Origin of the sequence: Limimaricola hongkongensis DSM 17492, assembly GCF_000600975.2 — a bacterium.
In the GTDB taxonomy this organism is placed as follows: Bacteria; Pseudomonadota; Alphaproteobacteria; order Rhodobacterales; family Rhodobacteraceae; genus Limimaricola; species Limimaricola hongkongensis.
In genome coordinates this window covers 1-54737 of sequence record NZ_KK088652.1, presented here as the reverse complement: position 1 = coordinate 54737, position 54737 = coordinate 1, and the positions used below count along the sequence as shown (strand labels likewise).

The 54737-nt window shown below is 67.9% G+C and carries 53 protein-coding genes and 1 tRNA gene (1 of these 54 running past the window's edge); 22 read left to right on the top strand and 32 right to left on the bottom strand.

The window, feature by feature from the left end; translation table 11 throughout:
* The 3 genes in view from LOKHON_RS08495 to LOKHON_RS08485 are tightly spaced (at most 57 nt apart) and all read left to right on the top strand, a layout consistent with a single transcriptional unit that may run on beyond the window.
* A protein-coding gene (locus tag LOKHON_RS08495) for a hypothetical protein (RefSeq protein ID WP_017928786.1) crosses the window boundary here: on the top strand, positions 1 to 448 show its final stretch. Its footprint begins 1112 nt before the window's first position; only the last 448 of its 1560 coding nucleotides appear in the window; its start codon lies off the left edge, out of view; the stop codon is at positions 446 to 448.
* Complete coding sequence (locus tag LOKHON_RS08490) at positions 445 to 1398, top strand: site-specific tyrosine recombinase XerD (RefSeq protein ID WP_017928787.1); 954 nt, start codon at positions 445 to 447, stop codon at positions 1396 to 1398. Before LOKHON_RS08495 ends, LOKHON_RS08490 begins: the two co-directional genes overlap by 4 nt.
* 57 nt (positions 1399 to 1455) lie before the next feature.
* Complete coding sequence (locus LOKHON_RS08485; protein WP_017928788.1) at positions 1456 to 2763, top strand: HlyC/CorC family transporter; 1308 nt, start codon at positions 1456 to 1458, stop codon at positions 2761 to 2763.
* An 88-nt stretch (positions 2764 to 2851) separates the two neighbouring features.
* Here LOKHON_RS08485 and LOKHON_RS08480 read toward each other — a convergent pair whose 3' ends face one another.
* The gene (locus LOKHON_RS08480) at positions 2852 to 3277 is read right to left on the bottom strand and encodes a hypothetical protein (RefSeq protein WP_017928789.1); all 426 of its coding nucleotides are present in this window, start codon (positions 3275 to 3277) and stop codon (positions 2852 to 2854) included.
* A gap of 531 nt (positions 3278 to 3808) precedes the next feature.
* Here LOKHON_RS08480 and LOKHON_RS08475 point away from each other — a divergent pair.
* Positions 3809 to 4501 carry an invasion associated locus B family protein gene (locus LOKHON_RS08475; protein ID WP_017928790.1) on the top strand — a complete coding sequence of 231 codons (693 nt, stop codon included), beginning with the start codon at positions 3809 to 3811 and terminating at the stop codon, positions 4499 to 4501.
* 75 nt (positions 4502 to 4576) lie between these two features.
* Here LOKHON_RS08475 and LOKHON_RS08470 read toward each other — a convergent pair whose 3' ends face one another.
* From LOKHON_RS08470 to LOKHON_RS08455, 4 genes are all read right to left on the bottom strand, one after another.
* Positions 4577 to 5797, bottom strand: a complete 1221-nt coding sequence (locus tag LOKHON_RS08470) for a beta-ketoacyl-[acyl-carrier-protein] synthase family protein (RefSeq protein ID WP_017928791.1) — start codon at positions 5795 to 5797, stop codon at positions 4577 to 4579.
* Positions 5798 to 5805: 8 nt separating this feature from the next.
* Entirely contained in the window at positions 5806 to 6072 is a 267-nt protein-coding gene (locus LOKHON_RS08465) for an acyl carrier protein (protein WP_017928792.1), read from the bottom strand.
* Between the two features lie 82 nt (positions 6073 to 6154).
* Entirely contained in the window at positions 6155 to 7225 is a 1071-nt protein-coding gene (locus tag LOKHON_RS08460) for a UDP-3-O-(3-hydroxymyristoyl)glucosamine N-acyltransferase (protein WP_017928793.1), read from the bottom strand.
* A 28-nt stretch (positions 7226 to 7253) separates the two neighbouring features.
* Positions 7254 to 8873, bottom strand: coding sequence for a L,D-transpeptidase family protein (locus LOKHON_RS08455; RefSeq protein WP_026147517.1), 1620 nt, complete (start codon positions 8871 to 8873; stop codon positions 7254 to 7256).
* A gap of 315 nt (positions 8874 to 9188) precedes the next feature.
* On the opposite strand from LOKHON_RS08455, the gene mepK reads away from it, so the two are divergent.
* On the top strand, positions 9189 to 9761 hold the full coding sequence (gene mepK, locus LOKHON_RS08450; protein ID WP_017928795.1) for a peptidoglycan L,D-endopeptidase MepK: 573 nt from the start codon (positions 9189 to 9191) through the stop codon (positions 9759 to 9761).
* Positions 9762 to 9829: 68 nt separating this feature from the next.
* Here the strand turns inward: mepK and LOKHON_RS08445 are convergent, their stop codons facing one another.
* Positions 9830 to 10732, bottom strand: a complete 903-nt coding sequence (locus LOKHON_RS08445) for a LysR family transcriptional regulator (protein ID WP_017928796.1) — start codon at positions 10730 to 10732, stop codon at positions 9830 to 9832.
* A gap of 104 nt (positions 10733 to 10836) precedes the next feature.
* Here LOKHON_RS08445 and LOKHON_RS08440 point away from each other — a divergent pair, with 104 nt between their 5' ends.
* On the top strand, positions 10837 to 11340 hold the full coding sequence (locus LOKHON_RS08440) for a lactoylglutathione lyase family protein (RefSeq protein ID WP_017928797.1): 504 nt from the start codon (positions 10837 to 10839) through the stop codon (positions 11338 to 11340).
* Between the two features lie 88 nt (positions 11341 to 11428).
* Here the strand turns inward: LOKHON_RS08440 and tig are convergent, their stop codons facing one another.
* The 3 genes from tig to LOKHON_RS08425 all read right to left on the bottom strand — a co-directional run bounded on the left by tig (position 11429) and on the right by LOKHON_RS08425 (position 14486).
* The gene (tig, locus tag LOKHON_RS08435; RefSeq protein ID WP_017928798.1) at positions 11429 to 12757 is read right to left on the bottom strand and encodes a trigger factor; all 1329 of its coding nucleotides are present in this window, start codon (positions 12755 to 12757) and stop codon (positions 11429 to 11431) included.
* Positions 12758 to 12785: 28 nt separating this feature from the next.
* A tRNA-Leu gene (locus LOKHON_RS08430) sits at positions 12786 to 12870 on the bottom strand.
* 104 nt (positions 12871 to 12974) lie between these two features.
* Positions 12975 to 14486, bottom strand: coding sequence for an NAD(P)H-hydrate dehydratase (locus tag LOKHON_RS08425; protein ID WP_017928799.1), 1512 nt, complete (start codon positions 14484 to 14486; stop codon positions 12975 to 12977).
* A gap of 194 nt (positions 14487 to 14680) precedes the next feature.
* Between LOKHON_RS08425 and LOKHON_RS08420 the strand changes: the two genes are divergently transcribed.
* The 4 genes from LOKHON_RS08420 to purB all read left to right on the top strand — a co-directional run bounded on the left by LOKHON_RS08420 (position 14681) and on the right by purB (position 19019).
* A complete protein-coding gene (locus LOKHON_RS08420) occupies positions 14681 to 15019 on the top strand; it encodes a P-II family nitrogen regulator (protein WP_017928800.1) in 339 nt (112 codons plus the stop codon).
* 73 nt (positions 15020 to 15092) lie between these two features.
* Positions 15093 to 16499 (top strand): type I glutamate--ammonia ligase, encoded by a 1407-nt coding sequence (glnA, locus tag LOKHON_RS08415; RefSeq protein ID WP_017928801.1) that lies wholly within the window; start codon positions 15093 to 15095, stop codon positions 16497 to 16499.
* Positions 16500 to 16755: 256 nt separating this feature from the next.
* On the top strand, positions 16756 to 17604 hold the full coding sequence (locus LOKHON_RS08410) for a hypothetical protein (protein WP_017928802.1): 849 nt from the start codon (positions 16756 to 16758) through the stop codon (positions 17602 to 17604).
* 113 nt (positions 17605 to 17717) lie between these two features.
* Positions 17718 to 19019, top strand: coding sequence for an adenylosuccinate lyase (gene purB, locus LOKHON_RS08405; protein ID WP_017928803.1), 1302 nt, complete (start codon positions 17718 to 17720; stop codon positions 19017 to 19019).
* A gap of 36 nt (positions 19020 to 19055) precedes the next feature.
* Here the strand turns inward: purB and LOKHON_RS08400 are convergent, their stop codons facing one another.
* Positions 19056 to 19655 carry a helix-turn-helix transcriptional regulator gene (locus LOKHON_RS08400; RefSeq protein ID WP_017928804.1) on the bottom strand — a complete coding sequence of 200 codons (600 nt, stop codon included), beginning with the start codon at positions 19653 to 19655 and terminating at the stop codon, positions 19056 to 19058.
* A gap of 365 nt (positions 19656 to 20020) precedes the next feature.
* Here LOKHON_RS08400 and LOKHON_RS08395 point away from each other — a divergent pair, with 365 nt between their 5' ends.
* The gene (locus LOKHON_RS08395) at positions 20021 to 21091 is read left to right on the top strand and encodes a FliG C-terminal domain-containing protein (protein WP_026147519.1); all 1071 of its coding nucleotides are present in this window, start codon (positions 20021 to 20023) and stop codon (positions 21089 to 21091) included.
* Between the two features lie 68 nt (positions 21092 to 21159).
* Complete coding sequence (locus LOKHON_RS08390; RefSeq protein ID WP_017928806.1) at positions 21160 to 22059, top strand: lysophospholipid acyltransferase family protein; 900 nt, start codon at positions 21160 to 21162, stop codon at positions 22057 to 22059.
* On the opposite strand, the gene LOKHON_RS08385 is transcribed toward LOKHON_RS08390, so the two are convergent.
* On the bottom strand, positions 22056 to 22751 hold the full coding sequence (locus LOKHON_RS08385; protein ID WP_033315546.1) for a DUF1223 domain-containing protein: 696 nt from the start codon (positions 22749 to 22751) through the stop codon (positions 22056 to 22058). The two genes, LOKHON_RS08390 and LOKHON_RS08385, sit on opposite strands and share 4 nt — an antisense overlap.
* Positions 22752 to 22972: 221 nt before the next feature.
* Between LOKHON_RS08385 and acnA the strand changes: the two genes are divergently transcribed.
* A complete protein-coding gene (gene acnA / locus LOKHON_RS08380) occupies positions 22973 to 25753 on the top strand; it encodes an aconitate hydratase AcnA (protein WP_017928808.1) in 2781 nt (926 codons plus the stop codon).
* A 108-nt stretch (positions 25754 to 25861) separates the two neighbouring features.
* Here the strand turns inward: acnA and LOKHON_RS08375 are convergent, their stop codons facing one another.
* The 10 genes from LOKHON_RS08375 to yajC are packed head-to-tail and all read right to left on the bottom strand — an operon-like array spanning position 25862 to position 32859.
* The gene (locus LOKHON_RS08375) at positions 25862 to 26710 is read right to left on the bottom strand and encodes a c-type cytochrome (RefSeq protein ID WP_110549239.1); all 849 of its coding nucleotides are present in this window, start codon (positions 26708 to 26710) and stop codon (positions 25862 to 25864) included.
* Between the two features lie 45 nt (positions 26711 to 26755).
* Positions 26756 to 27292, bottom strand: coding sequence for a DsbE family thiol:disulfide interchange protein (locus LOKHON_RS08370; protein WP_017928810.1), 537 nt, complete (start codon positions 27290 to 27292; stop codon positions 26756 to 26758).
* Positions 27285 to 27431, bottom strand: coding sequence for a heme exporter protein CcmD (ccmD, locus tag LOKHON_RS08365; protein WP_026147521.1), 147 nt, complete (start codon positions 27429 to 27431; stop codon positions 27285 to 27287). The genes LOKHON_RS08370 and ccmD overlap by 8 nt, the downstream gene beginning before the upstream one ends.
* The gene (gene ccmC / locus LOKHON_RS08360; protein ID WP_017928812.1) at positions 27428 to 28171 is read right to left on the bottom strand and encodes a heme ABC transporter permease CcmC; all 744 of its coding nucleotides are present in this window, start codon (positions 28169 to 28171) and stop codon (positions 27428 to 27430) included. Before ccmC ends, ccmD begins: the two co-directional genes overlap by 4 nt.
* Positions 28172 to 28218: 47 nt before the next feature.
* On the bottom strand, positions 28219 to 28875 hold the full coding sequence (ccmB, locus tag LOKHON_RS08355) for a heme exporter protein CcmB (RefSeq protein WP_026147522.1): 657 nt from the start codon (positions 28873 to 28875) through the stop codon (positions 28219 to 28221).
* Entirely contained in the window at positions 28872 to 29492 is a 621-nt protein-coding gene (ccmA, locus tag LOKHON_RS08350; protein ID WP_026147523.1) for a heme ABC exporter ATP-binding protein CcmA, read from the bottom strand. Before ccmA ends, ccmB begins: the two co-directional genes overlap by 4 nt.
* Entirely contained in the window at positions 29489 to 29842 is a 354-nt protein-coding gene (locus tag LOKHON_RS08345) for an Mth938-like domain-containing protein (protein ID WP_017928815.1), read from the bottom strand. The genes ccmA and LOKHON_RS08345 overlap by 4 nt, the downstream gene beginning before the upstream one ends.
* A gap of 57 nt (positions 29843 to 29899) precedes the next feature.
* Entirely contained in the window at positions 29900 to 30871 is a 972-nt protein-coding gene (secF, locus tag LOKHON_RS08340; RefSeq protein ID WP_017928816.1) for a protein translocase subunit SecF, read from the bottom strand.
* A 1-nt stretch (position 30872) separates the two neighbouring features.
* A complete protein-coding gene (gene secD / locus LOKHON_RS08335) occupies positions 30873 to 32537 on the bottom strand; it encodes a protein translocase subunit SecD (protein ID WP_017928817.1) in 1665 nt (554 codons plus the stop codon).
* Between the two features lie 37 nt (positions 32538 to 32574).
* Positions 32575 to 32859: a preprotein translocase subunit YajC gene (yajC, locus tag LOKHON_RS08330; protein WP_017928818.1), complete on the bottom strand. Its 285-nt coding sequence runs from the start codon at positions 32857 to 32859 to the stop codon at positions 32575 to 32577.
* A gap of 200 nt (positions 32860 to 33059) precedes the next feature.
* Here yajC and serS point away from each other — a divergent pair, with 200 nt between their 5' ends.
* Positions 33060 to 34358 carry a serine--tRNA ligase gene (gene serS, locus LOKHON_RS08325; protein WP_026147524.1) on the top strand — a complete coding sequence of 433 codons (1299 nt, stop codon included), beginning with the start codon at positions 33060 to 33062 and terminating at the stop codon, positions 34356 to 34358.
* 67 nt (positions 34359 to 34425) lie between these two features.
* A complete protein-coding gene (locus LOKHON_RS08320; protein WP_017928820.1) occupies positions 34426 to 35139 on the top strand; it encodes a hypothetical protein in 714 nt (237 codons plus the stop codon).
* A gap of 52 nt (positions 35140 to 35191) precedes the next feature.
* On the opposite strand, the gene der is transcribed toward LOKHON_RS08320, so the two are convergent.
* Genes der through LOKHON_RS08305 form a run of 3 tightly spaced genes read right to left on the bottom strand, consistent with a single transcriptional unit; the run spans position 35192 to position 38727 of the window.
* Positions 35192 to 36643 (bottom strand): ribosome biogenesis GTPase Der, encoded by a 1452-nt coding sequence (gene der / locus LOKHON_RS08315; RefSeq protein ID WP_017928821.1) that lies wholly within the window; start codon positions 36641 to 36643, stop codon positions 35192 to 35194.
* A gap of 48 nt (positions 36644 to 36691) precedes the next feature.
* The gene (locus tag LOKHON_RS08310) at positions 36692 to 37996 is read right to left on the bottom strand and encodes an outer membrane protein assembly factor BamB family protein (RefSeq protein ID WP_017928822.1); all 1305 of its coding nucleotides are present in this window, start codon (positions 37994 to 37996) and stop codon (positions 36692 to 36694) included.
* 56 nt (positions 37997 to 38052) lie between these two features.
* Positions 38053 to 38727, bottom strand: coding sequence for a hypothetical protein (locus LOKHON_RS08305; protein ID WP_017928823.1), 675 nt, complete (start codon positions 38725 to 38727; stop codon positions 38053 to 38055).
* A gap of 329 nt (positions 38728 to 39056) precedes the next feature.
* Between LOKHON_RS08305 and LOKHON_RS08300 the strand changes: the two genes are divergently transcribed.
* Positions 39057 to 40283, top strand: a complete 1227-nt coding sequence (locus tag LOKHON_RS08300) for an efflux RND transporter periplasmic adaptor subunit (protein ID WP_017928824.1) — start codon at positions 39057 to 39059, stop codon at positions 40281 to 40283.
* Positions 40280 to 43924 carry an efflux RND transporter permease subunit gene (locus LOKHON_RS08295; RefSeq protein WP_017928825.1) on the top strand — a complete coding sequence of 1215 codons (3645 nt, stop codon included), beginning with the start codon at positions 40280 to 40282 and terminating at the stop codon, positions 43922 to 43924. Before LOKHON_RS08300 ends, LOKHON_RS08295 begins: the two co-directional genes overlap by 4 nt.
* Before the next feature lie 57 nt (positions 43925 to 43981).
* Here the strand turns inward: LOKHON_RS08295 and LOKHON_RS08290 are convergent, their stop codons facing one another.
* A complete protein-coding gene (locus tag LOKHON_RS08290) occupies positions 43982 to 45181 on the bottom strand; it encodes a multidrug effflux MFS transporter (protein ID WP_033315547.1) in 1200 nt (399 codons plus the stop codon).
* Positions 45182 to 45281: 100 nt separating this feature from the next.
* Entirely contained in the window at positions 45282 to 47108 is a 1827-nt protein-coding gene (locus LOKHON_RS08285) for an ABCB family ABC transporter ATP-binding protein/permease (protein ID WP_017928827.1), read from the bottom strand.
* 137 nt (positions 47109 to 47245) lie between these two features.
* On the opposite strand from LOKHON_RS08285, the gene LOKHON_RS08280 reads away from it, so the two are divergent.
* Positions 47246 to 47812, top strand: coding sequence for an LOG family protein (locus LOKHON_RS08280; RefSeq protein ID WP_017928828.1), 567 nt, complete (start codon positions 47246 to 47248; stop codon positions 47810 to 47812).
* 34 nt (positions 47813 to 47846) lie between these two features.
* On the opposite strand, the gene LOKHON_RS08275 is transcribed toward LOKHON_RS08280, so the two are convergent.
* The 4 genes from LOKHON_RS08275 to LOKHON_RS16125 all read right to left on the bottom strand — a co-directional run bounded on the left by LOKHON_RS08275 (position 47847) and on the right by LOKHON_RS16125 (position 50030).
* Entirely contained in the window at positions 47847 to 48299 is a 453-nt protein-coding gene (locus LOKHON_RS08275) for a host attachment family protein (RefSeq protein ID WP_017928829.1), read from the bottom strand.
* Positions 48299 to 48508: a hypothetical protein gene (locus LOKHON_RS08270; RefSeq protein WP_017928830.1), complete on the bottom strand. Its 210-nt coding sequence runs from the start codon at positions 48506 to 48508 to the stop codon at positions 48299 to 48301. Before LOKHON_RS08270 ends, LOKHON_RS08275 begins: the two co-directional genes overlap by 1 nt.
* 136 nt (positions 48509 to 48644) lie before the next feature.
* The gene (locus LOKHON_RS08265; RefSeq protein WP_017928831.1) at positions 48645 to 49244 is read right to left on the bottom strand and encodes a superoxide dismutase; all 600 of its coding nucleotides are present in this window, start codon (positions 49242 to 49244) and stop codon (positions 48645 to 48647) included.
* Positions 49245 to 49655: 411 nt separating this feature from the next.
* Complete coding sequence (locus LOKHON_RS16125) at positions 49656 to 50030, bottom strand: hypothetical protein (RefSeq protein WP_017928832.1); 375 nt, start codon at positions 50028 to 50030, stop codon at positions 49656 to 49658.
* A 184-nt stretch (positions 50031 to 50214) separates the two neighbouring features.
* On the opposite strand from LOKHON_RS16125, the gene ccmI reads away from it, so the two are divergent.
* The 3 genes from ccmI to LOKHON_RS08245 are packed head-to-tail and all read left to right on the top strand — an operon-like array spanning position 50215 to position 52105.
* Positions 50215 to 51408 carry a c-type cytochrome biogenesis protein CcmI gene (gene ccmI, locus LOKHON_RS08255; protein ID WP_017928833.1) on the top strand — a complete coding sequence of 398 codons (1194 nt, stop codon included), beginning with the start codon at positions 50215 to 50217 and terminating at the stop codon, positions 51406 to 51408.
* The gene (gene ruvX / locus LOKHON_RS08250; RefSeq protein WP_017928834.1) at positions 51405 to 51878 is read left to right on the top strand and encodes a Holliday junction resolvase RuvX; all 474 of its coding nucleotides are present in this window, start codon (positions 51405 to 51407) and stop codon (positions 51876 to 51878) included. Before ccmI ends, ruvX begins: the two co-directional genes overlap by 4 nt.
* On the top strand, positions 51875 to 52105 hold the full coding sequence (locus tag LOKHON_RS08245) for a DUF1289 domain-containing protein (RefSeq protein ID WP_017928835.1): 231 nt from the start codon (positions 51875 to 51877) through the stop codon (positions 52103 to 52105). The genes ruvX and LOKHON_RS08245 overlap by 4 nt, the downstream gene beginning before the upstream one ends.
* Here LOKHON_RS08245 and LOKHON_RS08240 read toward each other — a convergent pair.
* Positions 52102 to 52923, bottom strand: coding sequence for a sulfite exporter TauE/SafE family protein (locus tag LOKHON_RS08240; RefSeq protein WP_017928836.1), 822 nt, complete (start codon positions 52921 to 52923; stop codon positions 52102 to 52104). The two genes, LOKHON_RS08245 and LOKHON_RS08240, sit on opposite strands and share 4 nt — an antisense overlap.
* A gap of 75 nt (positions 52924 to 52998) precedes the next feature.
* The gene (gene dusA, locus LOKHON_RS08235; protein ID WP_425412390.1) at positions 52999 to 54000 is read right to left on the bottom strand and encodes a tRNA dihydrouridine(20/20a) synthase DusA; all 1002 of its coding nucleotides are present in this window, start codon (positions 53998 to 54000) and stop codon (positions 52999 to 53001) included.
* A gap of 273 nt (positions 54001 to 54273) precedes the next feature.
* Between dusA and LOKHON_RS16120 the strand changes: the two genes are divergently transcribed.
* On the top strand, positions 54274 to 54657 hold the full coding sequence (locus LOKHON_RS16120) for a hypothetical protein (RefSeq protein ID WP_162561775.1): 384 nt from the start codon (positions 54274 to 54276) through the stop codon (positions 54655 to 54657).
* Positions 54658 to 54737 lie beyond the last annotated feature (80 nt).

Sequence of the window (54737 nt, the reverse complement as noted above, 5' to 3'; positions counted from 1 at the left end):
GTTCGCACAGCAATACGCGTCACAGATCGCCGAGATGTCACTCGGCGAGGACGTCGCCGGAATCGTCTTTGAAATCGGCCTGCTCGGCCCCGATTACGAGGCGGTGGCATTGAAGCACACGCCGCGCGATGCGCGCGACGCCCTGCTCGTGGCGCTGGCGCGCGGCATGCCGGACGACGCGCGCCCCAACAGCCCGCCCGAGGATCCGATCCCGCTGGCGCTCCTGCGTGGCTTCACCGACCAGGCGCCCTCCGAGACGCTGGCACGGATGATCGATGAGGGTCGCACCGGCGAGGTGATCCTGCGCGCCATCTCGCTGATCGACGAGGGCCGCGCGGGCGATACCGGCGCGCTGGCCGAAGGGCTCGCCACGCTGCGCGCGGTCGGGCTCGAGGATCCGGCCCGCCGGGCCGCCCTGCAACTCCTGCTTCTGGAATACCCTGCATGAGCGATCCCGCGGAATTGCCGATGTCGCACTGGATCTCGGCCTTTCTGGAGGCGCAGGCCGCCGAACTCGACGCCGCGCGCAACACGCTTTTGGCCTATGGGCGCGACCTGTCGGATTTCTCCGGCTGGCTCGCCTACCGCGATGCACATTTCGCCGGCGCGACGCAGCGGATGGTCGAGGATTACCTCGTCTCCTGCGAGGCCGAGGGCCTGTCGGCGGCAACACGGGCCCGGCGGCTCTCCTCGATCCGGCAGCTTTATCGTTTCGCCTTCGAGGAGGGCTGGCGCGAGGACAATCCGGCGATCCGACTCAAGGGGCCGGGCCGCAAGCGCCGCCTGCCCGGCACGCTGTCGCGCGAGGAGGTCGAGGCGCTGCTTCTGGCCGCGCGCGATCATCCGCGCGATCCGCTGCGCGCCACCTGCCTGATGGAGCTGCTCTATGCCACGGGGCTGCGGGTGTCCGAACTGGTGAGCCTGCCGGTGGCGGCGCTGCGCGGCGATCCCGAAATGGTGCTGGTGCGCGGCAAGGGCGGGCGCGAGCGGCTGGTGCCGCTGTCGCGGCCTGCGCGCGCCGCCGTCACGGCCTGGCTGGCGCGGCGCGATGCCGCCGAGACGGCCGCCACCGCCGCCGGTAAGCCCGGTTCGAAATTCCTGTTTCCGGCACGGGGCCGCGACGGCCATCTTACCCGGCAGAGCTTTTTCGTCATGGTCAAGGAGCTGGCCGTCGCCGCCGGCATCGCGCCCGATCAGGTCACGCCGCACGTTCTGCGCCACGCCTTCGCGAGCCATCTGCTCGCGGGTGGGGCCGATCTTCGGGCGATTCAGGCGCTTTTGGGCCATGCGGACCTGTCAACGACCGAGATCTACACCCATGTGCAGAGCGAGCGACTGAGCGCGCTCGTGCATGATCACCACCCGCTGGCCCGCCAGCGCCCGCGCGGCGAGGGTTGAACCCGAACGCCACCGGCCCATAACTCATGGCAAACAGCCAATTTCGCGAAGGACCCCATGGATACCGCCCTAGACGCCGCCTTCTGGATCACCAGCATCGCGATCCTCCTCCTGCTGGTGGCCTCGGCCTTTTTCTCGGGCTCGGAGACCGCGCTCACCGCCGCCTCGCGCGGCAAGCTGCGCGCCGCCGCCGATCGCGGCTCCAAGGGCGCGGCGCAGGCGCTCGACGTCACGGAGGACAACGAGCGGCTTATCGGCTCGGTGCTGCTTGGCAACAACGTGGTCAACATCCTTGCCACCTCGCTCGCGACCGCCCTTCTCACCCGCGTCTTCGGCGACAGCGGCGTCGCGGCGGCAACGCTGGTGATGACGCTTCTGGTGCTGATCTTCGCCGAGGTGCTGCCCAAGACATACGCCATCACCAATGCCGAGACGATGGCCAGCGCCGTGGCCCGGCCGATCGGCATCGTCGTGTTGATCTTCGCCCCCGTGGTCTCGGCGGTGCAGGTGCTGGTGCGGGCGCTGCTGCGCCTGTTTGGCGTGCGCACCGACCCCGACACCGCCATCCTCGCGGTGCGCGAGGAGATCGCGGGCGCGCTTTCGCTTGGCCACGAAGAAGGCGTGGTCGACCGCGAGGACCGCGACCGCATCCTCGGCGCGCTCGATCTGGGCGACCGCACGGTCGAGGAGGTGATGCTGCATCGCTCGAACATCGCGATGATCGACGCGGGCCTGCCCGCCACCGAGATCCTCGCCCTGTGTCTCGACAGCCCGCACACCCGGCTGCCGCTCTACCGCGACGAGCCCGAGAACATCGTCGGCATCCTGCACGCCAAGGACCTGTTGCGCGCGATGCACAAGATGATGGCCGACGGCGCGGTCGACACCGCCGAGCTGGAGAATTTCGACATCATGGATGTCGCGATGACCCCCTATTTCATCCCCGAGACGACGACGCTCGACGACCAGATGCGCCAGTTCCTGCGCCGCCACACGCATTTCGCGCTGGTGGTGGACGAATACGGCGCGCTGCGCGGGCTGATCACGCTCGAGGACATCCTCGAAGAGATCGTCGGCGAAATTTCCGACGAATTCGACGCAGAGCGCGAGGAGCCGATCGCGATGACCGAGGACGGCGCCTATGTGATCGACGGCTCCATGACGATCCGCGATCTCAACCGGCGGCAGGACTGGAACCTGCCCGACGAGGAGGCCAACACCATCGCGGGCCTCGTGATCCACGAGGCGCAGATGATCCCGACCGAAGGACAGGTGTTCAGCTTTCACGGATTCCGCTTCGAGGTGATCGCCAAGGAGGAGAACCGGCTCGCCACGCTGAAGATCCGGCCGCTCGAACCCGTCTGACCCCAAGCCAAAGGCCAGCCCGCGGGTGCGGGCTGGCCTGCTGCTTCGTCCTTCATGGCCAGCAAGGCTGGCGGCGCCGTGGCCTGTTTCAGGCCGCCCCGAGCCGCGGCTCGGGACGTTCCGGCCGCCTCAGGATCGACACCTTGCCTTGCGTCTCTTCGACCTCAAGCGTTTCGCGCTCGTGCGACAGCCGAAGCCAGCTGCCGTCATCGTCAAGATAGGTGGAGGCGCAGCGGGCGCGCAGAGGTGCCGCGCAGCAATCGCGCCAGGCCACCACCCGGTAACTCAATAAAACGGTTTCACCGCGCTGGGTCACGCTCTGGTCGTACAGCTCGACCGCCTCCCATTGCCGGGCCGGACACTTGCCGCTCAGCGCGGCGATACGATCCTTGCGAGCCTCGGGATAGGGAATGACCATGGCGGCGTCAGGGGCGAGCTGGCGCTCGTAGAAGTCGGCGCCGTCGAGCCAGTTCCGCTTCTCCAAAGCCCAGAGTTCCTCGACCTTCGAATGCATGCGGTTCCTCCCATGTTTGATTTTCGGCTCCCGTGTCAAAAACGTTACACGATTGTTTCCGTTCCGTCAGCAGAGCTGAACTCTGGGTTTTGTCTAAAATCGTACATTCCACCCATGGGTGCAGGCGCGCCGCGAAACCGTGCGAGGAGGACACAGGCGCTCGGATGAACCGTATTCCAATACTTTTCCGTCAATGCCACGGTAACCAATTCGTGGCATGATGGTGGGGTCGGGCATGTCGCCCGGCGTCCTCCCTGTCAGACTTGCCGCGCCTTCGGGCGCGGTCTTTTTTTGCTGGCCCTGCGGGAGGTTGACCGCTGATACCGGTTGACGTCGCGCCCGGCTTCTCGTAGCGTCCGGGCAATTAGTCGGCCAAGTCCGACAGGGAGAACAGGAAAAAGGGGTCGCCACGCGGCCCCTTTTTTCTGCGTCGGCGCTAAACTGCCGTTCCCACGCCTCTTTCCCGCCTGACAAGCCTCGGGGGCCCGTGTTAAGCCGCGTCCAAACACTGATAGAACGGGATCGCGACACATGCCGAACCGACTGACACTGCTGGCCAGCGTGGCGCTGCTGGCCCTTTCCACCCCGCTGGCCGCGCAGGACACCTCCACGCCCGAGGCCCCGCAAGCCCCCGCCGCGCCGGCCCAGACCGACGCCCCCGATGCACCGGAGCAGGCCGAAGCCCCCGCCGAACCGGACACCCCCGTCGCACCCGCTGCCGAAACCGGCGCGGAGACCGCGCAGGCCGATGCCCCCGCCTCCGAGCGTCCGGGCCAGCCCTATGTCGCGGAAACCCATGGCGACTGGTCGCTGCGCTGCATGCGCGTGGAAGAGGGCGAAACCGAGCCGTGCCAGCTTTACCAGCTGCTCGAGGACGGCGAAGGCAATGCCGTGGCCGAGGTCACCGTGCTGCCGCTTTCGGCGCAGGCGCAGGCCGCGGCAGGCGTGACGGTCACCGCGCCGCTTGGCACGCTTCTGACCGAGGCGCTGTCGATCTCGATCGATGGCGGCGAAGCCGCGCGCTACCCGTTCAGCTTCTGCAACGCCGCCGGCTGCGTGTCGCGCTTCGGGCTCTCCGAGCAGCAGCTCAGCGCCTTCAAGCGGGGCCGCGCGGGCATGCTGCGCATCGTGCCCGTCGCGGCCCCCGACCAGGAAGTGAATCTCGACATGTCGCTGTCGGGCTTCACCGCGGGCTTCGACGCGGTCAGCGCCAAGGCGCAGTAAGACACCGCCCCACACCACGCGAAGGGCGCGGCCTCGATCCCGAGGCCGCGCCCTTTCTGCATCGTCCCGCCCGGATCAGGCGGCGCGCAGCGCCAGCACCGCGTTGAGCCCGCCGAAGGCGAAGGCATTCGACAACACCGCCTCGACCCGCGCCTCGCGCGCCACGTTCGGCACCACGTCGAGCGCGCATTCCGGGTCCGGCTCCTCGTAACCGATGGTCGGCGCGATCACGCCGTCGCGCAGCGCCATGATGCAGGCCAGCAGCTCCACCGCGCCGGTGCCGCCGATCAGGTGGCCATGCATCGACTTGGTCGAGGAAATCATCAGCCGATCCGCCGCCGCGCCGAAGACATGCGCGACCGAGGCGCATTCGCTCTTGTCGTTGGCCGCGGTGCCGGTGCCGTGGGCGTTGATGTAGCCGACCTGCTCAGGGGTCAGCCCCGCGTCGCGCATCGCGCCGCGCATCGCCCGCTCGGCGCCCTGCGCCGAGGGCATCACGATATCGGCGGCGTCCGCCGTCATGCCGAAGCCCGCCACCTCGCACAGGATCTCGGCGCCGCGGGCGCGGGCGTTCTCGTACTCCTCGAACACGAAGACCGCTGCGCCTTCCCCCTGCACCATGCCGTTGCGGTTGGCGCTGAACGGGCGACAGGCGTCCTTGGACATCACCCTGAGACCCTCCCAGGCCTTCACCCCACCGAAACAGAGCATCGCCTCGGAGCCGCCGGTCAGCATGGCACGGCACATGCCCGAGCGGATCATCTGAAAGGCCAGCCCCATCGCATGGTTCGAGCTGGAGCAGGCCGTGGCGACGGTAAAGCTCGGGCCGCGCAGGTTGTACTCCATGCTGACATGGCTGGCGGCGGCGTTGTTCATCAGCTTCGGCACCACGAAGGGATGAACCCGGTTCTTCCCTTCCTCATAGACGGTGCGGTAATTCTCGTCCCACGTGTTGACCCCGCCACCGGCGGTGCCGAGCACGACGCCCGACATCTCGCTTTCCTCATCCGTGAACGAGATGCCCGACTGCGCCATCGCCTGCCGCGCGGCGAGCAGCGTGAACTGGGTGAAACGGTCGTAGAGCGCGATCTGCTGGCGGTTGAAATGGGCGTATTCGTCATAATCGCGGACCTGACCGCCGATCTGCACCGAGAGCCGCTCCACGTCGCGCAGGTTCAACGGGCCGATGCCGCAGCGCCCCTCGCGCATCGCGGCGAGGGTTGAAGCAACGTCGTGCCCGAGGCTGTTGATGGTGCCCGCGCCGGTGATGACGACGCGCCGGGCTCCGCCGCTCATGCGCCCGGTCATGCGCTGGCGTGCTGCTCTTGCACCAACCGCTCCACGGCATCGGCGATCGCCGCGACCGAGGAGATGTCGAAATCGCCCTGCTCGGGGGCGTTCGCGTTGAACGGCACCGAGATGTCGAAGGCCTCTTCGATGGCAAAGATGCTTTCGACGAGGCCGAGGCTGTCGATGCCGAGATCGGCCGGGCTTTGGCCGGGCGTCACGTCGCCCGGCTCGAGCATCGCCTGCTCGGCGATGATGGCAATCACCTTGTCGCGCACATCCATGTGGTCCGCGCCCCCTGCAACTGAATGATCCGAGACCGATCTAGTCGCTGCAACGCCGCATTGGAACCATGAATGGCCGTTTTCATCCCTTGCGGGAGGCCGCGAGGTCACGCATCAGCCGCGGCAGGCGGCGCAGCGCCTTGTAGCTTTCGACCTGGGTGTCGATCTTGGTCGCCGGGTAGCCCATCATCACCCGGCCCGCGGGCACGTTCGACAACACGATCGAACCGCCGGTAAGCACGACATCGGCGCCGATGGTGAGATTGTCCGACACCCCCACCTTGCCGCCGAGCACCGAGCGATCGCCGATCGTCACCGACCCGGCGAGGCCGACATGGCCGCACAGCAGGCAGTGATCGCCGATGACGCAGTTGTGGCCGACCTGCACGAGGTTGTCGATCTTGGTGCCATGGCCGATCCGCGTGGGCCGGATAGTGCCCGCATCGACCGTGGCGCAGGCGCCGATTTCCACGTCGTCGCCCAGGGACACGGCGCCGAGGCTGTGAATCCGGTGCCAGGTCGGGTCGCTGTCCTCGGACACCGTGCCCTGCCCCAGCTCGGCGCGCGCGGTTTCCACGTGGCTCGCATCCTCGGTGACGAAGGAAAACCCGTCGCCGCCGATCACCGCGTTGGGCTGCACGATCAGCCGGTCGCCCGCGACCACGCCCCGGCCCAGCCGCGCGCCCGAATGGATCAGCGCATCCACCCCGAGCCGCACGTTCGGCCCGATCGAGGCCTGCGCCATGATCTTTGCGTTTGCGCCGATCACCGCGCCCGCGCCGATCACCGCGAGCGGCCCGATGCTGACGCCCGCGCCGATCTCGGCCGACGGGTCGACCACGGCGGAGGGGTGGATGCCGGCTGCGGCCTCGGGGGTGTCCAGAAGCCGCGTCAGCCGCGCCATGGCGAGCCGCCCGCGCGGCGCGATCACCACGCCTTCGAGCCCCATCGCCCGCCAATCGGCCCCGGGCCAGACCAGCGCCGCCCTGGCCCGGCCCTGGCCCAGCGCATCGGCCCATTTCGGCGACATGGCGAGCGCGAGATCGCCCTCGCCCGCCATGCCCGGTTCGGCGGCACCGGTGACGCGCAGATTGCCGTCGCCCTGCAGCTCGGCCTCCAGCGCGGTGGCGATGTCGCTCAGCGTGTAATCCATGACGATCCCCTTGCGTTTCGAAGAGGATCTAGCTTGCCGGGCGCGAGATCGCCACCCCCGCGCGGGCCAGCGCGTCCCAGATTGTCCGGTCGCGGCGATAGACGTCGCGGCGGAACTGCAACCGCCCTTCCGCATCGGTGAAGGCGGTGCGGTAGATCAGGTGCACCGGCACCGGCGCATCGAGCACGACCCGTGCCTCGCGCTGCGTGGCGAGCCGTGACCGGAAGAAACCTTCGGGATCGTCCTCCTGCGCCGCGAGAAGCGCATAGGCGAACTCGAACGGATCGTTGAGCCGGACGCAGCCATGGCTGAAGGCGCGGCTTTCGCGCCCGAACAGCGATTTCGCCGGGGTGTCGTGGAGATAGATGTTGTAGCGGTTGGGAAACATGAATTTCACGAGACCCAGCGCATTGGAATTCGAAGGCGGCTGCCGCATCGAATAGGGAAAGCTGCGTTCGTCATAGCGCGAAAAATCGATGGAGCTGCGCGGCACCTCGCGGCCCGACCGGTCGGTGATCAGGATCTGGCTTGCGGCGTTGCGGTTGCGCTTGAGCTGCGGCAGGTATTCGCCCACCACGATCGAGCGTGGCACGTACCAGCTCGGGTTGATGACCATGTGCTCCATGACATCGGAAAACTCGGGCGTCTGGCGGTCCGAAGCCTCGGCGCCGATCACCGAGCGGGTGCGGAACGTCTCTTGCCCGTCATCGATGATGGTGGCGCTGAAATCGGTGAGGTTGACCAGCACGTGGCGCTGCCCGCGCTCCATGTTGGTCCAGCGTTCGCGTTCCATCGCGACGAGCACCGATTGCAGCCGTTCCTCCGCGGAGCGGTTCAGCTCGGCGCGGGTGCCGGGTCCAACCACCCCATCGACGGCGAGCCCGTTGCGGGCCTGAAAGGCGCGCACGGCGGCGATCAGCGGCGCGTCCATTCTTGCGCTGGTGGTCGGGGCAAGGTCGCCCATCGCGATCAGCCGGTCGCGCAGCGCCACGACCGCCGGGCCGCTGTCACCGGCGGCGATCTTGGTTTCGGGCACGCGCGGCCCCCAGCCGCCCGCGTCAAGCGCGCGCTGCAATTCGGCACGTGCCCGCATCAGCCGCCCGTATTCGAGCGTGCCGGGCGCAAGCGCGCGCAAAAATGCCGCGGGCTCGGCCTCGAGGAACCCCGCGAGCGTTTCCGCCGGATCGCGCAGCGGCACCTCGCGGCGGATCAGCTCGACCACGCGGCCCGGCTCCAGAAGCCCGGTCTGCACGTCGCGGGCATAGCGCAGGAAGGCGCGGGTCATCTCCACATCCATCTCGGCCCGCTCCTCGGGGCTGCGCGCGGCGCGCAGCTTGGCGACAAGCGCCTCGGGATCGTAGCGCGAGACCGGCAACCCATGCGCCCCGGCGCGCGACAGCGCCGACAAAAGCGCGTTGCGGCGGGCGATGGCCGCGGCATCGGCGCCGGTCCAGATCCCGGCGAAACCGCGGGCGCGGTAGCTCGGTGCAAGATCGCCCCGCCCCGCCACGGCTTCGGCCACGGCCTGCCGGAACGGGCTCACCTGCGCCTGCCCCGCCGTCGGCAATGACAGGCTCAGCGCGAGACCGGCGGGCAGAACCAGCCCGCGCAACAGGGTGGCGAAGCGAGGACGGGACGATAAAGACATGCAACACCAAGACTTTGGGACGGATCGCGCAGGATCCTGCATCGGACATAGACACCGGCGCTCCGCCCGGCCATCGGTTCGCGCATCAAGAGGCTTGCCTCGTGGCAATTGCGCCGCAGATCGGACGAACCTCGGGTCAACACCGCGCCTCTTGCGCAAGTTCCCGCCGATTTGGACTTTCTTCACCCTGTTATCGGATAACCGGCCTTGGTCGAGTCGGCCACTCATGCGATAGAGGGGCTGCATCTGGGGACGGATGACAAAAACGCCCGTGAAACTGCGGGCCCACAGGTAAGCGACGGGACAGGCGCTCACATGATGAACAATCTTCGCTCGGCGGGCATGACCCGTCGCGGTCTCCTTGGCGCGTTCGCGGCCACGGCAGTCACCGCAGCACCCACCTACTCCAATGCCGCTGGGTTCCTCAGGCGCGCGGGCGACGTGCGTCGGATCAGCATGTATTCGGAACGGACCGGCGAGAAGATCGACACGATCTACTGGATCGAGGGCGACTACATCGCCGAGGCGATCCGCGAGATCAACGTCTTCATGCGCGACTGGCGCAACAACCAGATGATGGACATCGACACCCGCACCGTCGACATCATGGCCGCCTCGCACAAGCTGCTCGAGTCGAGCGAACCCTACATGCTTCTGTCGGGCTACCGCTCGCCGGCCACCAACGCGATGCTGCGCAGCCGCTCCTCCGGCGTCGCCAAGAATTCCCTGCACCTCAAGGGCCAGGCCGCCGACCTGCGGCTCGCCAGCCGCTCGGTCAGCCAGATGGCGCGCGCCGCCGCGGCCTGCAAGGCCGGCGGGGTGGGCAAGTATTCCAGCTCGAATTTCGTCCACATGGATTGCGGCGCCGTGCGCAGCTGGGGCAGCTGAGCCGAAACGATTTCCAAGACCTGCTGCACAGGTCGAGAGGGCGTCCCATGCGGGGCGCCCTTCTCGCATCAGCCTGCGCGCGGCTGCAGCCGCGCGGCCACCTGCGCCACGAGATCCGCCACCCGTTCGACCCGCGCGGGCGACACCCGCCCCCGCCGCCGCAGCAGCCACAATTCGCGGTGCCGCGGCACAGGCAGCCGGGCGATCGTGATCCTGTCGCGCCCCGAAAAGGCCTCCACCCCGCTCAGCGGCAACAGCGTGTACCCCACCCCGTGGGCGACCGGGGCCGGGATCTGGCCGATCTGGTTGACGAAGGCGCGCACTGCGAGCTGTTCGGCGCCGCGGAATTCGTCCGGGAAGTTGGCCGGGAACAGCTCTTCGGCATACAGCCAGCCATCGGGATGGGCGATGAAGCCGCGCGCCTGCAGATTGGCAAAACCGGGCGTCTCGTGTCCTGCCGTGGCCGGCAACAGCAGGCACAGCGTCTCGCGGCCGATCCGCTCGGCCGCGAGACGCGGATCGCCCGGCGCGTGATCGACCACGCCGAGGTCGAACCGCCCTTCGGCCACGCCATCGAGAACCGCGCGCTGCGGCGCGGCTTCCAGCCGCAGGGCCAGCCCCGGCGCCTCGCGCAAAAGCGGCCAGAAGGCCGGCTGCAACGCCATGGCAAAGCTGCCCGAACTGGCCACCGCCACCTCGCCGGCCGCCGGGTCATCGGCGCGGATCGCCTCGCGCAGCCGCCGCTCTTCGGCCCGACGCGCCTGCGCCAGCGCCAGCACCTCTTCGCCCGCGGGGGTCAAGGTGAACCCCTTGTTCTGCCGGGTCAGCAGCGGTTGCCCGACCTGCGCCTCGAGCTTGCGCAATTGCTGCGACACGCCGGGCTGCGTCATGTTCAGCCGCTGCGCGGCGCGGGTGAAATGACCGGTCTCGCACAGCACCGCAAAGCTCTCGAGCCACTGGGCGTTCAGCATTCATCATTCCAAAATGTTATCGATATCATCGCAAACGATAATTTCACATGCGGCGCGGTCAAGCCTAGCTAGGGATCGAACGCAATCGGATTGGAGCTTTCGCCATGACCAACACCCCCGCCCCCCGCGCCTTTTCGCATATCGGCCTGTCGGTCCCGGATCTCGACGCCGCCGTGAAGTTCTATACCGAGGTGCTGGGCCTTTACGTGATCATGCAGCCGACCCCGGTGGTCGAGGATGACAGCGACATCGGCCGGATGTGCACCGACGTGCTCGGCGCGGGCTGGAACAAGCTGCGGATCGCGCATCTCGCCACCGCCGACCGGATCGGGCTGGAGCTGTTCGAATTCGACGGCAACTACGCGCCCGAGGACAATCTCGACTTCCGCCGTCACGGCACGTTCCACTTCGCGATCCAGGACCCCGACGTAGAAGGCCTGGTCGAGAAGATCGTCGCCGCCGGTGGCAAGCAGCGGATGCCGATCCGCGAATATTTCCCCGACGAGAAACCTTACCGCATGGTCTATGTCGAAGACCCCTTCGGAGTCGTCTTCGAGATCTACAGCCACAGCTACGAGCTGACATATTCGGCCGGCGCCTACAGCTGAACCCGCGCCACCCCGGCCGCCAAACGACGCAAACGACAAGGGCCGCCCCTCGGGGCGGCCCTTTCGCGTTTCAAGAAACGGTTGAGGCTCAGGCCTCGTCGTCGAGCGCCTCGACGGCCTTCTGGAGATCTTCCTTGGAGACCTCTTTCTCGTCGACCTTGGCCTGCTCGAGGATGTGGTCGATGACCTTGTCCTCGAAGATCGGGGCCTGGATCTGCTGGCGCATCTGCGGGTTCTGCTGGACGAACTCGAAGAACTGCCGCTCCTGGCCGCGATACTGGCGCGCCTGGTTGAGGATCGCCTGGGTCAGCTCCTGGTCGGTGACCTGGATCTCGCCCTTCTGGCCGATCTCGGCCAGCAGCAGGCCGAGCTTCACGCGGCGCTCGGCGAGCTTGTTGTGCTCATCCGTGGGCTCGATCTCGCCATGGTCGTGGCCGTGATCCTCGGGGTGCTCCTCGTGGTAGAGCTGGTGCGCAATCTGCTTGGCCTCGGCCTCGACCAGGCTCGGCGGCAGGTCGAACGACACCTTCTCGTCGAGGATGTCGAGCAGCTTGCGCTTGGCGACCGCGCGGCTGGCACCGGAATACTCGGCTTCCAGGCGCTCGGCGATCTGCGCCTTGAGACCGGCGAGATCCTCGGCGCCGAACTTCTTGGCGAGCTCGTCGTCGATCTCGGCCTTCTGCGGGGCTTTCACGGCCTTGACCTTGCACTCGAACACGGCGGCTTTGCCGGCGAGGTTCGGGGCCTGGTAATCCTCGGGGAAGTTGACCTCGACGTTCTTGTCGTCGCCGGCCTTCACGCCCTTCAGCCCATCCTCGAAGCCGGGGATGAAGGAGTTGGAGCCGAGCACGAGGGGATAATCCTCGGCCGCGCCGCCTTCAAAGGCTTCGCCGTCGATCTTGCCGAGGAAATCGATGACGACCTGGTCGCCCTCTTCGGCGGCGCCGTCCTTGTCCTCGAAGTTCTGCGCGGTCTCGGCGAGGTTGCCCAGCGCCTCGTCGATCGCGGCGTCGTCGGCCACGACCTTCAGCCGCTCGATCGCGATGTCGGAGAAGTCGGTCTCGGGGATCTCGGGCAGCTTTTCGTAGGCCACGGTGACCTCAACGTCGTCGCCTTCCTTCCAGTCGTCATTGGCCATCTTCACCTCGGGCTGCATCGCCGGGCGATCGCCGCTCTCTTCGAGGTGGTTCGACAGCGCGCCGTCGATGCTCTCCTGCATGGCTTCGCCGAGCACGCGGGGGCCGAACTGCTTTTTCAGCAGCGACAGCGGCACCTTGCCCTTGCGGAAGCCTTTCATGGCGACCTCGGGCTGGGCTTCGACCAGCTTTTCCTGCACCTTGGCGTCCAGTTCGGCGGCGGGCAGCGTGATGGTGTAGCCGCGCTTGAGGCCGTCGTTGAGGGTCTCGGTGACCTGCATCTGTCGTCCTTTTCTCAGTCGTGTTTCTTGGTGCGGGTGAAGGGACTCGAACCCCCACGCCTTGCGGCGCTTGGACCTAAACCAAGTGCGTCTACCAGTTCCGCCACACCCGCATGTCTGTCAGAGAGGCGCGACGCGCCCCCCGGAAATCTCGGCGCTGTCTAGCAAAGCGCGAAGCCGCGCGCCACGGGAAAAAATGCGGGCTGCCGTTGCGACCTCACAGGCCCATTTCGCGCATCAGCGCGGGCAGGATATCGGGGATATCCTCGGCGATCAGCCCCGGCCCGAAACGGCGCGCCGCCGCGACATGCAGCCATGCCGCCTCCTGCCCCGCGTCGAATCCCGTCCGGCCCCGCGCCATCAGCCCCGTCGCGATCCCCGCCAGAACGTCGCCCGCCCCTGCAGTGGCGAGCCATGGCGCGGCGCGGCCGTAGACGCCCGCATTGACACGCACCCTTCCGTCCGGCCCAGCGATCACCGTGTCGGGCCCCTTGAGCAGCACCGTGCAGCCCGCGCGCGCCGCCGCCTCGCGCACCGCGTCAATACGCGAATAGGCCGGGCCGGTGGCGGCCTCGCCCCCCATGCGGTCGGCGAGATCGGGAAACAGCCGGGCGAACTCCCCGTCATGCGGGGTCAGAAGGCAGTCCGCATGCAGCGCATCGCGCAGGGCCGTATCCTGCGCGATCAGCGTCAGCGCATCGGCGTCGAGCACCAGCGCGCGGCCCGCCGCCAAGGCCCGCGCCACGAGATCGCTCTCCCGCGCGCGCAGGCCAAGCCCCGGCCCGAGCAACAGCGCGTTCAGCCGCGGGTCCTGCAACAGCGCATCCAGCGCCTCGGCATTGCGCAAAGAGCGCAGCATCACCGCGTCGAGCCGGGCGGCGTTTTCCTGAAGCGCGGCCGGGGGGCAGGCGATGGTCACCAGCCCCGCGCCGATCCGAAGCGCCGCCCGCGCCGCCATGCGCGCCGCGCCGCCGCGCCCGACCCCGCCCGACAGCACGAGCGCGTGACCGTAGCCGTATTTGTGCCCCGACATCTTGCCGAGCCGCTCGGGCGCACGGGTCAGTGTCACGGCACCGTCCCGTGCCTTCGGTCCCTCCTCAAGCCCGATGTCGCGGATATCGAGCACACCGCACAGATCGGGCCCCTGCGCCAGGACCTGGCCGCGCTTGGGGGCGTGGAAGGTCACGGTGAGATCGGCCTCGACGCAGCGCCCGCCGATCGCCCTGCCGCTATCCGAGCACAGCCCCGATGGCAGGTCGATCGCGACCACCCGGCATGGCCGCGCATCGAGCAGGGCATCGAATGCCGCGCCCAAGGGCCGCGTCAGGCCGAGGCCGAACAGCGCATCGACCACGAGATCGGCCTCTGCCGCCGCCTTTGCCGCCCCGTCCCAAACCGCGATGGGCCCCATGCCCTGCCACAAGCGCGCCTGCGCGCGCGCGTCCTCATGCTGCGCGGGCGCGAAGGCATACAGCTCCACCCGCCAGCCCCGCGCCGCCAGCAGCCGCGCCACCGCGTAGCCATCGCCCCCATTGCCGCCCGGTCCGCACAGCACGCAGGCCCGCGCGCCGGGCCCGAGGTCAGGCCAGCGCGCCGCGATCGCCGCGACCACGGCCGCGCCCGCCCGCTCCATCAGCACCGCGCCGGGCGTGCCCGCCGCGATCACGCGCGCCTCGGCATCGCGCATTTCCGCGGCGCTCAGCAGCGTCGCGCCGTCGAGACTGCCCATCGAACGGGCAGATTCGTGGCGCGTGAGAGGTGCGGAGTTTTCAAAATGCATCTATGGCACCCAAGTTGCACAATTTTTAATCACGCCTGCGGATTTTCGGGGCCGGGCCACGGCACCGCCCGGGCAGGCGATTGAGATGGTGTGATCGGCATGGTTTCACCCCAGAGAACGCGGATGCAAGGGAGTCGCGCGACATGAAGAAGATCGAGGCGATCATCAAGCCGTTCAAGCTCGACGAGGTGAAGGAGGCGCTCCAGGAGGCTGGCGTGCAAGGTCTTTCGGTCGTCGAGGTGAAGGGCTTCGGGCGCCAGAAAGGCCATACCGAGCTGTATCGCGGGGCCGAATACGTGGTCGATTTCCTGCCCAAGGTAAAGGTCGAGGTGGTTCTGCCCGACGATCAGGTCGAGCGCGCGATCGCCGCCATCGTCGACGCCGCCAAGACCGACAAGATCGGCGACGGCAAAATCTTCGTGTCGCCCGTCGAACAGGCGATCCGCATCCGCACCGGCGAATTCGGCGACGACGCGATCTGATGGACCGGCAAGGGAGCCCGGCCCCGTCGGCGCGCCCCCTTCCATGACACGAGACAACAGGGAAAGCACTCAGATGGACAGCACCAAGCTTCTGAAGATGATCAAGGACGAGGAGGTCGAATACGTCGACATCCGCTTCACCGACCCCAAGGGCAAGCTTCAGCACGTCACCGTGGTCTCGGACCTCGTCGACCAGGACTTCCTCGAGGAAGGCTTCATGTTCGACGGCTCCTCGATCGCCGGCTGGAAGTCGATCGACCAGTCCGACATGAAGCTGATGCCGGCCTTCGACAGCGCCTATATCGACCCGTTCTACGCCGAGAAGACGCTGTGCATCCACTGCACCGTGGTCGAGCCCGACACCGGCGAGCCTTATGACCGCGACCCGCGCGGCACCGCGCTCAAGGCCGAGGCCTATCTCAAGTCGTCGGGCATCGGCGACACCGCCTTCATGGGCCCCGAGGCCGAGTTCTTCATCTTCGACGATGTCCGCTTCGCCGTGACCTCGAACAAGGTCTCGTTCCAGGTCGACGCGATTGACGGCGCCTGGAACACCGACACCGAATACGAGGTCGGCAACACCGGTCACCGTCCGGGCGTCAAGGGCGGCTATTTCCCGGTCAACCCGATCGACGACGCGCAGGACATGCGCGGCGAGATGCTCTCGACCATGAAGCGCATGGGCATGAAGGTCGACAAGCACCACCACGAGGTGGCGTCGTGCCAGCACGAGCTGGGCCTGATCTTCGGCACCCTGACCCACCAGGCCGACGAGATCCAGAAGTACAAATACGTCATCCACAACGTGGCGCAGGCCTACGGCAAGTCGGCGACCTTCATGCCCAAGCCGATCTCGGGCGACAACGGCTCGGGTATGCACGTCAACATGTCGATCTGGAAGGACGGCAAGCCGCTCTTCGCGGGCGACAAATATGCCGACCTTTCCCAGGAGGCGCTCTACTTCATCGGCGGCATCCTTAAGCATGCCAAGGCGCTCAACGCGCTGACCAACCCGACCACCAACAGCTACAAGCGCCTGATCCCCGGTTTCGAAGCCCCGGTGCTGCGCGCCTATTCGGCCCGCAACCGTTCGGGCTGCGTGCGGATCCCGTGGTCCGAAAGCCCGAAGGCCAAGCGCGTCGAGGCCCGCTTCCCCGACCCCGCCGCCAACCCCTATCTGTGCTTCTCGGCGCTGCTGATGGCCGGTCTCGACGGCATCAAGAACAAGATCGATCCGGGCCCGTCCTCGGACAAGGATCTCTACGACCTGCCGCCCGAGGAACTGGCGCAGATCCCGACCGTCTGCGGTTCGCTGCGCGAGGCGCTCGAGGCGCTCGAGGCCGATCACGAGTTCCTGCTGGCCGGTGACGTGTTCACCCGCGACCAGCTCGAGGGCTACATGGCGCTCAAGTGGGAAGAGGTCTACGCCTACGAGCACACGCCGCACCCGGTGGAGTACAAGCTCTACTACAGCTGCTGATCGCTCCGCGATCGCCGCATCGAGGCCATGCGGGGCGCCCACGGGCGCCCCGTTTGCGTGCCGAAACGGCCCGGCAGACCGCGACGGAGAGATTGACGGGCCGCACATCAGGGCGAGAATGCGGCAAAGCCGGGGCAATCCGCGCTCGGAGACCTTTCTAATTCCCTCGTTCGCGCGCAGCGAGAACACATTTCTTAAACAAGGGTGAATGAACCACTCATACGGCCAACGCGCCGACCATCTTGGAGACAGGTCCATGGCAGACCCGATCACCAGTACCATTGCCCAGCTGCTTTTTCGCGGCGCCCCCGATCTCGATTTTCCCGCTCTCGTCGATGATCTCCGTACTGCGCTGAACGACCTGCCCGCCCGCGATTGCGCCCTGAACTGGGATCACGAGGATGTCGCGGTCTTCGAGCTCGACAACGCCCGAATCATTCTGGCCTACACGCAGGCCATGACCGGCCGCTACGCCGCCTGCCTGACCATCGGCGTCGGCGCCGACGAGACCGGCGACTGCCAGATCGGCATCGCCAGCCACCAGGGCACCATCACCCGGCTGCTCGCCGACCGGATCAATGCGCGCTTCATGTCCGACCGGATGCTGTGGAAAACCAGCGCGCGGATCGCCAGCGTCGAGATGATCGACGAGCTGGTCGACGCCCTGCCCGGTCTCGACCCGTCCCGTCCCGGCCTGCACACCAGCTCGGCCGAGATCGACCGGATGCTCGCGCGCTACGACGCCGAGACCGCCGAACAGGTGTCGGAGCTGGCGCCCGAGGTGCCCGAAGGGCGCCCGCGCAGGCCCCGCAGGCCGCAGCGCCCCGGCTACCGCACCGAGCGACCGAAAAAGCGCCCGGCCGCCGACCGCGCATGGCCGGCCAATGACGCACCCGCCGCGCTGCATCCGATGATCGAGGAAATGCGCCGCATCCGCGAGGCGTTGCGCCCGACCGAGGAAGAGGCGCAAGCCGAACGCCAGCCGCGCACCCTGCTCGGCCTGTCGCTGGCGCGCCTGCGCGGCCGGTCCGGCAGCGCCGTCGTGGCCGGTGCGCTGATGCTGACGCTGGGCCTGCCGGTGGGGGGCGGCCTGCCCGGTCTCTAGGCCCGCCGCGATGCCGACCCGGCGGATCTGCCGCTGGGTCAGGTCGCGACCTTGTGCCAGTGGCCCCATCCCCCTATGACCGCGGCGAACCCTCCTTGACCGAGAGAGCGCCGATGATCCCCCGCTATTCCCGCCCCGAGATGACCGCCATCTGGGAGCCCGCCACCAAGTTCCGTATCTGGTACGAGATCGAGGCCCATGCCGGCGACGCGATGGCCGATCTCGGCGTCATCCCGCGCGAGAACGCCGACGCGGTCTGGAAGGCAAAGGATGTCGAGTTCGACGTCGCCCGCATCGACGAGATCGAGGCCGTCACCAAGCATGACGTGATCGCCTTCCTGACGCATCTGGCCGAGCATGTCGGCTCCGACGAGGCGCGCTTCGTGCATCAGGGCATGACCTCGTCGGACGTGCTCGACACCACCTTCAACGTGCAGCTCACCCGCGCCGCCGACATCCTGATCGCGGACATGGAGCGCGTGCTCGCCGCCCTCAAGGCGCGCGCGATCGAGCACAAGGACACGGTGCGCATCGGCCGCAGCCATGGCATCCATGCCGAGCCCACCACCATGGGCCTCACCTTCGCCCGTTTCTATGCCGAGATGGATCGCGGCCTCGCCCGGCTGCGTGCCGCGCGAGAGGAGATCGCCACCGGTGCGATCTCCGGCGCAGTCGGCACCTTCGCCAATATCGATCCGGCGGTCGAAGAGCATGTCTGCGCCAAGATGGGGCTGACGCCCGAGACCATCTCCACGCAGGTGATCCCGCGCGACCGCCATGCCATGTTCTTCGCCACGCTCGGGGTGATCGCCTCGTCGATGGAAAACATCGCCACCGAGATCCGCCACATGCAGCGCACCGAGGTGCTGGAAGCGGAAGAGTTCTTCTCCAAGGGCCAGAAGGGCTCGAGCGCCATGCCGCACAAGCGCAACCCGGTGCTGACCGAGAACCTGACCGGTCTCGCCCGGCTGGTGCGCATGTCGGTGGTCCCGGCGATGGAGAATGTCACGCTCTGGCACGAGCGCGACATCTCGCATTCCTCGGTCGAACGGGCGATCGGGCCGGACACGACCGTCACGCTCGACTTCGCGCTCAACCGGCTGGCGGGCGTGATCGAAAAGCTGGTGATCTACCCCGAGACCATGCTCAACAACATGAACAAGTTCCGCGGCCTGGTGATGAGCCAGCGCGTGCTGCTGGCGCTGACCCAGGCCGGGGTGAGCCGCGAGGACGCCTACCGCCTCGTGCAGCGCAACGCGATGAAGGTCTGGGAACAGGGCGCGGATTTCAAGACCGAGCTTCTGGCCGACCCGGAGGTGACGGCCGCGCTGACGCCTGATCAGATCGAGGAGAAGTTCGACCTCGGCTACCACACCAAGCATGTCGACACGATCTTCGCGCGCGTTTTCGGCTGACCGCGCGGCGGGCCTACGGGCCCGCCACCGCCCGCCTCAGATCAGGCCGAACCCGGCCGCCAGCGTCGCCGCCTGCGTCGCGGTATTGGCGCCGAGCTTGGTGCGGGCGTTCTTCAGCCGCTGCTTGATCGCGCCCTCGGTGACGCCCAGCGCATGGGCGATCTGCTTGAGCCTGTAGCCATTCTTGACCATCCGCAGCACCTCGATCTCGGCCTGTGTCAGGTTGCTCGGCGGCGCCGCGCCCTCGTGCAGCCCCCGCAGCATGCCTTCGAGCACGCCAAGCTCGCGGTCGCTCAGTTCCCGGTCATCGCGCAAGAAGATGCCGAATGAACGCATCCCGCTCGCCTCGTCGGACACCGCGACCACCGCGCCATAGCGCAGGCCCAGCCGCCATGCCTTGGCAAAGATCCCGAGCGGGTCGTCCAGCGCGCTCCAGCGCGAGACCCCCTGATGCGCGTAGGCCCAGCGCACCGCCGGATCGTCGAGCATCAACCGCTCCGCGATATACAGGTCGACCCATTCACGCGGCAGGCGGTTGATTTCCTCGAGCGGAAACGCAAAGCCGATCCGCAACGCGATGTAATAACCGACCGGAGCGATCCGCTCCAGCAGGTCCGTATCGATGCGGGTGCTCATCTTCCGAGCCCATTTCGATGGGTCATCCCCCCAATCGGTCTGCTCGTGACGCCAGTAGTGATCGTCCGCCCTCCCAGGACATGGCCGTTTGGGCATGGCACGACGACTGCAAAACAGGACAGCACGGATAACCTTTCCCAACATGTCCACTATCGAACAGGGATGCCCTCATCTCAAGCAGATTGCGGCCCTAGGCCCGCGACCGGGCGGTCTCACCCGAGGTTCGGCGCGAAAAAACGCCTCTGCCGCATCACGGCATCCCCGTGTCCCCCACGCGCGGCCTGTCCGGGAGGCGGCAAGCGAACCTGTTGTTTACCCCGATCTACTATGCCTCGACCGACAACCCGAACAGGAGGCCATCCCCCGTGTTAGCAGCACAGCCCATCGACGCCGCGGATGCGCGTCCCGTCGGCATCGCCCCCGCCCTGAGCCGCCGCCGCAAGGCTGCCATGGTGGTGCAGCTGATGATTACAGAGGGGCGCAAACTCGACCTCGCGGCGCTGCCCGAAGAGGTGCAGGTCAGCCTGACGCGCGAGCTTGGCGCGCTGCGGCTGGTCGACCGGGCGACGCTGTCGGCGGTGGCGACCGAATTCGCGGACGGGATCGAGGGGCTCGGCCTCGCGGCGCCTGGCGGCATGGACAGGGCGCTCGCGGCGCTCGACGGTCGGATCAGCCCGGCCACGGCGGCGCGGCTGCGCGCCGAGAGCGGACCGCCGCGCCATGATGATTCATGGGCCCGGCTGACGGCGCTGCCCTGCCCCGATCTCGTGCCGCTGATGACCGGCGAATGCGCCGAGATCGCCGCCGTCACCCTGTCCAAGCTGCCCGTCGTCAAGGCCGCGGAGCTTCTCGGGCTGCTGCCCGGCGAACGGGCCCGGCGCATCACCCACGCGATGGCGCAGACATCGACCATCGGTCCGGAGGCGGTGGACCGGATCGGTGCCGCCCTGGCGGCCGAACATTGCCGCCCGCCCGATCAGGCCTTTGCCCATCCCGCCCCTGACCGGCTGGGCGACATCCTGAACTCCAGCGGCAGCGCCACCCGCGACGCCGTGCTCGACGGGCTCGAGGCCGAGGATCCGGGGTTCGCGCGCGACGTGCGCCGCGCCATCTTCACCTTCGCCGACATTCCGGCCCGGCTCGCGCCCGCGCATGCGCCCGCCGTGCTGCGCCGCGTCGATCAGGCGGTGCTGATCACCGCGCTTGCCGCGGCGCAGACGCTCGGCGCGGGTTTTGCCGCCGCCGCCGCACACCTGCTCGACAACATCTCGCAGCGCATGGCGCAGGGGCTGCGCGACGAAATCTCGGAGCGCGGCGCGATCCGGCAGGTCGAGGGCGAAGCCGCGATGAGCGAGATCGTCGCCGCGATCCGCGCCGCCGCCGAAGCCGGTGAGATCGCGCTCGTCACCCCCGACAGCGACGAGCAGGCGGGCTGAGCCCGGCTTGGCAACGGGCCCCGCGCGTCCTATGGCCTTGGCGGATACGGATGGACGGGCGAACGGTCATGACGGCAGGCGAAAAGGCAAAGCGCCCCTCCGGGCGCGGAGCGGGCGACCGCGCGGTGGATTTTGTGCTGCGCGGCGCGATCGGCGCGGCGATGGCGTTGCCTTATGAACGGCGCGTCGCGGCGATGGGCGCGCTTACCGCGCGCGCGATCGGGCCGCTGGCCGGGTATCGACGCCGCGCGCGTGCCAATCTCGGCCTGATCTGGCCCGATCTTGCCGCCTCGCGCCGAGATGCGCTCTCGCGCGCGGTCTGCGACAATCTCGGCCGCACCCTGATCGAAAACTACTCCGGCGCGGAATTCGCCCGCGCCCTTCCGGCGCAACCGCAGGTGGCCGAGGGGCTCGACGCCATCGCCCGCGCTCGCGCCGAAGGCCGCCCCGTCATCTTTGTCACCGGCCATTTCGGCAACCACGAAGCGCCGCGCCGGGTCCTGACCGGCATGGGATACGAGATCGGCGGGCTCTACCGTGAAATGTCGAACCGCTTCGTCAACGATCACTACGCCGCGACGATGCAGGGCGTGTCGGGCCCGGTGTTTGCCAAGGGGCGGCGCGGGCTGACCGGTTTCCTGCGCCATCTCAAGGGCGGTGGCATGGCGACCATACTGTTCGACCTACATGATCGTGGCGGCGTGGAGATCGACTTTCTCGGCCGCCCGGCCCGCACCGCGCTTACCGCCGCCGAGCTGGCGCTGCGCTTCGACGCGCTGCTCGTGCCCTATTTTGGCACCCGCGAGGCCGATGGCACGTCGTTTCACGTCGCGGTCGAAGCTCCGATCGCGCATGGCGATCCGACCGGGATGATGCACGAGGCGACCGCCCGGCTCGAGGCGCGGGTGCGGCGCAATCCGGGGCAATGGTTCTGGGTGCACAACCGGTGGAAGACCGCGCGCCTCTAGGGCAGCCGCGCCGCAGCAAGGATCGCGCCCGGCCCCTCCTGTTGCACGATCACCGCGCCGGGTTGCTCGCCCGAGACCGGCAGCTCGGCCTCAAACGCCGCGCCATCGGCCCAGCGCGCCGCCACGTCCCAGGATGTAACGATATTGGCATAGGTCAGCTCGTGGCCCGCATTCTCGCCGCGCTCGATCGCCACCCGCCCCTCGGGCATGAAGCGCACGAGCTGCACCACCAGCGGGTCCGTGCCGCCATCGAGACGCCGCGCGGTGATTCGCAGCAGGTCGCCGTCGCGCGCGACCTCCATCTCCACGCTGCGCGGCGCCTCGACGCGGTCCATCACCGCCTCCATCACCTTCATCGGCTTGGCGCCGACGATCCGCTCCATGCCCCCGACGACGAATTGCGGCGTATAAACCATGCGATCGCCCACGGCGGCGGCATAGGCCTTCTGGCGCTTGGTGAAGGCGGGATGCGCGAAGCTGTCGGCCCAGCCGATGTAATCCCAGTAGTCGACGTGCAACCCAAGCGCGATGACGTCCTCGCGCTCTGCAAGCTCGTGCACCATTTTGTCGGCGGGCGGGCAGCTGGAGCAGCCTTGGGAGGTGAACAGCTCGATCACGACCGGCGCATCCGCCTGCGCCGCCCCGTGGGCAAGGCACGCCGCGATGCTCAATGCCGCCATGTATCCGCGCATGCTCCGTCTCCGACTTTGAAAATGCCCTTTCAGGTCTAGGACGTTCCGGCCCCGGTTGCCAATCAAGCCGCCGCGAGAGCCGCGTGCGTTCCGCGCGAGCGCGGCGGCATCTGGACATTTGTGTGCCGTTGTATACATAGCGGGCAACGGCCTTGATCGCCTGCTGCCCTTGCGGCAGAACCGGGGCCAGACCCACAGCTCGCAGCCAGAAGGGACACTTCATGCCGATTCAAGTTGGCCAGGACAGCGCCAAGACCCGCCGCAAGATCACGGTCGGGTCGCAGAGCCTGTCGTATTATTCCATCCCCGCCGCCACCGAAGCGGGCCTTGGCGATTTCGACCGCCTGCCCGCCGCGCTGAAGGTCGTGCTGGAAAACCTGCTGCGCTTCGAGGATGGCGGCTTCTCCGTCTCCACGGACGACATCAAGGCCTTCGCCGAGTGGGGTGCCAATGGCGGCAAAAACCCCCGCGAGATCGCCTATCGCCCCGCCCGCGTGCTGATGCAGGACTTCACCGGCGTTCCCGCCGTGGTGGACCTCGCCGCGATGCGCGACGGGATCAAGGCGCTGGGCGGCGACGCGCAGCTGATCAACCCGCTCAACCCGGTCGATCTCGTGATCGACCACTCGGTGATGATCGACGAGTTCGGCAACCCGCGCGCGTTCCAGATGAACGTCGACCGCGAATACGAGCGCAACATCGAACGCTACCAGTTTCTGAAATGGGGCCAGAAGGCGTTCGAGAACTTCCGCGTCGTGCCGCCGGGCACCGGTATCTGCCATCAGGTGAACCTCGAATACCTCGCGCAGGTCGTGTGGACCGACACCGACCAGAACGGTGAGGAAGTCGCCTATCCCGACACGCTGGTCGGCACCGACAGCCACACCACCATGGTCAACGGCGCCGCCGTTCTCGGCTGGGGCGTGGGCGGCATCGAGGCCGAGGCCGCGATGCTCGGTCAGCCGATCTCGATGCTGATCCCCGAGGTCGTGGGCTTCAAGCTGACCGGCAAGATGGTCGAAGGCACCACCGCCACCGACCTCGTGCTGCGCGTCGTGCAGATGCTGCGTGAAAAGGGCGTCGTCGGCAAGTTCGTGGAATTCTACGGCGACGGTCTCGACAACGTGCCGCTGGCCGACCGCGCCACGATCGGCAACATGGCTCCCGAATACGGCGCCACCTGCGGCTTCTTCCCGATCGACGCCGAAACGCTGCGCTACATGGAGCAGACCGGCCGCGACAAGGACCGCATCGCGCTGGTCGAAGCCTATGCCAAGGAAAACGGCATGTGGCGCGACACCGGCTACGAGCCGGTCTATACCGACACGCTCGAGCTCGACATGGGCACGGTCGTCCCGGCCATTTCCGGCCCCAAGCGTCCGCAGGACCACATCGCGCTCGACGCCGCCGGTCAGGCCTTCGGCGAATACGTGAAGGGCCAGCGCGAGGGCAAGGACACCTCGGCCAATTCCGAGATCCGCTGGGAAGGCGAAGGCGGCCAGCCCGAGCCGAAGAAGATCCCCGGTGACGAGGGCCACCACAAGCGCGGCTTCGTCGCGACCGAGGACGGCCATTACCAGCTGCATGACGGCTCGATCGTGATCGCTTCGATCACGTCGTGCACCAACACCTCGAACCCCTACGTGATGATCGGCGCGGGCCTCGTGGCGCGCAAGGCGCGCGAGCTGGGCCTCGACCGCAAGCCGTGGGTCAAGACCTCGCTGGCGCCGGGCAGCCAAGTCGTGTCGCACTACCTGGAAGCGGCGGGCCTGCAGGACGATCTCGACGCGATCGGCTTCAACCTCGTGGGCTATGGCTGCACCACCTGCATCGGCAACTCGGGTCCGCTCGAGGAGGAAATCTCCAAGGCGATCAACGACAACGACCTGATCGCGACCTCGGTGCTGTCGGGCAACCGCAACTTCGAGGGCCGGATTTCACCGGACGTGCGCGCCAACTACCTCGCCTCGCCGCCGCTTGTGGTGGCCTATGCGCTGGTCGGCGACATGAATGTCGACATCACCCGCGACCCGATCGGCCAGGACAAGAACGGCAAGGATGTCTATCTCAAGGACATCTGGCCCTCGCAGGCCGAGATTGCCGCTCTGGTCGAGAAGACCGTCACCCGCGAGGCGTTCCAGTCGAAATACGCCGATGTCTTCAAGGGCGACGAGAAGTGGCAGGAGGTCGATACCGTCGACAGCGAGACCTATGACTGGCCGCCGCAATCGACCTATGTGCAGAACCCGCCCTACTTCCAGAACATGTCCAAGGAGCCGGGCGAGATCCACGACATCGACGATGCCCGCGTTCTGGCGGTGCTCGGCGACATGGTGACGACCGACCACATCTCGCCCGCCGGTTCCTTCAAGGACACCACCCCGGCCGGCAAGTACCTCGTCGAGCGTCAGGTTCCGGTGCGGGAGTTCAACTCCTACGGCTCGCGCCGCGGCAACCACGAAGTGATGATGCGCGGCACCTTCGCCAACATCCGCATCCGCAACGAGATGCTGGACGGCGTCGAAGGCGGCTACACCAAGGGCCCCGATGGCAGCCAGATGGCGATCTACGACGCCGCCATGGCGTGGCAGGAGCAGGGCAAGCCGCTCGTCATCTTCGGCGGTGAGCAGTACGGCGCGGGCTCCTCGCGCGACTGGGCCGCGAAGGGCACGGCGCTTCTGGGCGTCAAGGCGGTCATCGCCGAGAACTTCGAGCGCATCCACCGCTCGAACCTTGTCGGCATGGGAGTGATCCCGTTCGAGTTCACCGGCGGCGACACCCGCAAATCGCTCGGCCTGACCGGCGAGGAGAGCGTGTCGATCAAGGGCCTGTCGGACGTGAAGCCGCTGCAGGAGGTCGCCGCGACGATCACCATGGGTGACGGCTCCACCAAGGAGATCACGCTGCGTTGCCGGATCGATACGGCCGTGGAGATCGACTACATCAAGAATGGCGGCGTGCTGCATTACGTGCTGCGCAACCTCGCGCAGTCGGCGGCCTGATCTTCGGATCATCGCGCTGAACATGGAACCGCCCCGGCCAATGGCCGGGGCGGTTTTTCTTTGGCCCGCGCATGAAACGGAAAGAGTTTCCCTGTTTCGTTCCGTTCCTCAGTTCGCCCCGTCGCCGTCAGGCAATGGCGGCAATTGCCGCAGATAGGCGATGACGGCATCGAGATCCTTCGCCGTCATCTTCGCATAATGCGCAAAGGGCATCGGCGGCGACATCCGTTCGCCATCGGGCCGCTGGCCCTTGGCAATCATCGCTTTCAGCTCCTCGTCCGAATAATCGGCGATGCCGTCCTCGCCCGAGGTGATGTTGGGCGAGATCACCGTGCCCCACGGCCCATGGAACTCGAAGCCCCCGGCCCCGGTATGGGTCTCGCTCATCGGGCCCTGCGGCCCCATGGGCGAATGGCATTCGATGCAATGCGCCACCGGCCCGGCGAGATAGGCGCCGTAGTCCGCGGTCGGCCCAGGTTCGGGCGCGCTGACGCGTTCGACCGGGGGGCCATAGCTCGGCGGCAAGGGGATGTCGTAGCGGCTCTCGCCCGGATCGTTTTCGACCGCGGGCACCTGACGCAGATAGATCACCATGCTCATCAGATCGTCGTCCGAAAGCCCGCGATAGAGCGGGATCGGCATCGGCGGGCCTATGATGCTGCCATCGGGACGAATGCCTTCGCGAATGGCGCGCGCCAGTTCCGCGTCGGACCAATCCGCGACCGCCCCCGCAGGCGTGATGTTCGGGGCGATGGCGGTGTATTCGGGCAGATCCTCGACCACGCGCCCGGCTAGATGCATGTCGGGCACGGGGCCTTCGGGCCCCATCGGGCTGTGGCAATTGCCGCAGGCGGCGGGTCCCTCCACGAGGTAGATGCCACGCTCAATCGTCGGTTCGGCAGCCGGGGTAGTCGCGACGCTTGCCAGAATGAAACTCGGTAAAAGAAAACGCTTCATGATAACCTCCCATGAACGATGGAAAGCTATCACGCGCGAGTGAACCTACCTAGAGGCAGCCTTTTCCAGCGCCGGGTTCAACCGCCCCTGGATCGCTCTTTGGGTGACCGGGCCGGCCATACGTTCGACGATCCGGCCTTCGCCATCGACCACGAAGGTTTCCGGCACGCCATACACCCCCCAATCGCGCGCGACCTGGCCATCATCGGTGCCGATGGCGGCATAGGGGTCGCCCAGCTCCGCCAGAAAGGCCGCCGCCTTTTCGGGATCGTCCTTGTAGTTGATGCCATAGACCGGCAGGCCATCCTCGGCGAGCGCGGCGAGGTTCGGATGCTCTACCCGGCAGGGCGCGCACCAGCTGGCCCAGAAGTTCACGAGCTTCACTTCGCCATCAGCCAGCGCGGAGACATCGAAAGGCGTCTTGCCGGGCAGGCTGCCGGTTTCGGTCAACGGCGCCGCGCGCCCGATGAGCGCCGAGGGCAGCTCGTCGGGGTTGTCGCGCAGCATGCCGGCGGCAAACAGGCCCGCCAGCGCCGCGAAGATCGCGGGCGGCAGGATGATCAGCGGGGAGATCCTAGCCATGATCGCGTTCCACCTTCTTGAGCTCGGCCCTCACGATGCGACCGCGCCGGACGCTCCACCACACGAGCCCCGCCAGCAGCGCCAGGCTCACCCCCCAGGCCGAGATCACCTCGACCGCGTATTTGCCCAGATCCATCATGCGCGCACCGGCTCGGCGCGACGCGCGCGGGCGCGCAGCGCGGTGATGCGGCGGGCGCGGATCTCGGTGCCGGTGCGCAGCAGCACCAGCGCCACGAAGAGCAGCACGAAGCCCGCCATGCAGACCAGCAGCGGCAGCCAGAACACGTCGGCCACGTTCTCCTGCGCATCGAGCGACAGCGACGCGCCCTGGTGCAGGCCCTGGTTCCAGAAGTTCACGGCATAGCGCGACAGGATCGCGAAGACCGACCCGACGAGGCAGAGCACCGATGTCAGATCGGCGGCGCTGTCGGGATCGGGGATCGCGGCCCAGAGCGCGATGTAGCCAAGGTAGAACAGGAACAGGATCAGGAACGAGGTCAGCCTCGGGTCCCAGGCCCACCATGTGCCCCACATCGGCTGCCCCCAGATCGCGCCGGTCACCAGCGCGATCAGCGTCATCACCATGCCGATGGGTGCCGCGGCGCGGGCCGCGAGCGCGCTGACATGGTGACGCCGAACCAGCCAGATCAGCGAGGCCACGAGCATCATCAGCCACGCATTGATCGCCATCAGCGCCGAAGGCACGTGCAGGTAGATGATCTTGACGCTCGATCCGAACCGCTCGGCCTCGGGGGTGAAGAAGAAACCCCAGACGAGCCCCACCGCCAGAACGGCGGCAGAAAGCCACATGAGCCGCGGCACCCATGGCTCGGTCGTGTCGAGGAATTTCCTCGGATTGGCGTAGGACCAGATAGACATGATTTTTTCCTATCCCGCCGCGCGAGGCGGCTCAATGCCTCAGCGTGTCACCGCAGCGTGACCCGAAGCGCCGCGGCCGTGGCAAATGGCAGCAGTGCCGCACAGCCCAGTCCGATCCCCGCCAGCAGCAGCAAGGATGTGGCCGCGGGCAGCCCTTCGGCCCCGCGCCGCGCTGCCTCGGCCCCGAAGATGAGCACCGGCACATAGAGCGGCAGCACGATGAGCGACAGCAAAAGCCCGCCCCGGCGCAGCCCGACGGTCAGCGCCGCCCCGAAGGTGCCGATCAGCGACAGCGCTGGCGTGCCCAGCGCGAGCGACACCAGCAGCCACGGCATCGCCGCCCCCGGCAGGTGCAAGAGCACCCCCAGAACCGGTGCCGCAACCACCAGAGGCAATCCGGTGGTGATCCAATGCGCCAGCGCCTTGGCCAGGGCCAGCATTTCGAGCGGCAACGGCGCGGTGGCCAGAAGCGGCAGCGAGCCGTCCTCATGATCGAGCGCGAAGATCCGATCGAGCGACAAAAGCGCCGCGAGCAGCGCCGCGACCCACAGGATGCCCGGCGCGATGCGCGCGAGGATCGCGGTTTCGGGGCCGACACCGAAGGGCACCAGCACCACGACGATCAGGAAAAAGGCGAGCCCGAGCCCGAACCCGCCACCCGCGCGCACCGCGAGACGCAAATCGCGCGCCAGCAATGCCCTCATAGAAAGGCCGCGTCAGAGCCGCCGGGCGCCTCGGGCGCGGCGCGGTGCGGCGTCAGGTCGAGCGTCGGCAGATCAAGACCGAGATCGATATGGGTCGCGATCACCGCGATGCCACCGCGCGCAAGATGACGGTCGCGCAGGAAGGCGGCAAACCGTTTCACCGAAGAGGCATCGAGCGAAACGGTCGGCTCGTCGAGCAGCAGCACCTCGCGTCCGATCACCGCGAGCCGGGCAAGCCCGAGCCTGCGCCCCTGCCCGGCCGACAGCGTGCCGGCGGGCCGATCCCGCAGATCGGCGAGATCAAACAGCTCGAACACGTCCTCGGGCAAATCGGTGCGATACAGGTCGGCCCAGAAGCGCAGCGTTTCGGCGACGGTGAGCGCGGGCTTGATGCCATCGGCATGGCTGGCATAGCCCGCCCGTTCGCCCGCCCCCTCGACGCCCCCTGAAAGCGGCGGCTGCAGCCCGGCGATGGTGCGCAGAAGCGTCGTCTTGCCGATGCCGTTGGCCCCGCGCAGCACGAGGCCCTGCCCCGGCGCGAGCCGGAACGACACCTCGGTCAGCACCGGCATGCCGCCGCGCTCGACGCCGAGACCGGTGACGGCGAGGTCGGTCAGACCGGCAGCAGCGCGACCGCGACGCGCCGTCCTTCCGACAAAAGCACGTTGTAGGTCCGGCAGGCGGCGGGCGTGGCCATGGTTTCGACCCCGATGCCCTCGGCCTCCAGCCGCTCGCGGAAATCGCGCGGCGCATGGGCGATCTCGGCCCCGGTGCCGACGAAAAGCACGTCGACGCGCCCGGCGAGCGCGAGGACCGCGTCGAGATCCTCGTACCCGCCCCAGCTTCTGAGCCCGGTGGGCGCGAGGGTCACGGCCCCCTCGACCAGCTTGCCGCCGATCCGAAAGAACCCCGGCCCGTAGCCGTCGATCGGCATCGAATCGTCATAATCGATCTCGGTCAGCCGCATGGGCGCGCCCTCCCTTTCACCATTCCATAAATACGCGGATCCGACAGCACCGCCGGATCAGGCGTCGATATTGGCGAACTGCGTTCCTGCCTTGGGATCGTCCTTCTTGTCCCAGTCGCGCTTCACGCCGAGCATGAGCACGATGTTCTTGGCAACGTAGATCGAGGAATAGGTCCCGACGATCACGCCCCAGAAGATCGCGAAGACAAAGCCGCGGATCACGTCGCCACCCAGCACCAAGAGCGCCAGCAGCGCCAGCAGCGTGGTGCCCGAGGTCATCACCGTCCGGCTCAGCGTTTCGTTGGCCGACAGGTTCAAAAGGTCGCGCAGCGGCATAGTCTTGAACTTGCGCAGGTTCTCGCGCGCCCGGTCGAACACCACGACGGTGTCGTTGATCGAATAGCCAACGATGGTCAGCAGCGCCGCGATGATCGCGAGGTCGAACTTGATCTGCAACGCGGCGAAGATGCCGATGGTGAGCGTCACGTCATGCACCAGCGCCGCGATGGCACCGACGGCGAACTGCCATTCGAACCGCAGCCAGATGTAGAACAGGATCGCCGTCAGCGCGCCCAGCACGGCGAGCACCGCCGACTGGATCAGCTCGCCCGAAACCTTGGGTCCGACGCTTTCCACCGAGGGAAAGGTGATCGTCGGATCGACGCCCTTGAGCGCCTCCTCGACCCTCTCGATGGTCCCGGCAGTGATGCTTTCCACGCCCTCCTGCGCCTGAATGCGCACGGAGGCCACGTTCTTGTCGGCCCCGAAGGAGGGGTCGAACACCTCGGTGATGACCACGTCGCCCAGTTGCAGCGGCGCGATGGCCTGCCGGTAGGCGGCGACGTCGACCGGGCTCTCGGCCTCGGTGCGGATCGTGGTGCCGCCCCGGAAGTCGATGCCGAAGTTGAGCCCCATGGCGAAGAACAGCACGATGGAGGCGATCATCGCCACGATCGAGGCGCCGAAGGTGACCCGGGCGGCCCTGAAGAAGTCGATATTGGTATTCTCGGGAACGATGCGCAGCCGCATGTCAGACCTCGATGGTTTTGGGGCGACGGCGCTCGAACCACATCACGATCAGAAGCCGCGTCACGAAGATCGCGGTGAAGACCGAGGTGAGGATGCCGAGGCCGAGGGTGACGGCAAAGCCGCGCACCGGACCGGAGCCCACGAGAAACAGGATGAGCGCGGTGATCAGCGTGGTCACGTTGCCGTCGAGGATGGCCGAGAGCGCCTTCTCATAGCCTAGATGGATGGCGCGGGCCGGCCCGCGCGCGGTCTTGAGCTCTTCGCGGATACGCTCATAGACCAGCACGTTGGCGTCCACGGCCATGCCGACGGTGAGCACGATCCCGGCGATGCCGGGCAGCGTCAGCGTCGCACCGAGAATCGAAAGCACCGCGAAGATCAGCACCATGTTGAAGCTGAGCGCCACCGTCGCAAAGACGCCGAACAGCCCGTAGGACAGGATCATGAAGACCACCACGCCGATCGCGCCAACGAGCGCGGCGACCTTGCCCGCCGCGATGCTGTCGGCCCCGAGCTCCGGCCCGATGGTCCGTTCCTCGAGGAAGGTCAGTTCCGCGGGCAGCGCGCCCGCGCGCAACAGCACCGCAAGCTGGGTCGATTCCTCGACCGTGAAGTTGCCGGTGATGATGCCCGATCCGCCGGGAATGTGGCTTTGGATGACGGGGGCGGAGATCACCTCCTCGTCGAGGACGATGGCGAAGGGCGACCCGATGTTCTCGGCGGTGTAGTCGCCGAAGGCGCGCGCGCCGGTCGGGTTGAAGCGGAAGTTCACCGCCGGGCGCCCGTTCTGGTCGAAGGCGGGCTGCGCGTCGACGAGGTCCTCGCCGGTGACGACAGGGTTGCGCTCGAGGATGTAGAACACGCCCTGCTCGTCGAGCGAGGGCAGAATCTCGTTGTTGGGGCCGGGGCTTTCATTGGCGTCGCCGGTGCGCGAGACGACCGGCTGGAAGGTCAGCTGCGCGGTGGTGCCGATGATTTCCTTGACCTCCTCGGCGGAGCCCACGCCTGGCACCTCGATCAGGATGCGGTCCGCGCCCTGCCGCTGGATGGTGGGTTCGCGGGTGCCGACCTCGTCGATCCGGCGGCGCACGATCTCGAGCGCCTGGCGGATGGTGCGGTCGTCGGTGGCGGCGCGTTCGGCCTCGCTCAGCGTCACGACGATCTCGGCCCCTTCGGCGCGCACGTCGATGTCGTTGGCGCCGCCGCCCGTCAGGCTGGCGACGGGCGTGGCGAGACCGCGCACGATCTCGAGCGCGGTCGCGGCCTCGGCGGCTTCGGAAATGCGCACCCGCAGCTCGGAAGGATCGCCCCCCTCCTCGCGGGTCACGAAACCGACCGTGTCGCGGCGCGCGGCGAGCGCGTCGCGCACCTCCGGCCAGAAGGCCTCCATCCGCGCGGCATAGACCTCTTCGACCTGCACCTCGGCCAGAAGATGCGCGCCGCCGCGCAGGTCGAGACCGAGATTGACGAGGCCAGAGGGCATCCATTCGGGCCAGAGACCGGCATCGGCCTCCAGCTCGGGGTTGGTCTGTCCGGTCTCGATCACGGCGCGGGCGTCGTTGGCGGTCTCGACCCTGTCGTAGAACAGGTTCGGGGCCGCGAAGAACAGCCCGCCCAGGCAGACGAGCCAGATCAGGACCCGGCGCCAGGTGGGAATGTGCATCATGTCGTTCATCCTCTGGCGCAGGGCCGGATCGGGGGGATCAGGCCTTGGCCGGTTCGGTCTTGGTGGTGACGGCGGAGATGGTCGACCGGACCACGCGCACGTTCACGCCCTGCGCGATCTCGACTTCGATCTCGTTGTTGTCGTCGCGGACCTTGACCACCTTGCCGATCACGCCGCCCTGGGTGATCACCTGGTCGCCCCGGCGCAGCGCCGCCACCATCTTCTGGTGCTCTTTCAGCTTCTTTTGCTGCGGGCGGATCAGGAAGAACCACATGATCGCGAAGATCAGGATCAGCGGGATGAGGGATTCGATGCCTTGCATGGCGGTCCTTTATGTCGGTCCGGGGCGCGCTCGCGCGCGCCTTTGAAAAAGTCGCGGCACCCTACTGCCGCCCCCAGCGATTGGCAACCGCGCGCCCCGGTCGTGCCGGCGCCGGTTTCGCGGTTCACAAGCCCGGTGCTTCGGGTGCATATGGGTGCGGGCCCCGGCCCGTCCAAACCCCATTTCGAACGGACATGATCATGCACGACATCCGCGCCATCCGCGACAACCCCGATGCCTTCGACGCCGCCCTGGCCCGCCGCGGGGTGTCCGGCATGTCGTCGCAGATCCTCGCGCTCGATGACGCGCGCCGGGGCAAGATCCACGCCGCCGAGACCGCCAAGGCCGAACAGAATCGCGCTTCCAAGGAGGTCGGCGCGGCGAAAGCCCGCGGCGACGAGGCCGAGTTCGAACGCCTGCGCGCGCTGGTGGCCGAGAAAAAGGCCGAAATCGCCCGGCTGAACGACGAGGCCCAAACCGAGGACGAGGCGCTGCGCCAGCTTTTGCTGACGATCCCCAACTTGCCTTACGACGACGTCCCCGCCGGTCAAGACGAGGACGACAATGTCGAGATGAGGCGCCACGGCACGCCCCGGACATTCGACTACGCGCCAAAGGAGCATTACGATCTTCCGGCGGTGCAAGGCGGCATGGATTTCGAGACGGCGGCCAAGCTGTCGGGCTCGCGCTTCGTCGTGCTGTCGGGCGGCGTGGCGCGGCTGCACCGGGCGCTGGCGCAGTTCATGCTCGACACCCATGTCGAGGAGCACGGGCTGGTCGAGACCATGACCCCGGTGCTGGTGCGCGAGGACGCGATGATCGGCACCGGCCAGCTGCCGAAATTCGGCGAGGACAGCTACCAGACCACCACCGGCTGGTGGCTGATCCCGACCGCCGAGGTGACGCTGACCAACCTCGTGGCCGATTGCGTGGTCGAGGAAAGCTACCTGCCGCGCCGCTACGTGGCCGACACGCAATGCTTCCGCTCCGAGGCGGGCAGCGCCGGGCGCGACACCTCGGGCATGCTGCGCCAGCACCAGTTCGAGAAGGTCGAAATGGTGTCGGTGGTCCATCCCGACCAGTCCGAGGCCGAGCATGCGCGGATGACCGGCTGCGCCGAGGCGATCCTCGAAAAGCTGGGTCTGCCCTATCGCACCATGCTGCTCTGCGCGGGCGACATGGGCGCGGGCGCGCGGCGCACGCATGACATCGAGGTCTGGCTGCCCGGCCAGAACCGTTACCGCGAGATCAGCTCGATCTCGACTTGCGGCGATTATCAGGCGCGGCGCATGAACGCGCGCTTCCGCCCCGAAGGCGGCGGCAAACCCGAATTCCTGCACACGCTCAACGGCTCCGGCCTCGCCGTGGGCCGAACGCTGATCGCGGTGCTGGAGAACGGGCAGGACGAGGACGGCTCGGTGACGCTGCCGGAGGTGCTGCACCCCTATCTCGGCGGGCGCAACCGCCTCTCGGCGACGGGCGATCTGGTCCGCGACTGAACGTCACGCCATTCGATTTTCGCGCCGCCCGGTTGAACCGCCGGGCGGCGCGATGCGTAGTAGGGACATGAAAACCCTCATTGCCTGGGCCACCCTGGCCCTCTCCGTCAGTTTCGCGGCCGCGCCGCTGGTCACGTCGCCCTTCACCGGCTTTACCGCCGACCAGCTGCCCGTGCCGCAGATCGACCCGCCGGTGCAGCCCGCGGGCTGGGCGTTCTCCATCTGGGGGCTGATCTACGCATGGCTGCTGGTCTCGGCCGCCTATGGCGCATGGAAACGCCCCCGGGCGGAAGACTGGCACCGGGCGCGGTGGCCGCTTCTGGTGGCGCTGGGGGTCGGTACCCCGTGGCTCGCCATCGCGAATGCCAGCGCGATCTGGGCGACGATCACGATCTTCGTCATGGCGGCGGGCGCAATCGGCGCCTTTCTCGCCGCGCCGCGCCGCGACATCTGGCTGTTCAGGGTGCCCGTCGGCATTTTCGCGGGCTGGCTGTCGGCGGCGAGCTTCGTGAGCCTCGGCTCGACGGCGGCAGGCTATGGGCTCGTCATGGGCCAGACCGGCTGGGCGATCCTGTGCCTGATCGCCGCGACGCTGCTGGCGCTGGTGGTGCAATCGCGCCGCCCGCGCGCGGCGTCCTACGGGCTTACCGTCGCATGGGCCCTTATGGCGATCGTGGTGGCCAACGGATTGAACATGCCGGGCCTCGTGGCGCTGGCGAGCCTCGTGGCGATTCTCGGAGCGCTGGCATTGGCATGGCGGGTCGCGCGGCGACCAACCTGATCTTGAGAGGTATTCCAAAACAAAAAGAGCGCCTTGCGGCGCTCTTTTCACGTCATTCCTTGAGGTGCTTGCGAAGCCGCGAGGGCTGCGCCTTCTTGCGGCCCTTGTAGGGGTTCTTCTTGCCCTGATCTCGCAGGAACAACCGGATCGGCGTGCCCGGCATGTCAAAGTCATTGCGCAAGCCATTGACGAGATAGCGCGAATAGCTTTCGGGCACCGCGTCGGGATAGGAGGTCATGACGACGAAGGCCGGGGGCCGCGTCTTGACCTGCGTGGCGTAGCGCATCTTGATCCGACGGCCGCCGGGCGCGGGCGGCGGATGCTGCTCCAGCATGCCAACCAACCAACGGTTGAGCTGCGCGGTCGACACGCGGCGGTTCCAGACCTCGTGCGCCCGCATGATCGCATCATGCAGCCGGTCGAGACCGCGACCGGTCTTGGCCGAGACGGTGATCAGCGGCGCACCGCGAAGCTGCGGCAGCAACCGCTCGAAGCTTTCCTTCAGCTCCTTGAGCTTGTCCTGCTTGTCCTCTTCGAGGTCCCACTTGTTGACGGCGATGACGACCGCCCGGCCCTCGCGCTCGGCGAGATCGGCGATGCGCAGATCCTGCTGCTCGAACGGGATGTCGACGTCGAGCAGCACCACCACGACCTCGGCGAACTTCACCGCGCGCAGACCGTCCGAGACCGAGAGTTTTTCGAGCTTTTCCTGCACCTTGGCCCGCTTGCGCATGCCGGCGGTGTCAAAGATGCGGAACGGCGTGCCGTTCCAGTCGATGGCCAGCGAGATCGCGTCGCGGGTGATCCCGGCCTCGGGGCCGGTCAGCAGCCGCTCATCGCCGAGAATCTTGTTGATCAGCGTCGACTTGCCAGCATTGGGGCGGCCCACCACGGCGACCTGAAGCGGGCGATCGGGGGTCGGCGCATAGGGCGCGTCCTCGTCGGTTTCGCCCTCTTCGTCGACATCGACATCCATCACCGGCGCGTTCTCTTCGGCGCGCGCCTCGAATTCGCCCGCCAGCGGCTCCAGCATCGCCAGAAGCTCGCTCAGCCCCTCGCCATGCTCGGCCGACAGGCCCAGCGGCTCGCCCAGACCCAGCGCATAGGCTTCGAGCAGCCCGCCCTGACCGGCGCGGCCCTCGGCCTTGTTGGCGGCGAGGATCACATGCTTGGCCCGCTTGCGCAGGATGTCGGCAAAGATCTCGTCGGCGGGCAGAACGCCGGCGCGCGCGTCGACCATGAACAGGCAGACATCGGCCATGTCGACGGCGCGCTCGGTCAGGCGGCGCATCCGGCCCTGCAGACTTTCATCGGTGGCGATCTCGAGACCGGCGGTGTCGATCACGGTGAAGCGCAGCGGACCCAGCTTGGCCGGGCCCTCGCGCAGGTCACGTGTGACGCCGGGCTGGTCATCCACCAGCGCCAGCTTGCGCCCGACGAGGCGGTTGAACAGCGTGGACTTGCCGACATTGGGTCGTCCGACGATGGCGAGGGTGAAGCTCATCTCAGGGTCTTTCGCGTACTGAAGACGGCCCCATACACCGATTGGGCGTCAACGGAAAGCGGCAAGCGCACCATCCGAGGTGACGACGTAGAGAACGCCGCCCGCCACGACCGGCGCCGACGCCGCACCGGCCTCGAGCGCGATCTCGCCCAAGGGCCGCCCCGAAACCGGGTCGAACTGCCGGATCGCACCATCGGACCCCGCCACGACCAGCCGCCCCCCGGCGAGCACCGGCCCGTAATGGGCAACGCGGCGATCGCGGCGCAGGAAGCCGCCCGGCGTGCCCTTTGGCAGGTCGGCGCGCCAGACCGCGGCGCCGGTCGCCGCGTCGATCCGCACGAGCTGTCCCAGATCGTTGAGCAGGAACAGCGCGTTATCCGCCGGCACCACGGGGCCCGTCGCGCCGTCAGAGGCGCTCCAGATCGTTTCCCCGGTGAAATCGTCGAGCGCCGAAAGACGCCCCGTGGCGTTGCCGGCATAGACGCGCCCGTCCTTGAGCACCGGATCGCCGGAAATGCCGCTGGCCGCCGTGGCGGCGGCAACGCCGGTGCGGCGACCAGCGACCACGGCGGACCAGCGCTGGCGGCCGCCTTCGGGGAACACGCCGACGATCTCGCCCGAGGCGAAGGGAAACACCGCGAGATCACCCTTGACCGCCGGGCCCGCGCCGCCGTCGAAGCGGGCGACATCCTCGATGCCCGAGACCTGCCACAGCAGGCGTCCGGTCGCCGCATCGAGCGCGATACCGCGACCGTCGCGTGACACCGCGTAGACGATACCCCCCGCGATGGCGGGCGCCCCGGCGCCAGGCGCGCCCATGTCCTGGCTCCACAACCGCGCGCCGGTTGCGGCGTCGAGTGCCACCAGTTCACCAAAGCCCGTGACGGCATAAAGCCGCGCGCCATCGGTGGCGAGACCGCCGCCGGAGGCCTGTCCGGGCGCATCCGCCGCCGGAACGAGGCTGCGCTGCCACAGCGGCGCGCCGCCGGTGCTCAGCGCCGCGACGCCGGCCTCGGCATCCATGACGAAGACCCGGCCACCGGCGACGACCGGCTCGGCGGTGATGCGCGTGCGCCGCGTCTCGGCGGCGCCGAAATCCGTGCGGAACAACGGCGCGAGACGAGACCCAAGCGCGGGGTGCGCGATGTCGCGGTCGGCGCCGCCGCCGCGCTGCGGCCAATCGGCATTGGCGACCGGCGCCATGAGCGCCAGCGGCGCGGCGCTGCCGCCCGCCGCCTCTGCGGCCCCGGGCAGGGCCACGCCGATGCGCGTGCCCGGCAGCCGTTCGTCCGGCTGGCTACAGGCCGCGAGGAGGACCAGCGCCCCCGCTCCGATGACTCCGCTGCGACGCATGCCTGCCCCTCGTCCTCTCGCGTGGTTTTGTGCAGCCTGTCCCGGCCGCTTGTGGTTCATTCGGCCGGGGCCGCCGGCGCGGCCGCGTCCTGAGGCGAAACGCCCAGCGCAACCATCAGGCTTGCCGCGCGGTCGCGCAAGTCCGGCGTCGCCTCGGCATCCTCGAGAATGGCGCGAAGCTGGTCGATCGCGCCGTCGCGATTGCCCTGCCCGAGCCGCACCAGCGCGATCTGTTCAAGCGCGAGCATGCGGAACGGCGCGCCCGGCGCCGACAGCGCCTCGAGCGCCATCAGCCGGTCTTCGGGCGTGCGCCCGGCCTCGATCAACACCGATTTCAGCGCCGCGAGATCGCGGTAGATCACCGGAACCTCGCCATTCGCAGCCAGCGCGTCGAGCGTGGCGACCGCCGCCTCTGCCTCGCCCGCGGCCTGTTGCTCGGCCGCCAGCGCCAGCGCGGGCACCACGTTGCCGGGCGCGGCCTCGGCGATCGGCGTCAGCGCCGCGGCGCGCGCCGCGGCCTCGGGGGCGGACAAGGCGGCGAGGATCGCGTCGCCGCGCTCCTGCGCCTGCGCGGTGATGCGCGACTGGCGCCATTCGTAGGCCGCCGCGCCGCCGACGATCAGCAGCACCAGCGCCAGACCGATCCAGCCATAGCGGCGCAGCAGGTGGTACAGCCGGTCACGGCGGACCTCTTCGCTGACCTCGTCGATGAAGCTGTCGGGATTGCTCACGCCTCGTCTCCCCTTCGGGTTGCGCCGCGGCGCCGGGTGGTTTCGTGCCGAACTGCCGGCGTGCTTTCAGGATCGCACCGCGCGGCGGCGCCATGTCTGATCGCGCCCGTCTTATCGTGAAGCCGCCCGAAGGGACAAGACCCGCCGCGCCCGCGGGGACCGCCCGCCCGTGACCCCATGTCGCGGCGGCAAAAAGCCAATTGAGCAGAAACCCGCCCAGCCGTATTCTGAACCGGACAGTTCAGCGTATGGCGGCGCTTCGCGCTTTTGGCGCCACGCGCTATGATCGACATTGCCGGCATGGGCCCGATCGCCCGAAAGGACACCTGATGAAGCTGATCCCCGCGCTTACCGCCATTCTGGTGGCCGGCTTTCTCTATCTCCTTATCGTCGATCGTGACCGGCTCTATGCCATCGCCCAGATCGAGGCCGAGGGCGCCGAAGACGCCGCCATGACGGAGCAGGAGACAGAGCCCGGCCTTGGCGTGGTGGCGCTGCGCTCCGCCGCGCGGGAAGTGGACGACGCGGTGGTGCTGCGCGGCCGTACCGAAGCGGCGCGACAGGTCGAGGTGCGGGCCGAAACCTCGGGCCGGGTGGTTTCGGAGCCGCTGCGCAAGGGCGCGATGGTCGAAACCGGCGACGCGCTGTGCAGGCTCGACCCCGGCACGCGCGAGATCCAGCTGGCCGAGGCGCAGGCGCGGCTGGTGGAAGCCGAAAGCCGCGTGCCCACCGCGCAGGCCGGCAAGGCCGAGGCCGAGGCCCGGCTGCGCGAGGCCGAGATCAATCTCAACAATGCCCGGCGGCTCAGCCAGGGCGGGTTTCAGAGCGAAACCGCGGTGATCAGCGCCGAGGCGGCGCTGGAGGCGGCGACGGCACAGGTGCAAAGCGCGGAATCGAGCCTCGTCTCGGCGCGGGCCGGGATCGAGGCCGCCGCGGCCGCCGTCGCCGCCGCCCGCACCGAGATCGACCGGCTGACGATCCGCGCGCCGTTCGACGGGCTGCTGGAGACCGACACCGCCGAGCTGGGGCTGTTGATGCAGACCGGCGCGCCCTGCGCGACCATCGTGCAGCTCGACCCGATCAAGCTGGTGGGCTTCGTGCCCGAGGTCGATGTCGACGAGATCCGCGTCGGCGCGCGCGCCTCCGGGCGGCTGGCCTCCGGGCAGGCGCTCTCGGGCGAGGTGCGCTTCGTGTCGCGCTCCGCCGATCCGACCACCCGCACCTTCCGGGTCGAGGTGATGGTGCCCAACCCCGATCTTGAAATCCGCGACGGCCAGACCGCCGAGATCCTCGTCGACGCCAATGGCACGCAGGCGCATCTGCTGCCGCAATCGGCGCTGACGCTTGACGATTCGGGCCGGCTCGGCGTGCGCATCGTCGAACAGCGCGACGCGGCCTCGCTTGCCCGCTTCATGCCTGTGGAGCTGTTGCGCGACACGCCCGAGGGCGTGCTGGTGGCCGGGCTCGCGCCCGAAACCGCGGTGATCGTGGTCGGGCAGGAATACGTGACCGACGGCGTGCGGGTCGCCCCGAGCTTCCGGGAGACCGGGCAATGACACGCATCGTCGACTGGGCGGCGGAACGGGCGCGGATGATCGTCGCCTTCATCGTGCTCAGCCTCGCGGCGGGCACCGCCGCCTATGTCGGCCTGCCCAAGGAGGGCGAGCCCGACATCGAGATCCCCGCGCTGTTCGTCTCCGTCCCCTTCCCCGGCATTTCCGCCGAGGACAGCGAACAGCTTCTGGTCAAGCCGATGGAGACCCGCCTGTCGGATCTCGACGGGCTCAAGACCATGACCTCGACCGCCTCGGAAGGCTATGCCGGGGTCGCGCTCGAGTTCGAGTTCGGCTGGGACAAGACCAAGATCATGGCCGATGTGCGCGACTCCATGAATGCCGCCGAGGCCGAGTTTCCCGACGGCGCCGAAAGCTGGTCGGTCAACGAGATCAACTTTTCCGAATTCCCGATCATTATCGTCAACCTGACCGGCGCCCTGCCCGAGCGCACGCTGATCCGCGTCGGCAAGGATCTGCAGGACCGTCTCGAAGGGCTCGATGCGGTGCTGTCGGCGAACCTGACCGGCCAGCGCGACGAGATGCTCGAGGTCGAGATCGACCCGCTCAAGCTCGAAGCCTACAACGTGACCGCCGCCGAGCTGTTGCAGGTGGTGACCAACAACAACCTGCTGATCGCGGCCGGTGAGGTCGAAACGGCGCAGGGCGCCTTTTCGGTCAAGATCCCGTCGAGCTTCGACGAGCCGCGCGACGTCTTCGATCTGCCGATCAAGACCAATGGCGACCGGGTGGTGACGCTGGGCGACCTGTCGACCATCCGGCTCACCTTCGAGGATCGCAGCTCGACCGCGCGCTTCAACGGCGAAACCACGGTCGCGCTGCAAGTGGTCAAGCGCAAGGGCTTCAACCTGATCGACACCGCAGCCCTCGTGCGCGAGACGGTCGAGGCCGAGCGCGCCTCCTGGCCCGACGACCTGCGCGCGGCGATCGAGGTCGGCACCTCGAACGACCAGAGCCGCAACGTCGCCTCCATGGTCAGCCAGCTCGAAGGCTCGGTGCTGACGGCGATCGCGCTGGTGATGATCGTGGTGCTGGCCGCGCTCGGCCCGCGGCCCGCGCTGCTGGTGGGCTTTGCGATCCCGACCTCGTTCCTGTTGTGCTTCGCGCTTCTGGCGGTGATGGGCATTACCATTTCCAACATCGTGATGTTCGGGCTGATCCTCGCGGTGGGCATGCTGGTCGACGGCGCCATCGTGGTCGTCGAATATGCCGACAAGCGCATCTCCGAGGGCGTGGGCCCGATGCACGCCTATGTCGAGGCGGCCAAGCGGATGTTCTGGCCGGTGGCTTCCTCCACCGCCACGACGCTCTGCGCGTTTTTGCCGATGTTGTTCTGGCCCGGCGTGCCGGGGCAGTTCATGGGCATGCTGCCGGTCACGCTGATCTTCGTGCTGTCGGCCTCGCTCATCGTGGCGCTGATCTACCTGCCGGTGATGGGCGGCGTTCTGGGCCGGATGAGCCGCACCTTCGGACATGTCTCCGACGGGCTGCGCACGCGGCTGCCCTGGGTGGTGCGCGCGGCGCTGGTGCCGCCCGCCGCGGGCCTCATCTTCGTCGGGCTGATGCTGGCACTGAACCCCGGCTACCTGTCGGGAGAGGCCCGGCCCGCCACCGGTCTGATCGATGCCGCCCCCGGCCTCCTGCTCGCGCTGGTCGGTGCGATCGCGACGACGATCTTCGGCGCAAGCGCCAAGATCCGCCGCGCGCCCAAGCGGGTCCGCGCGGGCTATCGCCGGACGCTGTTCGGCCGGGTCATCGCGTTGATCGCCGGAAACCCGGTGATGCCGATCGTCACCATCGTCGGTGTCGGGGCGCTGGTGATGTCGACCTTCACCTATTTCGGCGCCAACAACAACGGCGTGGAATTCTTCGTCGAGACCGAGCCCGAACAGGCGATCATCTACGTGCAGGCGCGCGGCAATCTCAGCCTCGCGGAAAAGGATGCGCTGGTGGCCGAGGCCGAAGACGTGGTGGTCGGCTTTCCGGGGATCGAGTCGGTCTTCGCCTTTGCCGGCGAGGGCGGGCTCAACTCCAACACCGCCGGGGTCGGCGGCCCCGCCGACGCGGTCGGCCAGATGCAGATCGAGCTGGTGCCATGGGACGAACGCCCCGCCTATGCACGCGCCAACGGCTTCGATCTCGCCGATCTCGACGGCGACGTGGTGCTGGAGCGGCTGCAGACCGCGCTGAACGGCATCCCCGGCATCCGCATCGAGATCTTGAACCTCGCGCAGGGGCCGGGATCGTCCAAGCCCGTGAACCTGCGGCTGACCGGCGACGATTTCGACGTGCTGCGCGAGGCCACCGCGCAGGCCCGTGCCCGGTTCGAGGAAACGCCGGGGCTGACGCTGATCGAGGACACGCTGCCGTTGCCCGGCATCGACTGGCAGATCGATGTCGACATCGACAAGGCGGGCCGCTTCGGCGCCGACGTGGCGACGGTGGGCGCGATGGTGCAGCTGGTCACCCGCGGCATCATGCTCGACACGATGCGGGTCGACAGCTCGGACGAAGAGATCGAGATCCGGGTCCGCCTGCCCAAAGAGGACCGCGTGCTTTCCACGCTCGACAGCCTGCGGGTGCGCACGCCGTCGGGGCTGGTGCCGCTGTCGAACTTCGTGAGCCGCACCCCGGTCGCCAAGCTCGCCGAGATCAGCCGCGTCGACCAGCAGCGCTACTTCGAGGTCAAGGCCGACGTGGCGCCCGGTCTCGTCAAGCTGGTCGATGGCGACGACACCCGCATCCTGGCCGAAAGCGCGATCGGGCCCGACCTGCAGGCGCGCATCGACGCGGGCGCGGTCGACCGCATTCCGGTCAATCCCAACGAGCGGATCGCGATGCTGACCGAATGGCTCGACACCGCGCCGCTGCCTGTCGGCGTCGACTGGGAATGGACCGGCGACCAGCAGGAGCAGGCCGAAAGCCAGGCCTTCCTGCAATCGGCCTTCGCGGGCGCGCTGGGGCTGATGTTCATCATCCTGCTGGCGCAGTTCAACAGCTTCTACAACGCGGTGCTGGTGCTGATCGCGGTGGTGATGTCGACCACCGGCGTGCTGATCGGGATGCTGGTGATGGAGCAGACCTTCTCGATCATCATGACCGGCACCGGCATCGTGGCGCTGGCCGGGATCGTGGTGAACAACAACATCGTGCTGATCGACACCTACCAGGATTACGCCCGCTACATGCCGCGCACCGAAGCCGTGATCCGCACCGCCGAAGACCGGATCCGCCCGGTGTTTCTCACCACGGTCACCACCATGGCGGGCCTCGCGCCGATGATGTTCGGGCTCAGCCTCGACTTCTTCGGCGGCGGTTACACGATCGACAGCCCGACCGCGCTGTGGTGGAAACAGCTCGCCACCGCCGTCGTCTTCGGTCTGGGCATCGCGACGGTGCTGACGCTGGTCTTCACGCCCGCGATGCTGTCGGTGCGGATCTGGGCGGCACGCTACGCGCACTGGATGTCGCGGCTGATGGCGCGGTTGTCGATGGGCCGCGGCAGCCGGGCGGCGCGCGACTGGGCGCTGCGCCGCGAGGCGCGGCAGGTCGGGCTGCCGGAGATCATCTGGGACGAGGACGACGCCCCGCTGTCACAGCCGACGCTGCGCGCCGCCGAGTAGCCCGAATGAAAAGGGCCGCCCCGAAGGGCGGCCCTTTCGCGTTGAGAACGACGACCTTCAGGCGGGCTGGGAAACCCGCACGCCGCGGCCCAGCACCAGGAGCGCAAGGCTCAGCGCCGCCACCGCGCAGCCCGCGATCACCGCCACCATCGGCAGCGCCGTACCGTCGAAGAACGGCCCCGTCACCGCGACCATCAGCCCGCCGGTCAGCATCTGCAGCGTGCCGCCCATCGAGGAGGCGAGGCCCGCGATCTCGCCATGCGGGTCGAGCGCCATGACCTGGCTCGTCGGGATGACGAGGCCGAGACAGGCATTGCCGCACAACAAGAGCCCCATCAGCACCGGCAGGGAGGCGTGGCCCGCCGCCGTGATCGCCAGCAGCGTCAGCGCGAAGAACGCGAACCCCATCAGCGCCAGCCGCAGCATCCGCGTCAGGCCGATGCGGCGGCCCAGGCTCGCCGCGAACTGGCTCGCGCCGAAAAAGCCCACCGCGTTCGTCGCGAAGGCGAGGCTGAACTGCATCGGCGTAAGACCGTATTGCTCGGTATAGACGAAGCTGGCGGAGGCGATGAAGACGAAGAAGCTCGCCATGCCGAAACCCGACACGAAGGTCAGCGCCATGAAGGTCGGATCACGCAGGAGCCGCTTGGCCGAGACCGCCAGCAGGCGCGGGCGCACCGGGCGGCGGCGCTCGGCGGGCAGCGTCTCGCGCAGCGCAACGATGGTGAGCAGCAGCGCCAGGCCGCCGATCACGGCGAGCGCCCAGAAGATGCCGCGCCAGCCGGTAAAGGTCATCATCAGCGCGCCCGACAGCGGCGCCAGCATCGGCGAGACCGAGATCACCAGCATGATCATCGCGACCAGCCGCGTCGCCTCGTGACCGGTATACATGTCGCGCACCATCGCGCGCGGCACCACCATCAGCGCCGCGCAGCCAAAGCCCTGCAACGCGCGGAACGCCACCAGCCACGGCAGCGACGGGGCCAGCGCACAGCCGATCGTCGCCAAGAGAAAGATCCCGACGCCGATATAGACCGGCCGCTTGCGCCCCACCGCGTCGGCCATCGGGCCATAGATCAGCTGCGCGAGGCCGAAGGCCATGAAATAGGCGCTGATCGTCGCCTGCGCCGCGGCTTCGTCCACGTTCAGGTCCGAGGCGAGGCCCGGAAGGCCGGGAAGATACATGTCGATCGTGAAGGGGCCCACGGCGGAGAGCAGGCCCAGCACCACGGCGGTGCGGAACATAGGGGATAACATAGGGCTGTCCTTGAACTCCGCGCGGCACGCGGAACGGCGATTGGCCCGCGCGGAGCGGACGACTCGCGCGCAGACTAGACCGATCGGTTCAGTTCCGCAATCAGGCGGCTTCGGCTTCCTCCGCCTGCTGGCGCGACCAGAGCTGCGCATAGCGGCCTTCCTGCGCCAGAAGATGCTCATGCGTGCCGGATTCCACGACTTTGCCGGCCTCCAGCACCACGATCCGGTCGGCATCTGCAATCGTGGACAGCCTATGTGCGATGGTGATCACCGACCGCCCCTGCCCCATGGCGCGCAGCTGACCCTGGATCTCGCGCTCGGTATCGGTGTCGAGCGCGCTGGTCGCCTCGTCCAGAAGCAGGATCGGCGGATCCTTCAGGAGCGTGCGCGCGATGCCGACGCGCTGCTTTTCGCCGCCCGAAAGCTTGAGCCCGCGTTCGCCGACCGTGGTGTCGTAGCCGTCGGGCAGCGACAGGATGAAGTCATGGATCTGCGCCGCCCGCGCCACGGCTTCGATCTCGTCGCGGGTCGCGCCCTCGCGGCCATAGGCGATGTTGTAGAGGATCGTGTCGTTGAACAGCACCGTGTCCTGCGGCACCACGCCGATCCGGGCATGCAGGCTGTCTTGCGTGATGTCGCGCAAATCCTGCCCGTCGATGCGGATCGCGCCCCCGGTCACGTCGTAGAACCGGAACAGCAGCCGCCCGATGGTCGATTTGCCCGCCCCCGACGAGCCGACGATGGCGACCGTTTCGCCCGGTTTCACGGTGAAGGAGACGCCGCGCAGGATGCCGCGCGCCGCCTCGTAGCCGAAGGTCACGTCATCGAAGACGATCTCGCCGCGCGGCACGTCGAGCGCCTTGGCCCCCGGTGCGTCCGTGACCTCGGGCGGCTGCCCCAGAAGCTCGAACATCTCGCCCATGTCGATCAGCGCCTGCCGGATCTCGCGGTAGACCGTGCCGAGGAAGTTCAGCGGCATGGTGATCTGGATCATGTAGGCGTTGACCATGACGAAATCGCCCACCGTCAGCGCGCCGTTCTGCACGCCGATGGCGGCCATGACCATGACGACCACGAGGCCGCTGGTGATGATCAGCGATTGGCCGAAATTGAGAAAGGCCAGCGAGTAGTTGGTGCGCACCGCGGCGGCGGCGTATTTCTCCATCGCGCCGTCATAACGCATGGCCTCGCGTTCGCCTGCGCCGAAATATTTGACCGTCTCGAAGTTCAGCAAGCTGTCGATCGCCTTCTGGTTGGCGTCGGTGTCCTGGTCGTTCATCTGCTTGCGGATCTTCACCCGCCACTCGGTCACCTTGAAGGTGAAGGCGACGTAGAGGATGATCGTGCCGAGCACCGCGACGAGATACCAGACGTCGAACAGGAAGAAGAGCACCACCGCCACCAGCAGCAGCTCCAGCATCAAGGGCCCGATCGAGAACAGCAAAAAGCGCAGCAGGAACTCGACGCCCTTCACGCCGCGCTCGATGATCCGGCTGAGACCGCCGGTCTTGCGGGAGATATGATAGCGCAGGCTCATCGCGTGGATGTGCCGGAATGTACGCAGCGCCAGCTTGCGCAGCGCCCGCTGACCGACCGGCGTGAACACCACGTCGCGCAGCTGCTGAAAGCCGACATTGGCCAGCCGGGCGAGCCCGTAGATCACCGTCAGCCCCGCCGCGCCGATGGCGAGCAGCATCGCGGCGCTTTCGCCCTCGCCCGCCAGCGCGTCGACCGCGGCCTTGTAGAACAGCGGCGTGGCCACCGCGATCAGCTTGGCCAGCACCAGAAGCGTCACCGCCAGCACGACGCGCCGTTTCACCCATCCCTCGCCCTTGGGCCACAGATAGGGCACGACCTGCCGGATCGTGTCCCACCCCTGCACGGGCTGGCCCGAAAGATTGGCATCGGTCTTGGAAAGGCGTCGCATCGGCGGGCTCCGGGGCTGGCGGCAGACGGCGCAGGGTAGGATGCGACGTCCGGGATGGCCAGAGCACCACCCATGCTTGAGCCGGTCGCCCATGCGTTCTACGACATCGGTGACATCCCGAACCCCGGAGTTTCCCCATGCCTCTCGCCTCCTTTTCCGCCTCCGTCTGCGTGTTCTGCGGATCGCGCCCCGGCCTGCGCCCGGCCTACGAGATCGCGGCCACCGAAACCGGCGAGATGCTGGCCCGGCGCGGCTGGCGGCTGGTCTATGGCGCGGGGGATGTCGGGCTGATGGGCACGGTCGCGCGCGCAGCACAGGGCATGGGCGGATCGAGCTTCGGGGTGATCCCGCGCCATCTCGTGGAGGCGGAGGCCGGCAAGGCGGACCTCGATACCTATGTCGTCACCGAGACGATGCACGAGCGCAAGAAGGTGATGTTCATGAACGCCGACGCGATCGTGCTGCTGCCCGGCGGCGCGGGCTCGCTCGACGAATTCTTCGAGGTGCTGACATGGCGCCAGCTCGGCCTGCACGGCAAGCCGATCCTGCTGCTCGACACGGAAGGGTATTGGCAGCCGCTGCGCCAGTTGATCAACCACGTGATCGACGAAGGCTTCGCGGATGAAAGCCTCAAGGCCTTCGTGCAATATGTCCCGAGCGTGAAGGCGCTCGAAAAGGCGCTCGACGCGGCCCTGGCGGATTGAAAAAGGGCCGCCCCGCCGGGCGGCCCCCTGCCGGTCAGCCGGCGATCTCGGAGGAGATCGCGGCCTCGATCTCGATCACCGGGTGATTGGTGAGCGTCTTGGCGATCTCGACGACCACCGTGTCGGCCACCTCCTTGTGCATCTCCTCGCGCAACGCGCCGAGCACCTGCGGGCTGGCCACGATGACCAGCTTCTCGAAGCGGCCCTTGTGGACATGACGGTACAGGATGTCCGCGAGATCGGAGGCGAAACGGTCCTTGGCGAGCTGATGGAAATCGGTCTCGGCGAGCGCGGTGCGCTGGCCGGGGCCGCCATCGGCCTGCCGACCGGCCTTGTCGGTCGCCTGCTCGCGGTCGGGCGGGTTGTCCTGCTCCTGCTTGCGCACCACGCGCAGGTTCGGATGCTGGTCGTCGGTGGTGTTCTCGAGGATCAGGGCCTTTTCGCCATCGGCCACGAGAACCCAGGTTCCGTTGTCGATCCTGGCCATCAGTCGTCGTCCTTCTCGTCGCTCTTGCGCACGCGGGTCGCGCCCGGATCGTCCTGTTCGGCACGCTTGAGATCGTCGCGCGTGCCGACCTTGCGCGTCAGATCGCCGCCTTCGCGGCCCGGCTGGCTGCCGGCGCCGGCCTTGTCCTCGTCGCTCACATAGGCGTCCGTTTCCTTCACGCCGTCCTTGGATCGTGCCCTGTCGGCCATCGAAACCTCCTGTCTTGCGTTCGCTGAACCAACGATCCGTGAGCGGTGGGGTTCCGGGCCGGACGCGCATAGCCCTTCACGAAAAAGGCCCCCGCGATGGCTCGCGGGGGCCGATGCCCGGAACGGGTCGCGGCGCTTACATGCGCGAGGCGACGTTCTCCCAGTTCACGAGGTTGTCGAGGAAGTTGGTGATGTAGGCCGGGCGCTTATTGCGGAAGTCGATGTAGTAGGAGTGCTCCCACACATCGAGGCCCAGAAGCGCGGTCTGGCCGAAGCACAGCGGGTTCACGCCGTTCTCGGTCTTGGTGACCTTGAGCCCGCCATCGGTGTCCTTCACGAGCCAGGCCCAGCCCGAGCCGAACTGCCCGGCGCCGGCGGCGGCGAACTCTTCCTTGAACTTGTCGACCGAACCGAAGCTGTCGGCGATCGCGCTTTCCAGCTCGCCCGGCATCTTGCTGTCGTTCGGGGTCATCATTTTCCAGAACTGGTTGTGGTTCCACAGCTGGGAGATGTTGTTGAAGATGCCGTTCTGCGCGACGGCGGATTTGTCATATGTGCCGCGGATGATCTCTTCCATCGACTTGCCGTCCCACTCGGTCCCGGCGATCAGCTTGTTGCCGTTGTCGACATAGGCCTTGTGGTGCAGGTCGTGGTGATATTCGAGCGTCTCCTTCGACATGCCCTTGGAGGCCAGCGCGTCGTGGGCATAGGGAAGGTCGGGAAGTTCGAAAGCCATGTCGGTCTCGCTTTGCTGCCAGTGGTGAATTTGCGCCACATAACAGAACCCCCGACGGGCAAAGGTCAATGGGACGATCAGGAAAATCGGGCCCTGCGCGCCGGTCCCGGACCAGCTCTGCCGGTCGCGTAGGCGGCCCTGCCGGGAACGCCGCCCGCATGCGCCCTCGCCTGACAGGCGCATCGCCCGGCACAGGTGCCGGGCGGCCCGGAAACCTTCGCTTCGCCGCATCGCGCCGTGCGGCGACCATGATCGAAGCCGAACCCGGAGAGCCGGGACCGGGCCGTCCGCCGCGAAAAGCAAAATCGGCCACCCTAGGCACCGGAAACGAAAAAGGAGCCCCGGCCATGGGCCGCGGCTCCTTCGTGTAGCGGGCAGGTCAGGATCCCTGCCGCCACCTGAAACGAAGCATTACTCGACCACTTCAGCGTCGCCCTCGACCTCGATCGCGGCCTCTGCTTCGGCTGCGCCTTCCTCGATCTCGGCCTCGGCCTCCGCGGCGCCGTCCTCGATCACGGCCTCGGCTTCCGCAGCGCCCTCCTCGACCTCCTCGATCGCGGCGGCACCGGCATCCTCTATGCTCTCGGCGGCGCCTTCGGCTTCGGCCTCGACGTTGATGTTGGTCTCCTCGCCGACCACGTCGGCGTTCTGCACCTCGCCGCCACCGGCAAAGAGCCAGTACAGCACCACGACGGCCACGACGAGACCGCCGACGATGAGGGCGATGGAGCTGCCTCCGCTTTTCTGCGGCGGCGGGTTGCTGTGATTGGTGTTCGGATCGGACATGCAAGATGCTCCGTCAAAATGTCATTTGACGGCCAACGTCACCCGCGCGGCCCGGTTCCGCGACGGCATCAAATAATTGCGACCTCGCGGGGCGGCTCGCGCGGTCGTGGTCGCGACGCATGCGCGCGGGGCTTTCGGCCCGTGGCCCGGCGCGGTAGTGACGGGATCAATACAGGAGTGACCGATGCTGTTCTGGATCATCGCGCTGGCCCTATGCGCTGTCGTGGCCCTGGCCATCGCCGCGCCACTGCGCGGACGCCCGGCAAAGCAGGCCGACGACGCCGATCTCGCCTTCTACCGCGGCCAGATGGCCGAGATCGAGGCCGACCGGGCGCGCGGGCTGATCGGGGCCGAGGAAGCCGAGCGCGCCCGCGCCGAGATCGGGCGGCGTCTCATCGCCGCGGACCGCGCGGCGCGTGCTCCGCAGCGGCAGGCGCAGGGCCCGGCCCTGCCCGCGATTCTGCCCGGCGCTGTGGTGGTGATCGGCGGGGCCCTGGCGCTTTACGCCTATCTCGGGGCCCCCGGTCGCGGCGATGCACCATTGGCCGACCGTCTCGCCATGGCGCGCGAGCTGCGCGATGCACGTCCCAGCCAGTCGCAGGCCGAAGCCGCCGCGCCCGCCATGCCGGTCGATGCGCCGCAGGATTATGTCGACATGGTCGAACAGCTGCGCGTGGCGGTGCCCGACAGGCCCGACGATCTGACCGGCTGGCAGCTTCTGTCGCGCCACGAGGCGGCGCTGGGCAATTATGCCGCCGCGGCCCGCGCGCAGGAGCGGGTGATCGAGATCAAGGGCGATGCGGCGGATCTCGACGACCGGGTCGCGCTGATCGACCGTATGGTCGCGGCCAGCGGCGGGATCGTCACCCCCGAAAGCGAAGCCCTTCTGACAGAACTGCTCGACCAGCGGTCGGACGCGGCGGGGCCGCTTTACTACATGGGGCTTTTGCAGGCGCAGGTCGAACGGCCCGATCTCGCCTTCCGCTACTGGAAACGGGCGATCGAGCTGGGCGACCCGGCCGCGCCGCATGTGGAGCTGGCCCGCGCGCAGGTCGGCCGCGTCGCGGCGCTGGCGGGGGTGGATTACGCCCCGCCCGCCCGGCCCGGCCCCTCGGCCGCCGACATCGCGGCCGCGCAGGACATGGATCCCGCCGCGCGCGACGAGATGATCCGGGGCATGGTCGACACCCTCGCCGCACGGCTGGCCGAAAGCGGCGGGGCCGCCGCCGACTGGGCCCGGCTGATCGGGGCGCTGGGCGTGCTGGGCGACACCGCGCGCGCCGAGGCGATCTGGGGCGAAGCGCAGCAGGTCTTTGCCGGCACCCCGGATCTGGACGACATCCGCGCCGCCGCGCGCGAGGCAGGAGTGGCACGATGATCTTCGAAACCACCGAGGAATATGCCGCCGCCCTGCCCCGCGCGGGCGCGCTGGCCGGGCTCGATTTCGGCACCAAGACCATCGGCGTCGCCGTCTCCGACGGGCTGCGCTCGGTCGCGACGCCGCTGGAAACGGTGAAGCGCAAGAAGTTCACGCTCGATGCCGGGCGGCTTCTGGAGATCGCCGAGGGGCGCGGCATCGCGGGCTTCGTGCTCGGCCTGCCGCGCAACATGGATGGCTCGGAAGGGCCGCGCGCGCAATCGACCCGCGCCTTTGCGCGCAACCTGTCGCGGATGACCGAGATCCCGATCGGTTTCTGGGACGAACGGCTCTCCACCGTCGCCGCCGAGCGCGCGCTTCTCGAAGCGGACCACTCGCGCAAGCGCCGGGGCGAGCTGATCGACGCGGTGGCGGCGGGTTACATCCTGCAGGGGCTTCTGGATCGGCTGTCCTACATGAGCCGGTCATGAGCGACGAGGTCTGGAAGCGGGCCGAGATCGCGAGCCCTTGCGTGAAGCTCTGCACGATCCACCCCGAAACGCGGCTCTGCCTCGGCTGCGCCCGCTCGATCGACGAGATCGCGACATGGGGCCGGATGACCCCGGAGGAGCGGCAAAAAATCATAACCGAGCTGCCGGAGCGCGAAGCCGCGCCGAAACGGCGGCGCGGCGGGCGCAAGGCGCGGCAGCCCGACTAGAGCAGCGCCTTGCGCAGCATGTTGAGCGCGACGAGCACCAGAAACCCGCCGAACACCCGCTTGAGCCGCTTTGCATCGGTTCGATGCGCCAGCGCGGCCCCTAAGGGCGCGGTCAGCAGCGTCATCGAGATCACCAGCAGAAAGGCCGGCAGGTTCACCGCCCCGAGCGTCATCGGCGGCGCGGTCCCGGCGGGCAGCGGCGTCAGCAGGAACCCCATCGCCGAAGGCAGCGCGATCAAGAGCCCGAACCCCGCGGCGGTCGCCACCGCGCGGTGCATCGCCATGCCGTGCAGCGTCATGATCGGCACGCCGAAGCTGCCGCCGCCGATCCCCATGAGCACCGACAACAGCCCGACCACCGGCGACATCGCGGCCCGCCCCAGCCCGCCGGGCATCTCGCTACCAATCCGCCAATGGCTACGCCCCAGTATCATGTAGCTCGCCACGCAGAGCGCCAGCCCGCCGAAGATCACCTGCAGCGTCGTGGTGCGCAGCTGCGCCACCACCAGCACCCCGAGGACCGCGCCCAAAGCAATGCCCGGCGCCCAGCCGCGCAGCACCGACCAGTCGACCGCGCCCTTGCGGTTGTGGCTCAGCACCGAGCGGGCCGAGGTGACGATGATCGTGGCCAGCGAGGTCGCCAGACAGACCTGCATGAGCTGCGGCGTCTCGTAGCCCAGCGCCGCGAAGGCATAGAAGAAGCCCGGCACGAGGATGATCCCGCCGCCGACGCCCAGAAGCCCGGCCAGCACGCCCGCGAAAGCGCCGATGGCGAGCAGCATCGCCCCCATGGCGAGAAGTAGCGTGGGTTCGGGCATCTGGCGCTCCTCGGGCTGCGATCCGCCGAAGCGATGCCCGGAGCCGGTCGCGGCGGCAAGGGGGCGGGCGGTCTCTTATGCCGCCTGTTGCAGATCCTCGACCCGGGCCAGCGCCTCGACCACCAGCTCGGGGCCCGCGCCGGGGCGCGAGGCCCCTTCCGACAGCACCCGCCGCCAGCCGCGCGCGCCGGGCCGCCCGGCGAACAGCCCGAGCATGTGCCGCGTCACCTGGTGCAACCGCCCGCCCTGCCCCAGATGCGCCTCGATATAGGGCAGCATCGCCTTGACGGCGTCCTCGGCACGCATGTCGCCCGCCTCGCCCCAGATCCGGCGATCCGCCGCGCTCAGGATGTCGGCGGGGTTGTGATAGGCCGCGCGCCCGATCATCGCCCCGTCGAGCCCCGCATCGAGAAAACCTTCGGCCGCGTCGAGCGTGGCGATGCCGCCATTGACCGAGATGTGCAGATGCGGAAAGTCGCGTTTCATCCGCATCACCAGATCGTAGTCGAGCGGCGGCACGTCGCGGTTTTCCTTGGGGCTCAGCCCCTGCAGCCACGCCTTGCGGGCATGGATGGTAAATCGGTCGACGCCCGCCGCCGAGACGGTTTCGAGAAAGCGCGGCAGCACCTCTTCGGGCTCCTGCTCATCGACGCCGATGCGGCATTTCACCGTGACCTCGACCGGGCTGGCGGCGATCATCTCGGCGCAGCACTCGGCCACGAGATCGGGCCGCGTCATCAGCACCGCGCCGAACGCCCCGGATTGCACCCGGTCCGAGGGGCAGCCGCAATTGAGGTTGATCTCGTCATAGCCGAACGCCGCCCCGACCCGCGCCGCCGCGCGCAACTCCGCCGGATCGGAGCCGCCAAGCTGAAGCGCCACCGGGTGCTCCGCATCGCCAAAGCCGAGCAGCTTGTCGCGGTCGCCATGCAGAATCGCGGGCGCCGTCACCATCTCGGTATAAAGCAGCGCCCGGCGCGACAGCAGCCGGTGCAGGTGCCGGCAATGCCGGTCGGTCCAGTCCATCATGGGTGCCACGCTTAGCCGCGCCGCATTTTCCACTCTATTTTTCAACAGCTTAACCTCGACGCTGAGCGAGCCCCACGTAGCACGCAGTGCGTGGATTTCCCGGGGTTTCCCCCAGTTTTCCGGGGTTTTCGATTCTGGATTGCTACCATGTAGCACATCCGCGCTGCCAGAACACCGCCGCTTCCTCCGGCCAGGTTCGCCCCGCGCGCCGCCACCCTTCGCGCTCTGTCTGAACCACGGAAGTCGGGATTCAAACCCAGAATATGTTTCGCGTGAATACACCGACTTCCTTCTCACAACAGTGAAGAAGGAACCATCTCCATGACCACCATCAGCGACAGCACCAAGAACGTCTTGGCCATCATCACTGCACAGCAAGCCGCCTGCCGTCATGATGCCCATGATCGGGAACAGGTTTCTGGCCCAGCAATCGTCCCGTTGCCCACGCAGAATGTTGCCTCCGCGGGACCCTCAACCAAAAAGAAATCCAAGAAAAAGAATTCGAAGAAAGCTGACGATTTCAAAGAGCTGAACATCACGCGAATTTATACTACTGGCGGCTGCGCAAAATACCGGGTCCAAATCCGCCGAACGGTGAATGGGAAGCCCCGTAGTCTCTGCGAAACGTTCCAACATCTGAAAAATGCCAAGAAATGGCGGGACAAAAAGCTGGCCGAGATCGAGCTGCACGTAAGCGGTGTTTGAGCGGCACGTTGTAGCGCTTCGCCCGGCTTGCGAGGTGATACTCATCGCAAGGTGGGAGTGCGTTTTGCAATGGGAGCTAC

What these genes read in the sequence shown, in the direction of transcription:
- LOKHON_RS08280 (WP_017928828.1), top strand. Translation starts at nt 47,246, where the DNA reads ATGCCTCTCGCCTCCTTTTCCGCCTCCGTCTGCGTGTTCTGCGGATCG.
- ruvX (WP_017928834.1), top strand. Translation starts at nt 51,405, where the DNA reads ATGATCTTCGAAACCACCGAGGAATATGCCGCCGCCCTGCCCCGCGCG.
- LOKHON_RS08375 (WP_110549239.1), bottom strand. Translation starts at nt 26,710, where the DNA reads ATGAAGCGTTTTCTTTTACCGAGTTTCATTCTGGCAAGCGTCGCGACT.
- LOKHON_RS08485 (WP_017928788.1), top strand. Translation starts at nt 1,456, where the DNA reads ATGGATACCGCCCTAGACGCCGCCTTCTGGATCACCAGCATCGCGATC.
- LOKHON_RS08285 (WP_017928827.1), bottom strand. Translation starts at nt 47,108, where the DNA reads ATGCGACGCCTTTCCAAGACCGATGCCAATCTTTCGGGCCAGCCCGTG.
- LOKHON_RS08345 (WP_017928815.1), bottom strand. Translation starts at nt 29,842, where the DNA reads ATGCGGCTGACCGAGATCGATTATGACGATTCGATGCCGATCGACGGC.
- LOKHON_RS08465 (WP_017928792.1), bottom strand. Translation starts at nt 6,072, where the DNA reads ATGGATGTGCGCGACAAGGTGATTGCCATCATCGCCGAGCAGGCGATG.
- LOKHON_RS08320 (WP_017928820.1), top strand. Translation starts at nt 34,426, where the DNA reads ATGAAAACCCTCATTGCCTGGGCCACCCTGGCCCTCTCCGTCAGTTTC.
- LOKHON_RS08370 (WP_017928810.1), bottom strand. Translation starts at nt 27,292, where the DNA reads ATGGCTAGGATCTCCCCGCTGATCATCCTGCCGCCCGCGATCTTCGCG.
- purB (WP_017928803.1), top strand. Translation starts at nt 17,718, where the DNA reads ATGATCCCCCGCTATTCCCGCCCCGAGATGACCGCCATCTGGGAGCCC.
- tig (WP_017928798.1), bottom strand. Translation starts at nt 12,757, where the DNA reads ATGCAGGTCACCGAGACCCTCAACGACGGCCTCAAGCGCGGCTACACC.
- LOKHON_RS08470 (WP_017928791.1), bottom strand. Translation starts at nt 5,797, where the DNA reads ATGAGCGGCGGAGCCCGGCGCGTCGTCATCACCGGCGCGGGCACCATC.
- ccmB (WP_026147522.1), bottom strand. Translation starts at nt 28,875, where the DNA reads ATGAGGGCATTGCTGGCGCGCGATTTGCGTCTCGCGGTGCGCGCGGGT.
- secD (WP_017928817.1), bottom strand. Translation starts at nt 32,537, where the DNA reads ATGATGCACATTCCCACCTGGCGCCGGGTCCTGATCTGGCTCGTCTGC.
- LOKHON_RS08440 (WP_017928797.1), top strand. Translation starts at nt 10,837, where the DNA reads ATGACCAACACCCCCGCCCCCCGCGCCTTTTCGCATATCGGCCTGTCG.
- LOKHON_RS08455 (WP_026147517.1), bottom strand. Translation starts at nt 8,873, where the DNA reads ATGTCTTTATCGTCCCGTCCTCGCTTCGCCACCCTGTTGCGCGGGCTG.
- LOKHON_RS08240 (WP_017928836.1), bottom strand. Translation starts at nt 52,923, where the DNA reads ATGCCCGAACCCACGCTACTTCTCGCCATGGGGGCGATGCTGCTCGCC.
- ccmD (WP_026147521.1), bottom strand. Translation starts at nt 27,431, where the DNA reads ATGATGGATCTGGGCAAATACGCGGTCGAGGTGATCTCGGCCTGGGGG.
- ccmC (WP_017928812.1), bottom strand. Translation starts at nt 28,171, where the DNA reads ATGTCTATCTGGTCCTACGCCAATCCGAGGAAATTCCTCGACACGACC.
- LOKHON_RS08295 (WP_017928825.1), top strand. Translation starts at nt 40,280, where the DNA reads ATGACACGCATCGTCGACTGGGCGGCGGAACGGGCGCGGATGATCGTC.
- LOKHON_RS08490 (WP_017928787.1), top strand. Translation starts at nt 445, where the DNA reads ATGAGCGATCCCGCGGAATTGCCGATGTCGCACTGGATCTCGGCCTTT.
- LOKHON_RS08445 (WP_017928796.1), bottom strand. Translation starts at nt 10,732, where the DNA reads ATGCTGAACGCCCAGTGGCTCGAGAGCTTTGCGGTGCTGTGCGAGACC.
- LOKHON_RS08290 (WP_033315547.1), bottom strand. Translation starts at nt 45,181, where the DNA reads ATGTTATCCCCTATGTTCCGCACCGCCGTGGTGCTGGGCCTGCTCTCC.
- LOKHON_RS08385 (WP_033315546.1), bottom strand. Translation starts at nt 22,751, where the DNA reads ATGCGCGGATACATGGCGGCATTGAGCATCGCGGCGTGCCTTGCCCAC.
- LOKHON_RS08475 (WP_017928790.1), top strand. Translation starts at nt 3,809, where the DNA reads ATGCCGAACCGACTGACACTGCTGGCCAGCGTGGCGCTGCTGGCCCTT.
- LOKHON_RS08265 (WP_017928831.1), bottom strand. Translation starts at nt 49,244, where the DNA reads ATGGCTTTCGAACTTCCCGACCTTCCCTATGCCCACGACGCGCTGGCC.
- der (WP_017928821.1), bottom strand. Translation starts at nt 36,643, where the DNA reads ATGAGCTTCACCCTCGCCATCGTCGGACGACCCAATGTCGGCAAGTCC.
- LOKHON_RS08420 (WP_017928800.1), top strand. Translation starts at nt 14,681, where the DNA reads ATGAAGAAGATCGAGGCGATCATCAAGCCGTTCAAGCTCGACGAGGTG.
- acnA (WP_017928808.1), top strand. Translation starts at nt 22,973, where the DNA reads ATGCCGATTCAAGTTGGCCAGGACAGCGCCAAGACCCGCCGCAAGATC.
- ccmI (WP_017928833.1), top strand. Translation starts at nt 50,215, where the DNA reads ATGCTGTTCTGGATCATCGCGCTGGCCCTATGCGCTGTCGTGGCCCTG.
- mepK (WP_017928795.1), top strand. Translation starts at nt 9,189, where the DNA reads ATGATGAACAATCTTCGCTCGGCGGGCATGACCCGTCGCGGTCTCCTT.
- LOKHON_RS08480 (WP_017928789.1), bottom strand. Translation starts at nt 3,277, where the DNA reads ATGCATTCGAAGGTCGAGGAACTCTGGGCTTTGGAGAAGCGGAACTGG.
- serS (WP_026147524.1), top strand. Translation starts at nt 33,060, where the DNA reads ATGCACGACATCCGCGCCATCCGCGACAACCCCGATGCCTTCGACGCC.
- secF (WP_017928816.1), bottom strand. Translation starts at nt 30,871, where the DNA reads ATGCGGCTGCGCATCGTTCCCGAGAATACCAATATCGACTTCTTCAGG.
- glnA (WP_017928801.1), top strand. Translation starts at nt 15,093, where the DNA reads ATGGACAGCACCAAGCTTCTGAAGATGATCAAGGACGAGGAGGTCGAA.
- LOKHON_RS08410 (WP_017928802.1), top strand. Translation starts at nt 16,756, where the DNA reads ATGGCAGACCCGATCACCAGTACCATTGCCCAGCTGCTTTTTCGCGGC.
- LOKHON_RS08425 (WP_017928799.1), bottom strand. Translation starts at nt 14,486, where the DNA reads ATGGGCAGTCTCGACGGCGCGACGCTGCTGAGCGCCGCGGAAATGCGC.
- LOKHON_RS08245 (WP_017928835.1), top strand. Translation starts at nt 51,875, where the DNA reads ATGAGCGACGAGGTCTGGAAGCGGGCCGAGATCGCGAGCCCTTGCGTG.
- LOKHON_RS16125 (WP_017928832.1), bottom strand. Translation starts at nt 50,030, where the DNA reads ATGTCCGATCCGAACACCAATCACAGCAACCCGCCGCCGCAGAAAAGC.
- LOKHON_RS08390 (WP_017928806.1), top strand. Translation starts at nt 21,160, where the DNA reads ATGACGGCAGGCGAAAAGGCAAAGCGCCCCTCCGGGCGCGGAGCGGGC.
- LOKHON_RS08275 (WP_017928829.1), bottom strand. Translation starts at nt 48,299, where the DNA reads ATGGCCAGGATCGACAACGGAACCTGGGTTCTCGTGGCCGATGGCGAA.
- LOKHON_RS08270 (WP_017928830.1), bottom strand. Translation starts at nt 48,508, where the DNA reads ATGGCCGACAGGGCACGATCCAAGGACGGCGTGAAGGAAACGGACGCC.
- LOKHON_RS08400 (WP_017928804.1), bottom strand. Translation starts at nt 19,655, where the DNA reads ATGAGCACCCGCATCGATACGGACCTGCTGGAGCGGATCGCTCCGGTC.
- LOKHON_RS08310 (WP_017928822.1), bottom strand. Translation starts at nt 37,996, where the DNA reads ATGCGTCGCAGCGGAGTCATCGGAGCGGGGGCGCTGGTCCTCCTCGCG.
- LOKHON_RS08460 (WP_017928793.1), bottom strand. Translation starts at nt 7,225, where the DNA reads ATGGATTACACGCTGAGCGACATCGCCACCGCGCTGGAGGCCGAGCTG.
- LOKHON_RS16120 (WP_162561775.1), top strand. Translation starts at nt 54,274, where the DNA reads ATGACCACCATCAGCGACAGCACCAAGAACGTCTTGGCCATCATCACT.
- yajC (WP_017928818.1), bottom strand. Translation starts at nt 32,859, where the DNA reads ATGCAAGGCATCGAATCCCTCATCCCGCTGATCCTGATCTTCGCGATC.
- LOKHON_RS08300 (WP_017928824.1), top strand. Translation starts at nt 39,057, where the DNA reads ATGAAGCTGATCCCCGCGCTTACCGCCATTCTGGTGGCCGGCTTTCTC.